Raw genomic sequence first — 57,671 nt, forward strand, 5'->3', positions numbered from 1 at the left:
CGGAGTTAGTTAGTCAGTTTGCCTAACAGTTCGCCAAGATCACAGCGAGGAGGCGGAGGGGATGACCCGACTTGCCGGATCGTCGAAGCTTCTGCGCGCCATGAACGAAAGCGCCACCCTGGCCCATCTCCTGGACCGGGGCACCCTCACTCGTGGCGATCTCCGCGAGCTTACCGGCTTGAGCAAACCGACCACCTCAGACGTTCTGCGGAGACTTACCGACGCGGGGTTGGCAAAAGTCATCGGACACACCTCCGGCGGCCCCGGACCCAACGCCGAGATCTACGCGGCGAACCCGGCGGCGGGCTATGCCGTGGCGGTCTCGGTACGCGAGGTGTCCGAGATCCCCGGGCCGTCGCTCACCGCCGCGCTGGTCGACCTCGCCGGCACCGTGCACGCCCGGATCGAGGACTCGATCGACCTGACCAGCCTGGATCCCGTCGATGCGATCACCAGGACCGTCGCGCACGTGATCGAACGGGCCGGGATCGACGCGAGCGCCGTCCGCCACGTGCAGCTCGGCGTACCCGGCTCCTACGACCCCGGTACGGGTGTCATCCATCACATCGACGTCCCCGGCTTCACCCGGCCCGGACTGGTCGATCAGATCTCCGAACGCCTCGGTGCCACCGTCGAGGTGGAGAACGACGTCAACCTCGCCGCGATCGCCGAGCGCGAACGCGGCGTCGCCGTCGGCGGGGGCAGCTTCACCCTCTTCTGGTTCGACGAGGGCCTCGGTCTCGCCATCGACCTCGGCGGCACGCTGCTGCGCGGCGCCCGGGGCGGCGCGGGTGAGATCGGCTATGTGCCGGTGGGCCTGCCCTCGGCCGACTCGCCCCGGTCCGACCTGCAGGATCTGATCGGCGGCGCGGCGGTGATCGCGCTCGGCGCGAAGCACGGCTTCGTCGCCACGACCCCCGGCACCGTCATCAGCCAGGCGCTCGCCTCTCCCGGCCCGCAGGCCGAGAGCTTCCTCACCGCCGTCGCGGCCCGGATCGCCCTCGGGCTGGCCGCCGTCGCCGGCGTGCTCGACCCACCCCTGATCGTGCTGGCGGGCGAGGTTGCCCAGGCCGGCGGCGAGGAGCTCGCTCAGCGTGTCCGAGCGGCTCTGCACAGCACCACCCCGCTCGACATCACCATCGCCGTCACCGGGATCACCGATGACGCCGTCCTGCTCGGCGCTCTCGACGCCGGGCTGCGCGCCGTGCGGGAGGGACTCATCAACGCGCTGCGCGCCAACGTGCCCGTCGACTGACGACACTCGCCTATCGGCCGACAGAGCCTGAAACGGGCACATAACCCCAGATAACTCACGGTGGCTGGACCGGCCGCCTCCTTCGGCGTACCCGTTGGACGGCCCGGGTCGAGTCGTGATCAAACACATCCATTTCCGGGTTCCCATTGAGAGGAGAACCTTCGATGCATCGTGCCCTGAATCGGCGGGCGACCGTCCTTTACGGCCTGACCGCAGCACTGATGACCGCCGCGGCCTGCACCCCCGCCCCGGCACCCGCACCGATCGCGACGCCTGGTGTCGAGCCGACCGGTACGGTCGAGCTCTGGCACTTCTTCACCGATCGTGAGGCGAAGACGCTCGACGAGACGCTCGCGAAGTTCAAGGCGAAATATCCGAAGGTGACGCTGACGGTCAAGGGCGGTCAGGACGACGCCAAGGTGACGACCGCGATCGGCGCGGGCACCGGCCCGGACGTCGCGATCAGCTACTCCACCGACATCGTCGGCAAGTTCTGCGCCGCCGGTGCCTGGGTGGACCTGAACCCCTACCTCCAGCGCGACGGCGTCGACCTGAACGCGATTCCGGCGGTGGCCCGGTCCTACACGGAGTTCCGGGGCAAGCGCTGCTCGATGCCGTTCCTCGCCGACGCCTACGGCTTCTACGTCAACAAGAAGCTGCTCGCCGAGGCGGGGATCGCGGAGGCGCCCAAGACGCTCGCCGAGCTCTCCGACGCCGCCAAGAAGCTCACCAAGCGCAAGCCCGACGGCACCATCGAGCGGGCGGGCTTCCTGCCGCTGTGGGGCTTCTACGAGAACTCCCCCGCGCACATGGCACCGATGGTCGGCGCGAAGTGGCTCAACGAGGACGGGACCTCGGCCGTCGGCTCCGACCCGAAGTGGCAGGAGCTGCTCAAGTGGCAGAAAGAGCTGGTCGACTGGTACGGATACGACAAGCTGGAGAAGTTCCGGGCGAGCCTCGGTGACGAGTGGTCCGCCGACAACGCCTTCCACAAGGGACAGGTCGCGATGGCGATCGACGGCGAGTGGCGGATGGCGTTCCTCAAGGACCAGGCGCCGACCGTCGAGTTCGGGGTGGCTCCGCTGCCCGTCCTGGACGCGAGCCGGGCCGGGGCCGGCTACATCTCCGGCAACGTCATCGGCGTCTCGCGGACGGCGAAGAACCCCGAGGCGGCCTGGGCGCTGATCAAGTTCCTCACCACCGAGACCGACCCGATCGTGGAGCTCTCCAACGGCATCCGCAACGTGCCGACCACGACCGCCGCGCTGAACTCGCCGCAGCTCACGCCGGATCCCAACTTCAAGATCTTCCTGGACATCTTCGCCAACCCGAACTCGGGCACCACCCCGCCGAGCGCGATCGGCCCCGCCTACCAGGAGACGCTCCAGGAGTTCCTGCAGGCCTACCAGTCCGGATCGAAGAAGGATCTCGCCGCCGGGCTCACCGACGTGGACACCCGGGTCGACAAGATGATCAAGTTGGCCGGCTAGCCACCATGGCATCCGCTGTCCTGAAGGGGGGCGCCGGTCGCATCCGGCGCTCCCTCGTCACCCTCACCTTCATCGGTCCGGCGCTGCTCGGGCTGGCGATCTTCCTGATCTATCCGCTGATCGCCGCGATCTACTTCTCGTTCACCCGGTTCGACATGTTCAACCCGCCGGTCTGGGTCGGGCTGGACTTCTGGAAGTACGTCCTGTTCGACGACCCGACCGTCCGCATCGCGGCGAAGAACACCCTCGTCTTCGTCGTGCTGATGGTCCCGGCCCGGATGGTCGGCGCCCTGCTCACGGCGATGCTCCTCAACGCCATGAAGCGGTCGCGCAGCATCTACCGGACGCTGTTCTACCTGCCCGCGCTGGCACCGCCGGTGACCGCGACGATCGCCTTCGTCCTGCTCCTCAAGCCGGGCACGGGACCGGTCAACACGCTGCTGGCGAAGCTGGGGATCGAAGGGCCCGGCTGGTTCAACGACCCCAACTGGGCCAAGGCGTCGCTGACGCTGCTCGCCCTCTGGGGCGTCGGCGACCTGATGATCATTTTTGTCGCCGCGCTGCTCGACGTACCGCAGGACCTCTACGAGGCCGCATCGCTGGACGGGGCGAACCGGTGGCAGAAGTTCCGGTTCGTCACGCTGCCGACGATCTCGCCGGTGCTGCTCTTCGCGACGATCACCGGGGTCATCGGCACGCTGAACTACTTCACCCAGGCGGCGGTCGCCGGGAGCGTCGCGTCCGGTCAGGTCACCTCGGGGTCGGGCATCGCCGGGACCTTCGGCTACCCGGAGAACTCGACGCTCACCTATCCGATGCGGCTCTACTCGATCGGTTTCAGCAACAACCTCTTCGGCGCGGCCAACGTGATGGCCGTGATCCTCTTCGTGGTCTCGATGGGCGCGACGCTCATCCTGCTCCGCAGGTTCAAGGCATTCACGGGAGGTGGCAGGTGAACCGCAAGCAGAACTTCCTCGGCTTCGTCGCACGGCACGCGATCGGCATCGCGCTCGCGGTGATGTTCCTCGCGCCGATCGTCTTCCTCTTCCTCACGTCCTTCATGACCAGCAACCAGACGCTCACGTCGAATTTCTGGCCGCAGACGTGGCACCCGGGCAACTATGCCGAGGCATTCCAGAAGGCACCGCTGCTGCGCTATATCGGCAACACCTTCCTCTATGCGATTCTCGCCACAGTTTTCATGGTGGTGTCGAGCGTGCCGGCGGCGTACGCGCTGAGCAAGCTGAAGTGGCGCGGCCGCAACCTGACGATGATTTTGATCATCTGCATGATGATGCTCCCGCCGCAGGTCACGACCGTTCCGCTCTACATGATGTGGGCCAACGCCGGCCTCACCGGGTCGCTGTGGCCGCTCATCCTGCCGATGCTGCTCGGCGACGCTTTCTCGATCTTCCTGCTGCGCCAGTTCCTCGTCACGATCCCCGACGAATACCTCGACGCCGCCCGCGTCGATGGCGCAGGTGAATGGCGTACGCTGCTGCGCGTCATCGTGCCGATGGCCCGTCCGGGCATCGCCGCGGCGGCGATGTTCCAGTTCTTCTACGCCTGGAACGACTATTACGGACCATTTCTGTATACGAGCGAGAACCAGGAGTCATGGACCATCTCACTGGGTCTGGCCTCGTTCCGCTCGCTGCATCACGTCGAGTGGCACCTCGTCAGTGCGGCCACTCTGCTCACCATGGTGCCGGTCATCGTGCTCTTCTTCTTTGCCCAGAAGGCATTCGTCGAAGGCGTCACGCTCACCGGTGTGAAGGGATAACAACGAAATGAAGATCGCGGTGGTCGGCGGTGGGTCGACCTATACCCCGGAGCTGATCGACGGGTTCGCTCGCCTCAACGCAGAGGTGACCGAATTGACGCTGGTCGACCCGGCAGCCGACCGGCTGTCCGTCGTCGGCCCGTTCGCCGAGCGGATCTTCCGCCGTTACGGCCATGCCGGGCGGATCAGCTGGACCACCGATCTGGACGAGGGCCTGACCGGCGCCGACGTCGTGATCATCCAGCTCCGGGTCGGCGGCCAGAACGCCCGCATCAGCGACGAGACATTCCCCCTGGAGTGCGGCTGCATCGGTCAGGAGACGACCGGCGCCGGCGGCCTCGCCAAGGCGATGCGGACCATTCCGGTCGTGCTCGACGTGGCCGACCGGGCTCGCCGGCTCGCCAAGCCCGGTGCCTGGATCGTCAACTTCACCAACCCGACGGGCCTCGTCACCCGGGCTCTGCTCGACGCCGGGCACAGGGCGGTCGGCCTCTGCAACGTCGCCATCGGCTTCCAGCGGCGCTTCGCCGCGATGCTCGGCGTCGAACCCGAGGCGGTCACCCTCGACCACGTCGGCCTCAACCACCTGACCTGGGAGCGCGCCGCCTACGTCGACGGCGTGGACCGGCTGCCCGAGCTGATGGCGGCCCACCTCGACGAACTCGCCGAGACAGTCGTGCTGCCGTCGCGGATCCTGGAGTCGCTCGGCTCGGTGCCGTCCTATTACCTGCGCTACTTCTACTCCCACGACGTGGTCGTCGAAGAGGAGCGGGGAGCGCCGACGCGCGGGCAGAAGGTCGCCGAGATGGAGGCGACGCTGCTGGAGATGTATGCCGACCCGGCGCTGGACACCAAGCCGGAGCTGCTCGCCAAGCGCGGCGGCGCGTTCTACTCCGAGGCGGCGGTCGGGCTGATCGGCTCGCTGCTCAGCGGCGACGGCGCGGTCCACTCGGTCAACGTGCGCAACAACGGCACGCTGCCGTTCCTCAGCGACGAGGCGGTCATCGAGGTCAGCTGCCGGGTGGACGGGTCCGGCGCCACGCCGCTGCCGGTCACCCCGGTCGGGCCGCACCTGGCCGGACTCATCGCCCACGTCAGCGGGTACGAGGAGCTCGCCATCCTCGCCGCGACCCTCGGTGGACGGGAGCGCGTCTATCAGGCGCTGCTCGCCCACCCGCTCGTCGGACAGCACGACCTCGCCGAGGGCCTCACCGACCTGCTGCTCGCCGAGAACGCAGCGCACTTCAAGTGGGTGTCATGAGCATCGAGGGGATCGTCGTCGGGGTCGACGGGGGCAACTCCAAGACCGACGTCGTGCTGGCGGACACGACCGGCCGCGTACTGGCCCGGACCCGGGGTCCGGCGAGCTCGCCGCACATCATCGGCGTACCGGCGGCGATGGAACTCATCGGCGGCCTGGTCGCGCGGGCGAAGAGTGAGGCCGGCCTCGCCGCGGACCTGGTGCTGGACCGGACCGAGATCTACCTCGCCGGGGCGGACCTGCCGATCGAGGTGCAGATCCTCACCGACGCGGTCACCGCGAAGGGCTGGGCACGGGAGAATCGCGTCGACAACGACACATTCGCGCTGATGCGGGCGGGCACCGACGCCGTACGGGCGATCGCTGTCGTCTGCGGTGCCGGGATCAACTGCGTCGGGCGGGACGAGACCGGGCGGACCGCCCGCTTCCCCGCGCTGGGGCAGCTCACCGGCGACTGGGGCGGCGGGCATCACCTCGCTACCCTGGCGCTGTGGCACGCCGCTCGCGGCGAGGACGGGCGCGGTCCGGCGACGAAGCTCGTCGACGCCGTGATCGACCACTTCGGGGTCGATTCGGTCGAGGCGCTCGGCATCGCCGTGCACCTCGGCGAGATCGACGCCGACCGGATCAACGAGCTGACGCCGGTGCTCTTCACCGTCGCCGACATCGGCGACCCGATCGCCCTGCGGGTCGTCTCCAAGCAGGCCAACGAGGTGATCGCCCTGGCGAGCGTCGCCGCCGACCGGCTCGACATGCGCGAGCAGGACCTCTCGGTGGTGCTCGGCGGCGGCGTGCTCGCGGCCCGGCACCCGATCCTGCACGAGGCGATCGTCAGCGGCATCACGGCGGTCATGCCGCTCGCCGAGGTGACGGTCCTGGCCCAGGCACCGGTGACCGGCGCCGTGCTCTTCGGACTCGACGCCCTCGGCGCCGGCTCAGCCGCGAAGGCCCGCCTCCGCACGGCTCTATAACCCGGTCGGCGCCCTCGGCGCGGTCGCGCCCCTCGGCGCGGTCCAAGATCGCCGCAACTCTTCAAGAGTTGGTCCTAACGGGTTTTAGGACCAACTCTTGAAGAGTTGCGGCGATCTTGTCACTGACTAGCGCATGTGGGGGTACGTGTGGTCGGTCGGCGGGACGAAGGTCTCCTTGATCGTCCGCGGCGACATCCAGCGCACCAGGTTCTGCCAGGAGCCGGCCTTGTCGTTCGTGCCCGACGCCCGAGCGCCGCCGAAGGGCTGCTGGCCGACGACGGCACCGGTCGGCTTGTCGTTGATGTAGAAGTTGCCCGCCGCGAAGCGCAGCGTCCGCGAGAGCTGCTCGATGACCCGCCGGTCCTGGGCGAAGATCGCGCCCGTCAGCGCGTAGGGCGCCACGTTCTCCGCCTGCGCCACCACCTCGTCGAACCTGTCGTCGTCATAGACGAAGACCGAGAGGATCGGGCCGAAATACTCCGTGGTGAAGACCTCGTGGGTCGGGTCGTCGCAGACGATCACCGTCGGCCGGACGAAGTAGCCCTCGCTGTCGTCGCAGGTCCCGCCCGCGATCACGGTGCACGCCGGGTCCTTCGCCGCCATCTCCAGCGCCGCGCGGTGCTTCTCGAACGCTCGCGCGTCGATCACGGCGCCGCCGAAGTTGGTGAAGTCGGTCACATCGCCGTAGGTGAGCGAGTCGGCGGTCGCGGCGAGCTTGTCCCGCACGCCGGAATCCCAGAGCGAACGCGGCACGTACGCCCGGGAAGCCGCCGAGCACTTCTGCCCCTGGAACTCGAAAGCACCCCGGACCATGGCGGTCACCAGGGCATCGGCGTGGGCACTCGGGTGCGCCACGATGAAGTCCTTGCCGCCCGTCTCCCCCACGAGCCGCGGGTAGGAACGGTACTTGTCGATGTTGGCACCGACCGTGCGCCACAGGTGGTGGAAGACCCGGGTCGACCCGGTGAAGTGGATGCCCGCGAGATCGGGATCGGCGAGTGCCACGTCCGAGACCGCGATGCCGTCGCCCGTCACCATGTTGATGACGCCGGGCGGCAGGCCCGCCTCCTCGAACAGGCGCATGATGAAGTGCGCCGAGAACTGCTGCGTCGTGGCCGGCTTCCAGACGATCGTGTTGCCCATCAGGGCCGGGGTCGACGGCAGGTTGCCCGCGATCGCCGTGAAGTTGAACGGCGTCACCGCGTAGACGAACCCCTCCAGCGGCCGGTGGTCGATCCGGTTCCAGATGCCCGGCGACGAGATCGGCTGCTCCGCCAGGAGCTTGCGGCCGAAGGCCACGTTGAAGCGCAGGAAGTCGATCAGCTCACAGGCCGCGTCGATCTCCGCCTGGTACGCCGTCTTCGACTGGCCCAGCATCGTCGCGCCGTTGAGCGTGTCCCGCCACGGCCCGGCGAGCAGCTCCGCCGCCTTGAGGAAGATCGCCGCCCGATCCTCGAAGGAAAGCTCGCGCCACATCGGAGCCGCCGCCTTCGCGGCCGTTACCGCCGCCACGGCATCGGCGTTAGTGGCATTGTGGGTGACTCCGAGCACATGTGCGTGCCGGTGCGGCTGGACGACGTTGATCGCCTCGCCGCCACCCGGGCGCCGCTGCCCGTCGATCGTCATCGTCAGGTCGAGCCGCTCCGATGCGAGCTCACCCAGGCGACGCGAAAGACCGGCCCGCTCCGGGCTTCCCGGCGCGTAGTCGCGGACCGGCTCATTGCGCGGATCAGGCGTGACGAAGACAGCATCCATCGAAAACTCCCAGAGGTTGACGGCATTGGCAGGGCCTCGACCTCATCCTCCCACGCACCCCCTCGCCCTGCGCTCGGTCCTGGCCAGCCAGGTGATCGCGGACATACACGTAACATCCCTGTTGCCCCCTCATCAAGGAGTCCCCGTCATGTCTAAGCCCGGCATCGTCGCGCCCGCTCAGGTAGCCATCGACCGGCACATGGACACCCCCGAACCGGCCGCACCGGCCCGAGGCGGATTCTGGCTCGCCTTCGCCGCGATCGCCTGGCTCGCGGTGACCCTCTGGTCCACCCGGGCCGGCCTCGCCGACGACGCCGACGAATCGGTGGCGCTCAACGAGGCGGCGCTGCGCCTGCCCAGCGTGGTCCAGGCCAGCCTGCTCGCCGGTGCCGCAGTCGGCTACGCCATCGCCGGGCGGCTCTCCACCACGTCCCGGCGTGCGGTCGGCGGCCTCATCGTCGGGCTGCTCATCGGGGTCCTCGCGAGCGGCGCCGTGCTCCTCGCCCACGGCATGCCCGCCCGGGCCGCCGGGGTGGCCGCCGTCTGCGTCGGCCTCGGCGGTGCCGTCGGTGGTGCGCTCGGTTCGCTGCGCCCCACCGAGCTCATCGGTGCCGCGCTGCCGGCCGCGATCGCCGTCACCGGCGTCGACTTCGTCCTCAACCTGCTGCGGTCGTCCATCATCGGGATCTTCGGCGACGCCACGACCCAGGCCGAGATCGTCAGCCGGGACGGGCTCTTCCTCGGCTCCAAAGCGCTGCTCGTCGGGCTCGTCGCCGGCACCATCGCCTACGCACTGCTGCGCCGGACGTCGGTGAAGTGGCCGGTCTACGTCGCCGCTGGCGGTGGTGCCGGAATCATCATCGGCCTCTCCGAGCTGCTCACGCGTACGGTAGGGGCGCAGATCTTCTCGCTCGCCAGTGACGTCTCGGACGCCGATCGCACCGTGCAGGCATGGGTCGGCGGCGCCCGGCTCAACCACGCGCTCGTCGTGCTCTTCGTCGGGGCGCTGCTCGCGATGATCCTGCACGGGCGGACGCTGGGAAAGGGTCGCGCCTGATCGCGCGCTCCTACGTGGTGCCGAGGACGTCGTCGATCTCGGTGGGGGCGAACCAGAGCAGCTCCATGTCCTCGGCACCGTCGACCGTGAACTGGGCATCCGGGTCACCGGCCGCCGCCTCCTCGACCACGTCGGAGGCGGCAGCCACCACGGTCTCGGCGTCGTCCTCGTCCACGTGCAGCGCCGCTATGGTCCGTAGCTCGATCGGGGCGGTGAGGCGGACTGTGCTCGTACCCAACTCCTGGTCCGTCGACTTGACCGAGGACGACGGGACGTCGGCCGAGACCACGACGCGGCGGCGAGGTGCCGACGGATCGGCGCGCAGCAGGCGCAGGGCGTCCTGCGCGGCGCGGGTGAAGGCCACGTATTCGAGCTCCTCCTCGTCACCCTCCACATACCACTCCCGCAGTGCCGGTGTGACCGCGTGCGCGGTCACCGGCGCGGGTCCGAACTCCCCGGCCGCACGCGCCGCCGCCAGGGACGGCAACGTCGCGGGCAGGTAGACCCGCACCAAGCTCTCGGACACGATCGCTCCCCTCTACTTCGCTACTCAGTACATCACTTCGGCTCTCGGAGTGTTTGCGTGCGACGGTTCGCATGGCAAACTGAGGCAAACATAGCCTGACGAAAGATAAACGATGGAGCAGAGCCGCTTCCTAGAGCTCAACGATGTCGCCGCCGAGTTGAACATCTCGTTCGCGCAGGTCTATGCCCTGGTGCGGCGCGGCGACCTGCCCGCCATCAAGATCGGTGGGCGGGGGCAGTGGCGGGTCGAGCGGGTCAAGCTCGAGGAGTTCATCGCCAGGCTCTACACCGAGACGGCCGACTTCATCCGCGAAAATCCGTTCCTCGGGGACTCTTGACAGGCGCAGCCACGGTGACGACAGTCTATCCATAGGCAAACGTAGGCAAACGGAAGCTGAGCACACGATGACCGCACCGATCCGACTCCGGCCGGCACCGTCGCACGAGCCGCCCTATGTCGACGAGCCCGAAGACACCCGTCGACCCGCGCCCGCGGTGGTCGAGGAAGCGGCCCCGGAACCCCTGCTCCTCGCTCTCGCCGACGCGAGCCCGGAGTGCCACCAGGCCGCCCGGCGCTTCGTCATGCTCTGCATCGAGATCTGCCACGGCTTCCGGCCGCCAGCGCAGGTCTCGAAGATCTCCCGGCCACGGGAGGCACAGGACATCGTCGACGAGATCGCGCGGATGGCCCGCGAGGTGACGCGGCGGAAGCCGAGCGGGATGACCCGGCTCGACGCGATCAAACCGCGCCGGATTCGGGTCTGTGAGCCACGACCCGGGGTCAGCGAGGCCGCGGTGGTCCTGGCGGTGCACGGCAGCATTCTGGCGCTGGCGTTCCGCCTGGAGCGCCAGGGGGCTACCGGGCCTTGGCTCTGCACGGCTGCGGTAATGCTGTGACCGCTCTCCCGGCGCTCTCTCTGGCATGGGCCGCGGGCAAGATCGCGTTACTTCCCGGAAATTGGCCCCTCCTGGCGTCATGATTCGCGCAGTTTCCGACTTTCAACACGATCACGCGTGGATTGCCACGCCGGTGGCTTCCACGGGTGCGGCGAGCGCTGGGGCTTGGCAGCGTGGGGTGGACGGCGAGATCGCGCTGGTTCCGGGAAACCTGCCCTTCCCAGCGTCATGATTCGCGTTATTTCCGGGTTCCCACGCGATCATGCACCCCGTCGCCCCAGCTACGACGCCCTAGCGCAACTGCAGCAGGGTGCCGCAGTCGGCGCGACATGATCGCGCTATTTCCGGGAATCAGCGCGATCGACGGGCATGATCACGCTATTTCCCGGAAATTGGCCCCTCCTGGCGTCATGATTCGCGCAGTTTCCGACTTTTAACGCGATCATGCGCCCCACGCCGCACCAGCACCCAGCACCCAGCACTGCAGCACGCGGCCTCGCAGCACGCGGCCTCGCAGCACGCGGCCTCGCAGCACGCGGCCTCGCAGCACGCGGCCTCGCAGCACGCGGCCTCGCAGCACGCGGCCTCGCAGCACGCGGCCTCGCAGCACGCGGCCTCGCAGCACGCGGCCTCGCAGCACGCGGCCTCGCAGCACGCGGCCTCGCAGCACGCGGCCTCGCAGCACGCGGCCTCGCAGCACGCGGCCTCGCAGCACGCGGCCTCGCAGCACGCGGCCTCGCAGCACGCGGCCTCGCAGCACGCGGCCTCGCAGCACGCGGCCTCGCAGCACGCGGCCTCGCAGCACGCGGCCTCGCAGCACGCGGCCTCGCAGCACGCGGCCTCGCAGCACGCGGCCTCGCAGCACGCGGCCTCGCAGCACGCGGCCTCGCAGCACGCGGCCTCGCAGCACGCGGCCTCGCAGCACGCGGCCTCGCAGCACGCGGCCTCGCAGCACGCGGCCTCGCAGCACGCGGCCTCGCAGCACGCGGCCTCGCAGCACGCGGCCTCGCAGCACGCGGCCTCGCAGCGTGCGGCCTCGCAGCGTGCGGCGTCGCGGCGGCGCGGCACGTGCGTATGCGGAAGCCCAGCCCCGCCCGTGGGCGAGCGGAGCCGGGCTTCGGCAGTGCTATGCGGAGTTAGGCGGTCGCTCCGTGGCAGCGCTTGTACTTCTTGCCCGAGCCACAGGGGCACGGTGCGTTCCGCGACGCGGGCTCGGAGACGGCGCCGGTGTTGGCCGTCCGCACGCCCCCGCCACGCGGGGACGGCTTGCGACCCTGCGACTGCGCGGTGCCCAGGCCCAGTGCCGGGGCCTGCTCGATCTTGGCCCCGCCCTGCTCGGACGGGGACGTGTACTGCAGGCCGCTGCGGGGCTGCGACTGCGCACCGAGGCCCTTGGCTCGGATCTCCACCCCGGAGTCCGAGTTGGGCAGCGCGACTCCGGCGACGGGTGCGGGTGCCGGTGCCTCTTCGACCTGGACCTCCAGGTTGAACAGGAAGCCGACCGCCTCCTCCTTGATGCCGTCCATCATCTGGGCGAACATGTCGAAGCCTTCGCGCTGGTACTCCACGAGCGGGTCGCGCTGGGCGTATGCCCGCAGGCCGACGCCTTCCTGCAGGTAGTCCATCTCGTAGAGGTGCTCGCGCCACTTGCGGTCGATGACCGCGAGCAGCACCTGACGCTCGAGCTCACGAACCGCCTCGGCGCCGAGGGTCTCTTCACGCTTGTCGTACGCCGCGTTGATGTCCTCGGTCAGCTTGGCGAGGAGGAGGTCGGCGTCGAGGTTGCCCTTCTCGCCACCCACCTCCTCGATCAGCTCGTCGACGGTGATGCCGACCGGGTAGAGCTGCTTGAGGCTGGTCCAGAGCTGGTCGAGGTCCCAGTCATCGCCGTAGCCGTCGGCGGTCGCGCCCAGGACGTAGGCCTTGACCGTGTCGTCGAGCATGTGCCGGACCTGGTCGTTGAGGTCTTCACCGGCGAGGACGCGGCGGCGCTCGGCGTAGACGACCTGGCGCTGCTTGTTCATGACCTCGTCGTACTTGAGGACGTTCTTGCGGATCTCGGCGTTCTGGCCCTCGATCTGCGTCTGCGCGCCCTTGATCTGGCGGCTGACCATCTTCGACTCGATCGGCACGTCGTCGGGGAGGCCCATCCGCTCCATGACCGCCTCGACGGCACCGGTCCGGAAGCGGCGCATCAGCTCGTCCTGGAGGGAGAGGTAGAAGCGCGACTCACCGGGGTCGCCCTGACGGCCGGCTCGACCACGGAGCTGGTTGTCGATGCGGCGGGACTCGTGCCGCTCGGTGCCGAGGACGTAGAGACCGCCGGCTGCCGTGACCACCTCGGCCTCGGCCGCGCAGGCTGCCTCGATCTCAGGCAGCGCGTCCTCCACGATCTTGTGGAAGTCCTCGCCGTGCTCCTCCTCGGTGTATCCGAGCTGGCGCGCCTTGGCGGCGGCCATGAACTCGGGGTTGCCGCCGAGCAGGATGTCGGTGCCTCGACCCGCCATGTTGGTCGCGACGGTGACGCCGCCCTTGCGACCGGCCTGGGCGATGATCTCGGCCTCACGCGCGTGGAACTTGGCGTTGAGGACGTTGTGCGGGATGCCCCGCATCTTGAGCATCTTGGACAGGACCTCGGAGTTCTCCACCGAGACCGTGCCGACGAGCACCGGCTGGCCGGTGGCGTGGCGCTCGGCGATGTCCTCGACGACGGCGGAGAACTTGGCCTTCTCCGTCTTGTAGATCACGTCGGCCTGGTCCTTGCGGACCATGGCGCGGTGCGTCGGGATGCTGACGACGCCGACACCGTAGACCTTGTTGAACTCGGCCGCCTCGGTCTGCGCCGTACCGGTCATGCCGGAGAGCTTCTCGTAGAGGCGGAAGTAGTTCTGCAGGGTGACCGTGGCGAGGGTCTGGTTCTCCTGCTTGATCTCCACGCCCTCCTTGGCCTCGATCGCCTGGTGCATGCCCTCGTTGTAGCGACGGCCGTGCAGGATGCGACCGGTGAACTCGTCGACGATCAGCACCTCGCCGTCGGAGACGATGTAGTCCTTGTCGAGCTTGTAGAGCTCCTTGGCCTTGATGGCGTTGTTGAGGTAGCCGACGAGCGGCGTGTTGACCGACTCGTAGAGGTTGTCGATGCCGAGCCGGTCCTCGACCCGGCTGACGCCGCGCTCGGTGACCGAGACGGTGCGCTTGGACTCGTCGACCTCGTAGTCGCCCTCGCCGTCCTTGCCCCGCTCCAGCCTGGCGATGATCTTCGCGAACTCCGAATACCACCGCGCCGACTGCTCGGCCGGGCCGGAGATGATCAGCGGGGTGCGGGCCTCGTCGATGAGGATCGAGTCGACCTCGTCGACGATCGCGAAGCCGTGGCCACGCTGGACCATCTCGTCCTGCGACCACGCCATGTTGTCGCGCAGGTAGTCGAAGCCGAACTCGTTGTTGGTGCCGTAGGTGATGTCGCACGCGTACGCCGCGCGGTGCTCGGATGCGGGCCGGTTCGGCAGCACGACGCCGACGGTGAGCCCGAGGAAGCGGTGAACCCGCCCCATCCACTCGGAGTCACGCTGGGCGAGGTAGTCGTTGACGGTGATGACATGCACACCGTTGCCCGACAGGGCGTTGAGGTAGGCCGGCAGGGTCGAGACGAGGGTCTTGCCCTCACCGGTCTTCATCTCGGCGATGTTGCCGAAGTGCAGCGCGGCGCCGCCCATGATCTGGACGTCGTAGTGACGCTTGTGCAGCACGCGCTTGGCCGCCTCGCGGACCGTGGCGAAAGCCTCGGGCAGCAGGTCGTCGAGCGTCTCACCGTCGGCGAGGCGCTCACGGTACTGATCGGTCAGCGCGCGCAGCTCCGCGTCCGTCAAGTCGGTGTAGTTCTCCTCGATCGAGCCGACGGCAGCCGCGATCGCCGATAGACGGCGCAACATACGACCTTCGCCAGCGCGGAGGATCTTCTCAAAAATAGACACGGGTCAGCGCTCCCCTAAACACCAGATCTGCCGACCCATCCTAGGCGGAGTTCGGCGTATCACCCACCCCAGGCCGGAACCGCTCGACCAAAACGAGATTAATCACCTAAATAACCCACAGTGAAATGGGGTTGTCCGAGCCCAGGCAAGGTGTGAAAGGATCCCTTCATGAAACCCTTCGACGCGCCTCAGCCCACGCTGACCGCTCAGACGCCGGGTGGAGAGAAGGTCACGCTGCGCGTGCCGGCCCTCCGCGACGCGGCCGCGCTTGTCGTGGCTTGCTCTGATCCCGAGTCCCTTCGGTGGACCACCATCAAGCCCGGCTACGACCATGAGCGGGCGCTGGGGTTCATCAATGACTACGCCCCCGGCTGGTGGCAGCGCGAGCAGGGCGGATGCTGGGTGATCGCGGACGCCGAGGATGCCTACGCGGGCCAGATCGACCTGCGGTTCCTCGACGGGCACCCGGGCGTCGCCGACATCGGCTTCCTCACCGCCCCGCACGCCCGGGGCCGCGGCTACATGACCGCCGCGCTGCGGACCGTCGCCGAGTTCGGCATCACGGAGCTGGGCCTGAAGCGGGTCGAGTGGAAGGCGAACGTCGGAAACATCGGCAGCAGGCTCGTCGCCGAGCGGGCGGGTTTCACGTTCGAGGGCACCCTGCGCAACGCGCTCGTCCACCACGGCGAGCACATCGACACCTGGATCGCCTCCCTCATCCCTGGAGACCTGTCATGACCGACCTTCCCGAGATCATCAAGGGTGACGGCGTCGTCCTGCGCGCTCCCCGCCCGACCGACGCACCCGACGTGGCGCGCGCCCTCGGCGACGAGGAGACCTCGCGCTATCTGGCGAGCGTGCCGCACCCGGTGACGCTGGAGTGGGCCGAGGGCTGGGTTGGCGCGAGCAGCCTCGCGATCTGGGAGCACGGCGTGACCCGCTACGTGGTGACCGATCCGGCATCGGGCGAGCTGCTCGGCGGCGTCGGCCTCCGGCGGGTCCAGCACGACCGGCTGCAGGCCGAGACGGGCTACTGGACCGCACCGTGGGCTCGCGGCCGGGGCGTCGCCACCGCCGCGACGACGGCGCTCGCCGGTGCCGCCTTCGAGGCCGGCTTCGCCCGGCTCGAGGCGCTGGCCGAGTGGTCCAACATCTCGTCGCAGCGCGTCGCGCTCGCCGCGGGTTTCAAGCGCGAGGGGGTACGCCGTGGAGCCGGCACGGCACCCGACGGCTCCCGTTACGACCTGATCGCCTTCGCGAGGCTGCGCAACGATCCGGCCGGGCCGATCCGCCGCGTCATCCCGGACCTCCCCGGCGGCTTCCTCACCGACGGCGTCATCAAGATCCGCCCGCTCTACACCGCCGACGCCGACCACATGTACGACCTGCACACCCTCCCCGAGGTTCTGGAGACGAGCGTGGGAGCGGTCACCACCCGCGAGGAGTTCAAGCAGCGCGCCGAGCGCTCCTTCCCCATGTGGCTGGCGGGCGAGCGCGCCGACATGCTCATCTTCGACGCCGTCACGGGCGACTTCGCCGGCGACATCGGCTTCTGGTACGGCGAGCCCATGACCGGCCAGGGCATGATCGGTTACGCCCTCATGCCGGCCCACCGCGGCAGGGGCTTCGCCACCAGAGCCGCCAACCTCGTGGCGACCTGGCTCTTCGAAACCGTGGGCGTGGAGCGCCTCATCGCCGGCACCGAACCCAACAACACCAACTCCCAGAAGGTCCTCGAGAGAGCCGGCTTCACCAGGGAGGCCTTCCTGAAGAGCCGCCTCCCCGGCAACAACGACGGCGAAAGAATAGACGACATCCAATTCGTCCGCTTCCCCGGCGACAAGTAGGAGAACCCAACGGTCCATTCCAGCCGTCAAGCTGCAGCAACCCCAGCCGCTGGAGCCCAACGGCAATTTTGGGGCCGGGTGACTCACGTCGGGATCAAGCCTGACCGCCCAGAGTGAGTCACCCGGCCCCAAAATTACTCACACAGCAAGCACAAGAAGCCCGTAGTCATAAGCCTTACGCCGATAGACGACGCTAGGCCGACCACTCTCCTTGTCATGGAACAAGAAGAAATCGTGCCCCACCAACTCCATCTGATAGAGCGCGTCGTCCACCGACATCGGCTCCCCGGAGAACTCCTTCTCCCGGACCACATGCCACGGTTCGTCGTCGGAGACATCCTCGGAGAACCCGTTGGACGCGGACACGCCGTTCAGCGACGGCGGCTCGAAGAGTGGCAGGCCCGCCGTGGCTTCGGCGACCGAGACCGGTGACCGGCGTCCCCGGTGGACGCGGCGGCGGTCGGCTGCACGGCGCAGGCGCTGCTCAAGCTTGGCCGACGCGACGTCGAGGGCGCTGTAGAAGTCGCCGGCGACGGCCTCGGCCCGGACGGCCGGACCCTTACTTACGCAGCTGAGCTCGACGTGTTGGCACCGCTCAGCTTGGCGAGGATTCCGCTCGTGGAATAGTTCGACATCAATTCGCTGGATCTTCTGGTCATAACGTTCCACCTTGGAGAGCTTGTCCGCGACGTGCACGCGGTAGTGCTCAGGTACCTCGACATTACGACCTTTGACGACGATCTCCACGCCTGACCTCCCACGGTCTATCTGTGGTGTATAGCCCCGGCGTTTTCCGCTCGGGGCGCGAAGTCCCCGGTCCCCCTTCCAGTGTGACCCTCGCGGGTCCTGAAGTGGTCTGGACTCTGACGCTAGCCCCTCAACGCCTGTTCGTCATCCTCTGTGCCAAGACCGTTTTACTGGGATTCGCCCGTTCGACACACAGCTCCAGTATCCGGACTAAACCGAAGGAAATTCGCCCTGACCTGGTGATCTTCGAACGGTGGCGGCGAGCGTCGCGCATGCGTTGGGGCGTACCCCCGCTGCCTGTAAATGTTCTGTGACAGCGGCGAGGGTCACGCCTGTCGTGACCACGTCGTCGAGGATGACCACCGCGCGCCCGGCGGCCTTGCGACGCAGCGATTCGACCCGCCCCCGGCGTGTCGCGAAGGCGTGGGCCGCCGCGGCGGCACGCTCCGCCGCGTTGAGATGCGCGGAGTCGGCCTTGGGCCGGGCGATCAAGGGGTAGGCGACCTCGGCCGGGTGACCGGCCGTGCTGAGCGTCCGGGCGGCCTGCCGGGCGAGCCTCGCCATGTGATCGCCGTGCCGTTCGCGCGCCGCCTTCGCCGTGTCCGGCACCGGGACGAGCAGCACCGGCGTGTCGGCGACCGCGAGCACCACTCCGGCGAGCAGCGTGCCGAGCGGCCGGGCGAGGCCGTGCCGACCGCGGTCCTTGTAGGAAAGCACGAGTTCCCGCAGCTCACCGCCGTAGGGCCCGAGTGCGGCGCACGGCGGCAGGCCCGGCGGAGCGGGCGTGGGGCGCACCGCGTGCGGGGTCAGCGCACCGATCGCGGCGGCACAGGCGGCGCAGACTCCCCGGCGGCGCGGCGTGCCCTGGGCACCGCAGCCCGCGCAACCCGTCGGCAGGACCAGGTCGGCGAGGGCGGCGAGCACCATCCCGGGTCAGCTCGTGAAGAAGGGGCTCGACACGATCGGTGCCTTCGGGGTCGCGCTCGTGCTCGCGCTCGGCGAGCCGCTGGGGGCGACCTGCGGCAGCTGGCCCTTGAAGGACAGCTGCTCATTGGGGGTGATCCGGAATGAGCCCTTGACCGTGCTGTAGACGGCGACCAGCGATAGCGGGTCGGTCGGCGAGATCGGGGAGGCCGAGAGGGAGAGCACCCGGATGCCGGACGGGCCCACTTCTTCGAGGATCATCCGGAAGTCCCCGCCGAAGACGTTGCACTCGCCGATATAGGGCCGGCCGAGATCTCCGGTCCAGCCGAGGATCAGGCGGTCCTCCGCGCCGAAGGCGACGGCGGTGACATGGGAAGGGCTCTCGAGGGGCAGCTCGAGGGGCAGGTAACGGCCCTCGGACGCGAGTTCGATCGGCTTCTTCATCCCCTGGATCGCCACCATGTAGACGCGGCCGTTGACGAGCAGGGCGAGCCGCCGGCCATCGGGCGCGACCGCGACGGAGGTGATCCTTTTACCGTTGGGCTGACCGGAGACGCTCTCCCCCGCGCCCTGCTTCCCTCCGGCACGCGAAAACTGCATCAGCTCGCCACCGACGACGAGCAGGACGCTCTCACCGCCGAGCCAGACCGGCCGCGAAACGGAGGCACCCGCCGTGAGCGAATACTGCAGCGGATCGGCCTTGGGGTCGCTCTCGGAGCCGATGACGAGGTAGCGCTGCCCCTCGGCGTCGCGCCGGACCGCCGCGACGGTCTGCCCGTCGGCGGTGATCGCCGCAGACTCGATCAGAAGCTTCGGATCGGTCTCCTTGGACTCCTTCGGCGTCAGCACCGACATCAGCGACGAGACCTGGTGCGAGTCGAGGCTCACGAGCTGCGACTCCACGATGGCGAAGAGCCCTCGGTCGGGGGCGTTGGGTGACCGCCACGCCCGATTGTCGGAGAGGTAATCGCGCACCGTGGCCCGCGGCTCGCTCTCGATCTGCAGGGCGACGTCGAGAGCACCCGAGGCGAGCTCGCGGTGCAGCGTCCAGCGGAGCTGCGAACCCACCTTGTTGGTGTCGCGGATCGCGGTGGTGCCGGAGCTCAGGTTGACGATGAGGTTGCCCTCCTTCTGCACGACATTGCCGATCTTGGTGGAGTTCTGCGGGAACCGCAGCACCGCCGGCGCCACCCACGGAGCCGGACCGTCCTCCACCAGGAGCTTCACCATCGCGTCCCGGCGCCGCGCATCGTCGTAGGCGCGGCTGATGTAGCGCAGATCCGGGACGAGAGCGGTGTTCTCGGTGTTCCAGTAGTAGAGGCTGCGCGGTTGGTAGAACTGGCCGAGCGCGGCCTCGCTGAGCAGGATCTCGTCCAGCGGCTCCTCGTCGCCTGCCTCGTCGGTGATGATGTAGAAGCCGCCCACCGACTCGTCCACGGCTGCGGAGACCCGGAGGGTGATCTTCCGGGATCCGGGCCTCGTCGGCGGCGCGAGCATGCCCCCGGGTAACAGAACGCCGATGGGGAGGATGGTTATCTGCTGCGACCACTTGTTACTGGAACTGTCGGGTTTGAGCTCGCCAGCAACCGCACGCACCACGTTGATGCTGTTGTTGCGGGGCGACCAGTCCTTGGCGGCCGGCGCCAGGAAGGCCCGCACCCGCGCGAGCATCGCCTTCTCGTCTTCGATGCCGGCGGGGGCGGCCAGGAAATACTGGATGAGCTGGGCCGCCGACACCGCATCCCGGCGCAGCTTCGGGACGACCGGCAATCCGCCGCCGACCCCGGACCCGCCGGATGGGCCCGGTCCGTCGATGACCACGCCGCCGTCGTTGTCGATGCCGCAGGCCGCGAGGCCCCCGCTCATCCCGGCCAGGACCGCCATCCGCATCAGCTGCCGCCGGTTCACGCGGTCACCGCCTCGGGCTCGGCGTGCTCCGACTCCTCGCGCTGCGCGGGAAGGGCGGGCTGGGGCGCGAGCGGCAGCGGGGCTTCCCTGATCCGGTCACCAGCGCGGACGGGAAGGGTGAGCCGGAACTGGGCGCCCTCGCCGGGCTTGCCCCAGGCCTCCAGCCAGCCGCCGTGCAGCTTGGCGTCCTCGGCCGCGATGGAGAGGCCGAGGCCGGTGCCGCCGGTCTGCCGGGCCCGGGACGGGTCGGCCCGCCAGAACCGGTTGAAGACCAGCTTCTCCTCGCCCGGCTTCAAGCCGACGCCGAGGTCGCGAACCGTGATGGCGACCGCCCCCTCCGAGGCACCGAGGGTCACCACGACGGGGCGGCCCTCACCGTGCTCGACGGCGTTGCCGACGAGGTTGCGCAGCACCCGCTCGACCCGCCGCGGGTCGATCTCGGCGATCACCGGGGGCTCGGGAGTGACGATCTCGACCTGGATCCCGGCGCGGGCGGCGACGGAACCCAACCGGTCGACGACCCGGGCGACGATCGGAACGAGGTCGGTGGGCTCCAGGTCGAGCATGGCGAAGCCCGCATCGAAGCGGCTGATCTCCAGCAGATCGGTGAGGAGGCTCTCGAAGCGGTCCAGCTCGTGCTGGAGCAGCTCGGCGCTTCTGGCGAGGGCGGGATCGAGCTCGTCGCGCTCGCCGTAGATCAGGTCGGCGGCCATCCGGACGGTGGTGAGCGGCGTCCGCAGCTCGTGCGACACGTCCGAGGTGAACCGCCGCTGCAGGCGGGACATCTCCTCCAGCCGCACGATCTGCCGCTGGAGGTTGGCGGCCATCTGGTTGAAGGCCGTGGCGAGCAACGCGAGATCGTCCTCACCGTTCACCTCCATCCGCTGGTCGAGCAGGCCGGCGGAGAGGCGCTGGGCGGTGCGGGCGGCGATCCGAACGGGATTGACGACCAGCCGGATCACGAGCGAGACGACGAGGGTCAGGACCAGCACCAGCAGCACGGCGAAGGCGGCGATCGTGGTGCGGAACGTGTCGGCGATCCGCTCCTGGGTCGTCAGCGGCACCAGGTAGTAGATCTGGACCTTCGCCTCGTCGGGACCCCAGCGGGTCTCGACGCCCCGCCCGAAGACGAGATAGGTGGTGAGCGAGTGATCGTTGTCGTCGGGGGTGATGTCCGCGGAGACGATCTCGTGGGCGAGCTGCCCGGCCGTGACGGCCTCGCGCAGCTCGGTGGAGATCGCGTTGCCGCTGTTGACGTCGACCGCGGCCGTCGACTTGAAGATGCCGGCCATCGGGTCCTGGGCGACCATCATCGCCACGACCACGCCGCCGCCCTGCTCGGGAGTGACCCGGAGCCGGCCGAGGATGTCGTCGACGGTCTGGTTCACCCCTGGATCGCCCCAGCGGCTGTAGTTGTTGAGCTGGTCCTGCGCATAGCCCGCTCCGCTTTCGAGCTGTGCCTTGACGCTGCTGGTGGTGCCCGCGACGAGCGCGGTGGTGGAACGCTCGGCGATGAGGAAGCTGAAGCCGCCGACGAGCACGCCCGAGGTGATCACGGTAATGGTGATCATCCGAATCTGCAGCGAGCGGCGCCAGGAGCGGTGCGCGACGGTGAGCGCCGGCGCGATCCGGCTGCCGAGCGGGCCGGACGCCGCCACCACCCGCTTGACCGCCTGAATCGTGCCCCGCCTGGCGCGGCGGCCCAGCTCGCCGACGGCGACACCGGCTCGCCGCCCCAGGTGGCTCAGCGAGCCGTCGGGAGCGTGCGCATCGACCGGAGGGACAGCCGCCGCAGCGGTCTCGTCGCTCTCCGGTGAGCTGGGGGTGGCGGGGGTCTGGGTCATCAGCGGGACCAAGACTAGCTGGTGCCGGCCTTGTAACCCACCCCTCGAACAGTCAAGATGATCTCTGGACGCTCCGGATCGGGCTCGATCTTGGCGCGGAGGCGCTGCACGTGGACATTGACCAGTCGCGTGTCCGCCGCATGCCGATAACCCCAGACCTGCTCCAGCAGGACCTCGCGGGTGAAAACCTGGCGCGGTTTGCGGGCGAGCGCCACGAGCAGGTCGAACTCCAGCGGCGTGAGCTTCACCTCCTCGCTGTCACGGGTGACCGTGTGCGCAGGCACGTCGATGGTGATCTGGTTGCCGGGCGGGCCGATCGTGAGCAGCTCGGGGGCGGCGTCCTCGCCTCGGCGCAGCCGGGCCCGGACCCGGGCGACCAGCTCCTTGGGCTTGAACGGCTTGACCACATAGTCGTCGGCGCCCGACTCGAGCCCCAGCACGATGTCGACCGTGTCGCTCTTCGCGGTGAGCATGACGATCGGGATGCCGGACTCCGCGCGGATCGCCCGGCAGACGTCGATGCCGCTCATCCCCGGCAGCATCAGGTCGAGCAGCACGATGTCGGGTCGGGCCTCGCGGAACGCGGCGAGGGCGCGCTCACCGTCGGCCACGAAGGCGGGCAGGAATCCCTCGCTGCGCAGCACGATGCCGAGCATCTCTGCCAGCGCGGGATCATCATCGACAACCAGGACCCGGGGTCTCATGCGGTCCAATATTCCACCTCCGCGATGTTCGCGTGCCCCACGGGGTCCCCAGTTTGGCACCGCCCATCGATAAATCAGGGCAATAGCCGCTTGAACGTCCCCTTACCAGCCCTCCGGAGGATCCTCGGGTCCCCGAAGCGTGCGTTCGCATGCCAGGATGGCGCGCGTCCCCCTCGACAGCAGACCCCGGAGTCCACGTGCGCCCCGAGCCGTTGCCGCTGCGTCCACTCACCGTGGGCGAGCTGCTCGACGCCTCGGTCGGCCTCGCCCGCTCCGCAGCGCCGGTGCTGCTGCCCTTCGCGTTCGTCCTCGCCGTCCTGGAGCAGCTCGCGCTGACGCCGCTGCGGCTCGCCTACTTCGGCGACGCCTCACCGCTGCCCGCATTCGAGGACCTCTTCGGCGAGCCGTGGCTCGTCATCGCGATCGGCGCGGGGACCGAGACGCTCATCATCGCGCTGCTCGGCGGCTTCGCCGGTCGGGCGGCGGCCCACGGCACGACCCACCTGCGGCCCTCGGTCGGCTCGCTGATCAGGGGCAGCCGGATGTGGCTGGTCGTGCCGGTCGCCCTTCTCGCGGGTGCGATCACCATGGTGCTGACCCTGGTCGCTCCGGGCTGGCTGATCGGCTATCCGCTGCTGGGGCTCGTGGTGCCCGTACTCGTCATCGACCGGTTGGGGTTGTTCCCCTCGTTCTGGCGGGGCTTCCGCCTCGGCACCAGGCTCGCCGGCCGGGGGGCCTCGATCCGGCTCCTGGGTTACATCGCCTGGTTCACGGCCCGCTTCGGCTTCGGCCTGGGCGTGCTCGCGGCGACCAGCTTCGGGCAGAGCTTCGGTCTGCCGGAGTTCGGCCCGATCGTGGTCGTCGCGGCGTTCACGCTGGTCAACACCATCGCCTACCCCGCGCTCGCCTGCCTCGACGCGGTGCTGCACGTCGAGACCCGGATGCGCACCGAAGGGCTCGACATCGCCCTCGCGCGTGCCACCTCGCAGGGCCGGTTGGAGACGACCTCCCTGGTGGTGAATCGATGACGCGCTGGTGGACCGAGTTCGTCGGCGCCTTCGGTGAGATCTTCCCCCTCGGCTGGGCCGCCGTCATCCTCGTCGCCCTGTCTGTCGTGATCGCCCTGCTCTGGTACTACTACCCCCGCTGGGTGCCGCGCCGCCGCCCGTTCTTCCTGCGCGGCTCGTTCTGGCGGCGCTTCAAACCCCGTCGCCCGCGCTTCCGCCTGCCGCGGCCGCACCTGCCGCGGCTGCGCTGGCCCCGGCTGCGGCTGGCGCTGCTCACCCGCCTGTTCAAGCGGCGCAACCGCAAGTCGGCCGAGAAGGCCAAGGTCACCGAGAAGCAGATGGACGACCTGCTCGCGGCTCCGGAGGAGCTGCCGGAGGTGCCCATCGAGGTCTACGAGTCGCTCGCCGACCGGCTCGCCCGCGAGGGCCGCTTCGCCGAAGCCGTCCGGGAGCGGCTCCGCGCCGCCGTGCGCGACCTCGTCGTCCACGGCGTGGTCGAGAACCGCCCCGGCTGGACGGTGAGCGAGCTGGCCCGGGCCGCTGCGGCCGCGCGCCCCACGATCGACGGCCCGCTGCGGGCCGCGGGTGCCATCTTCAGCACCGTCTGGTACGCCGAAGAGCCCGCCACGCAGAGCCACGACCAGGAGATGCGCACCGTGACCGCCGAGGTACACGAGCACCTGATCGGCGGTGCGCGGTGAAGCGGCGGCGCTGGCTGAGACTGGTGCTCCCGATCACGGCGGCGCTGGTCGCGATCGCGGTCACGGGCGCCTTCCACGCGATCGAGGAGCCCAGCCGGACCGATCCGGCATACCTCTCGCCGAGCGCGGACGATCCGACCGGCGCCGACACCCTGGCGAGCAGGCTGCGCGCCCGGGGCGTGACGATCAGCCGCGAGACGCGAACCTCGGACGCCCTGCTCAAGGCCACCCGGGGCGACGCCACGCTGGTGATCACCACGCCGGGGCTGATGCACTGGCGCTACCTCGGGATGCTCCGCCTGCTGCCGAGCTCGACGAGGGTGGTCCTGGTCGAGCCGAGCGAGCTGGACCTGCGCAACGGTCGCGTACCGATGGAGCTCACCGGTGTCGCCTGGTCGACCGTCGCGACCGCACCGGGCGGCGGCGGCTGCCCCATCGCGGGCACCGCCGACGCCGGTCCGGCCGCCGTGACGCGCTCCCGCTACACCGGCCCGGACGTGGTCACCTGCTATGACCAGGGCCTGGTCCAGGCATTCTCCGGCAACACCGAGGTGATCGCGGTCGGCAGCGCCGACATCTTCCGCAACGACCGGATCGCCGAGCACGACAACGCGACGCTCGCGGTCGGCCTGCTCGCGACGAAGTCGACCGTGATCTGGCTCGACCTGCACGAGGCCGAACCCGGCCCGCTCGTCGACGAGAACGCGCCCAGCAACGGCCCGGTCGTGCCGCCGTCCCTGCGTCCGGGCGACGACGAGCCCGAGGACGATCGCGGCGACGGGCAGGGCGGAAAGCCCACGCCGCAGTCCGGACCGTCGAGGGAGGCGTCCGGGGGCGGTGGCGAGGAGCCGCCGAACATCTGGGACGTGTTCCCGCCGGCCCTCTGGGCGATCCTCGTCGGGCTCCTGCTGATGCTGCTGCTCCTGGCCCTGTGGCGGGCGCGGCGGCTCGGCCGGCCCGTGCACGAGCCGCTGCCGGTCTCCGTCCGCGGCTCGGAGACCCTGCTCGGCCGGGCCAGGCTCTATCAGCGGGCCAAGGCGACCGCGACGAGCCTGGAGACGCTCCGGCAGGTGCTGCGCCCCCGGATCACCGAAGCGCTCGGCCTGCCGCCCCTGACGGATACGGACACGCTCGCCGACGCCGTGGTGGCGCGGATCGGCGGCGACCGGGAGCTGACCGCGGCGGCGCTCGGCGACGACCGGCCCTCCACCGAGCGGGAGATGCTCAAGCTCGCCCGCCTCCTGAGCAGCATCAGCGACGCGGTCCGCGGCGCGGATTCCAGCGCTGACGATCAGAGCAACGACGACCAAGGAGACGACCGGTGACCGAAGTGGTGTCGAGAGACCCGGCGCACGTGATCGAGGCCGAGCAGGCGCGCGCGGCGCTCGGCCGACTGCGCGGCGAGGTCGGCAAGGCCGTCGTCGGGCAGGACGGCACGATCGCCGGACTGGTGATCGCCCTGCTCTGCCGTGGCCACGTGCTGCTGGAGGGGCCGCCCGGTGTCGCGAAGACGCTGCTCGTCCGGGCCTTCTCGGCGTCGCTGTCGCTGAGCATGAAGCGGGTGCAGTTCACGCCCGACCTCATGCCCGGCGACGTGACGGGCTCGCTCATCTACGACCCGAAGAGCGCCAACTTCCTCTTCCGTGAAGGGCCGGTCTTCACCAACCTGCTCCTCGCCGACGAGATCAACCGGACGCCGCCGAAGACCCAGTCGGCGCTGCTGGAGGTCATGGAGGAGCGGCAGGTCTCGGTCGACGGCTCCGCCCGGCCGCTGCCGGACCCGTTCATGGTCGCCGCGACGCAGAACCCGATCGAGCACGAGGGCACCTATCCGCTGCCGGAGGCACAGCTCGACCGCTTCCTGCTGAAGCTGACGGTGCCGCTGCCCACCCGCGACGAGGAGCTCGGCGTCGTACGCAGCCACCACAACGGCTTCGACCCGCGCGATCTCGCCGCGGCCGGGCTGAAGCCGGTCGCCGACGCCGCCGACCTCGCCGCGGCGCGGGCCGCTGTCGGCCGGGTGACGGTCGCCGACGGGGTGATGGCATACGTCGTGGACCTGTGCCGGGCGACCCGGACCATGCCGAGCGTCGAGCTGGGCGCCTCGCCCCGTGGCGCGACGAGCCTGCTCAACACCGCCAAGGCGTGGGCCTGGCTGCACGGCAGGGACTTCGTGACCCCCGACGACGTCAAGATCATGGCGGGGCCGACCCTGCGGCACCGGCTGCGGCTGCGTCCGGAGGCGGAGCTGGAGGGCGTCACCCAGGACGCCGTGCTCGACACCGTTCTCGCGACCGTGCCGACCCCCCGGTGAGCAGCCCATGGTGACGTGGCGGGCCGCTGCCCTCCTCGGCGTCGGCGTCTCGACCCTGTGGCTCTGGCCCGACCCGTGGATGGGGCTGGCCGGAGTGATCATCGCGGTTGCCCTGCTCTGCCTGCTCGATCGCTGGAGCACCCCCAACCCGACCACCATGAAGCTGGAGCGCTCGGGTGACCGGATCTGCCGCCTCGGCGAGCAGGCGACCACCGAACTGGCAGTCACCAACCCGCACTCCACCGCGTGCCGGGTGGAGATCCGGGACGCCTGGGTGCCGTCGGCGCAGGCCATGCCCCTGTCGCACCGCCTGGTCATCGAGGGCGAGCGCACCGAGAAGCTCGTCACCACGCTGCGCCCGACCCGGCGCGGCGATCGCGAGGCGGTCCGGGTGACCGTGCGCTGCTACGGCTTCCTCGGGCTCACCTTCCGCCAGGCCGGGCAGGCGAAGGCGGACCGGATGACCCCGCCGTGGAAGCTGCGGGTCCTGCCCCGCTTCGAGTCCCGGCGGCACCTGCCCGAGAAGCTGGCGAAGCTGCGCACCCTCGACGGTGTCACGACGATCCGGGGACGCGGCCAGGGCTCCGAGTTCGACACCCTCCGCGAGTACGTGGTCGGCGACGATGTCCGCTCGATCGACTGGCGGGGGACGGCACGCCGCAACGACGTCGTGGTCCGCACCTGGCGCCCCGAACGCTCCCGGCGGGTCGTCTGCGTGCTCGACACGGGGCGTACGAGTGCCGTCCGGGTCGGCGACGAGCCACGGCTGGACGCCGCCATCGACGCCGCCCTGCTGCTCGCCGCCGTCGCCGAGCACGCCGGTGACCAGGTCGACCTGATCGCCGCCGATGAGCGGGTCCGGGCCGCCGTGACCCGGGTCGCCGGACGCGGCCTGCTGCCCCGGCTCGTCAACGCGCTCGCGCCGCTGCAGCCGTCGCTGACGGAGACCGACTTCGAGCTGGTCACGAGCGAGATCCTGCGGCGCGAGCGCAAACGCAGCCTGGTGGTGCTCTTCACCGCGCTGGAGCCCGGTGCGCTCGGCGAGGGCCTGCTGCCGGTGCTGCCCCGGCTCGCCGCCAAGCACCGCGTCCTCATCGCCGCCGTGCACGACCCGGTCCTCAACGGGCTCGCCGACACCCCGATCACCGATGCGACCTCGGTCTATCGCAAGGTGGCGGGGCTGCGGGCCAGGGCCGAGCGGGACCGGGTGGTGGCGGCGCTGAGCCGGCACGGTGTCCGCGTACTCGATGCTCCGGCGTCCACCTTCGCCTCCGAGGTCACCGACGCCTACCTGGCCCTCAAAGCCGCCGGCCAGCTCTAGAACGAGCTCAGTTCTCGATGTCGCCGGTGAGGCCGAGGCGCTGCGCTCGGCGGCCCAGCGTCCAGACATAGGCGAGGAAGGCGAGCCACACGATCGCGCCGAGGCTGTCCTTGAGCAGGTACGGCATCGGCGACGGCGTGAGGAACGCCTCCAGCAGCGCCGAGACGAAGAACGCCGCGAAGAGGCCGAGCGCGCCGACCATGCCCGTCCGCGCCGCCCGGGCGACCGCCCTGCCCCGGCTGAGCTCCGGACCCGGTGCGATCCAGGCGAAGCCGATCCGCAGCCCCAGGCCGGCGGCGATGAACAGGCTCGTCAGCTCCAGCAGCCCGTGCGGCGTGATCAGCCCGAAGAACGCGTCGGCCCGGCCGTGGCCGATCATCAGCCCGCCCATCACGCCGAGGTTCATCGCGTTGGTGAAGAGCAGGTAGAGCACCGGCAGCAGCAGCACCCCGCCCGCGAAGCACTGCGCGGCGAGCCAGGCGTTGTGCGTCCAGAGGCTCGCGGCGAAGTTGGGCGCGAAGAACTCGCTGTAATAGCCCTCGAAATCCTGGTGCACGATCTGGTCGATCTGCTTCTCGTCGAAGAACGCGGCGGCGATGTCGGGATCGGCCACCACCAGGGTGCCCATGACCGCGGCGAGGAGGAGCGAGACCACCGCCGAGCCGATCCACCAGGCTCGGGCCTGATAGACGACGAGCGGGAAGTCTCGGACGAAGAAGCGCTGCACCGACCGCCACGAGAAGCCCTCGCTGCCGGTGACGGCGCCCCGGGCGGTGAGCACGAGCCGGGTGAGCCGCGCCTGCAGCGAGGGGTCGGGCATCCGGGTCCGGACCGCCGAGAGATGGGTGGCCGCGCGCTGATAGAGAACGACCAGCTCGTCCACCTCGCGGGCGTTGAGCCTGCGGCGGCGGCTGAGCTGCTCGAGACGGCGCCACTCGCCCTGGTGTTCCGCGACGAAGGCATCCAGATCCACGTGCGCACTGTAGCGTCGGCCCGCTCACCGCGGGACCCCGCGATTGGCTTCGGTGGTGTTGGATGGGCGGATGTCCGTCACCAGCTCCGAGCCCGACCATCGACTGGTCAGCGGCGAGGCCGTTCAGCTTGAGGTACGCGTGGCGCGGGTCGGCTCCCGCGCGCTCGCCCTCATGATCGACGTCGTCGGGCAGCTCGTGATGCTGATCATCCTGCTCCCCGTCGCCATGCTCAGCATGGGCGTCCTCGCCGCCGACGCCGCGCTCGCCAGCGCGGTGCAGGTGATCACGGTCATCCTCGTCTTCGTCGCCTATCAGACGGCGTGGGAGACGCTCTCCGGCGGCCGGACACCGGGCAAGTTCGTGCTGGGCCTGCGCGTGGTCCGCGACGACGGCGGCCCGATCCGCTTCCGGCACGCGATCACCCGCGCCCTGGTCGGCGCGACACTGGAATGGCCAGGGCTGCTCCTACCGGTGATCACCTGGTTCGCCAGCATCACCACGATGCTCACCAACGCGCAGGGCAAGCGCCTCGGCGATCTCGCGGCGGGCACGATCGTCATCCACGACCGGACGCCGATGACCTGGGGCTGGGTCCCCGGCATCCCGCCGCACCTGGTGCCGTGGGCGTCGACGCTGGACCTGACGGCCCTCGACGACGATCTCGCCCTGGCCTGCCGGCACTTCCTGGCCCGCAGCCGCAGTCTCAGCGAGCCTTTCCGCAGCAGGCTCGGCGAGCGGCTCGCCGGTGAGGTGATGGCGCTGACCACTCCCAGGCCGCCGATGGGGACTCCCGGGTGGGCGTACCTGGCTGCGGTTGTGGGTGAAAGGCACCGCCGGGCCGCGACGCGCCTGGCGACCGCGCGCCGCGCTCAGGCCACGCTCTGGCCGGAACTCTTCCCCACTCCCCCGCCGATCCCCGCCCCCCGAGCAGCGGCACCCCTGCCCCTGTCCCTCCCCGCGGCAGACCCCCTCAATTCGCGTTGATCAAGGGAAGACTCGCCGCATATCGGACACCCGAGATGGTGAGTCTTCCCTTGATCAACGCGAATTATGGCTACGTGAAGAGGGTGCGGCCCCAGAAGTCCTCGGGGCCCGACACGCCTGGGGGGATCGCCCAGACCGCGCTGGAGACGTGGCGGATGTATTCGTTGAGGATGTCGGCCTTGGCCAGGCTGCGCTGGACCGGGACGAACTGCTTTCGGGGATCGCGCTGGTAGGCCATGAAGAACAGGCCGGCGTCGAGGCGGCCCAGGCTGTCCGAGCCGTCGACGAAGTTGTAGCCGCGCCGGAGCAGCCTGGCGTTGCCGTTGAAGTCGGGGTGGGCCAGGCGGACGTGCGCCTCCATCGGCATCACCTTCTCGCCGTCCTTACCGACCGCGGTGAAGTCCGGCTCGTCGAACTCCTTCGCCTTGCCCAGCGGCGCACCCTCGCCCTTGTCGCGGCCGATGATCGCCTCCTGCTCCCCGAGCGAGGTGCGGTCCCAGGTCTCGATCAGCATCCGGATCCGCCGGGTGACGAGGTAGCTGCCGCCCGTCATCCAGGCCGCGCCGTCGGGGGCGTCGGCCCACAGGTGCTCCTTGAGCAGCTCCGTGTCCTCGGCCTTGAGGTTGGCGGTGCCGTCCTTGAAGCCCATCAGGTTGCGCGGGGTGGCCTGCGCGCGCGATGTCGAGGAGGTACGCCCGAAGCCGAGCTGCGAGTAGCGCATCGTGACCCGGCCGAACCCGATCCTGGCGAGATTGCGGATCGCGTGCACCGCGACCTGCGGATCGTTGGCGCAGGCCTGGATGCAGATGTCGCCACCGGAGATCTCCGGACGCAGCGCGTCGCCCCTGAAGGCGGGCAGGTCCGCGAGCGCGGCGGGCCGCTTGTCGGCGATGCCGAACCGGTCCCGGCCGTCCGCGTCGCGGAACAGGGTCGGGCCGAAGCCGATCGTGAGGGTGAGGCCGCTCGCGGGCAGGCCGAGCGCCTCGCCGGTGTCGTCCGGCGGCGCCTCCGGGATGCCGCCGACCGCGCCGAAGTGGCCGGCGTCGTGCCCGGCCGTCAATCGCGCCGCAGCGGCCGTCCACTCGCGGAGCAGCTCGATCAGCTCCGCCCGGTCCTTCGCGATCACGTCGAACGCCGCGAAGTGCAGCCGGTCCTGCGCCGGCGTGACGATCCCAGCCTGGTGCGGTCCGAAGAACGCGACCGCGTCGGCGGCACCGGAGAGGGCGTTGGCCGTGCCATCCCCGGTGCCACCGTCGATCAGTGCCATGGCACCCGCCCCGGCGAGCCCGGCGGCGCCAACTCCGGCGAGGGTGATCGCCGTACGACGAGTGACCATGGTTGTCCCCTGACTACTTCGCGATGACCGCGGCGATCTTACTGATCGGCTCGGCGAGGGCGTTGATGACATCGGTGAGCTCCTTGAGCTCGCCGGTGGTCAGTGCGGTGTGCAGCTTCCAGCCGTCGCCGTCGCGGTGCTTGGCGAGCGTGGTCTCGGCGTTCTTGAAAGCGGTGTCGAGCTTCGCGACGAGGTCCGGCGCACGGTCCTCCAGCGCCGGGCGGAGCGCGGCGACGGAGGCCTTGGAACCCTCGAGGTTGGCGGCGAAGTCCCACAGGTCGGTGTGCGAGTAGCGGTCCTCCTCGCCGGTGATCTTGCCGCTGGCGACCTCGTCGAGCAGCTCCTTGGCGCCGTTGGCGAGCTGCAGCGGGGAGAGCTTCTCCGCCGTGGCCTTGGCGACGATCTCCTTGACGTCGACGAGCAGCTGGTCGGCGATCGCGCCGGACTTGCTCACGTCGCCCTTGACCCAGAGGTCCTGCTCCAGCTTGTGGAAGCCGGTGAAGGCCATGCCCTCGGCGATGACGTCCTCGCGGCCGTCGATCTTCGGGTCCAGGTCGCCGAAGATCTCGGCGACCGGCTCGATCCGCTCCCAGTAGGTCCGGGCGATCGGGAAGAGCGCCTTCGCCTTGGCGATGTCACCGGCCTTGACCGCGGTGACGAACTCCTCGGTCTTGGCGAGCAGCGGCACGGTCTGGCTCTGCACGTAGCGCTGGTAGTTGGCGGTCGCGTCGGCGAGCTTCGCGTCGGCGGTCAGCGGCGCGGCCGAGCCGCTGACCGTGAAGGCCGCCCGGATGCCGCTGCCGATCATGCCCGGCTTGCAGGCGGTCTCATAGGTGCCGGCCGGCAGCTCGGCCTTGAGCTCGCGGGTGATGCCCGGCGGGATGTTCTCCACCTCGGCCATGACCCGGTCACCGGCGGCGTAGACGTAGAACTCGGTGATCTTCCCGCCCTTGTTGCTGATCGCGAAGGTCACGACACCCGAAGCCGCCTCCTTCTTGGCGACATCGCACGCGGTGTCGGTGGCGCTGACGGCGATCGGGCCACCGGCGTCGGCGGACTTCGGCTCGTCCTTGCTGCACGCCGTCAGGCCGAGGCCCAACAGGGCCGCTCCGGTCAGGACCAGGGTCTTACGCATCATCACTCCGCGGGGGTTGGCACGGCCGCCGCAGGGCGCGGGGTCCGATTCGGCATCAGGAACAGGATGAGTACGGGCACCGCATAGGCGCCCCAGGCGACCATCTCCAGCACGCTGGGCTGGACGGTGAGGTTGAACATCCCGGCGATCAGCTGGGCGCCCCAGCTCGTCGGGTCGATGACGTTCGACAGGTCGAAGGCGTGGTCGTTGAGGCCCGGGAGCACGTCGGCCTCCTGGAGGTCGTGCACGCCGTATTTCAGGATCCCGGCGGCGACGAGGACCAGCAGCGCGCCCGTCCAGGTGAAGAACTTCGTCAGGTTGATCCGCACGGCGCTGATGTAGAGGAAATACCCGATCACGACCGAGGTCAGGATCCCGGCGAGGATCGCCACGACATACCAGGGCGAGTCGCTGCCCTCGATGGTGGCGAAGAAGAGGACCGCGGTCTCCAGGCCCTCGCGGGCGACGGCGAGGAACGACATGCCGACCACGGCGACCGAGCCGATGCCGATCGCCTCGCTGAGCTTGTCGCGCAGCTCGCCGCCGATGGACCGGGCGGCCCGGCGCATCCAGAAGATCATCCAGGTGACGAAGCAGACCGCGACGATCGAGGTGATCGCGTCGAAGAGCTCCTGCTGCTCGTGGGTGAGGTGGGCGGCCGTGTACTCCAGCAGCGCTGCGGCTCCGACGGAGAGCGCGACGGCGAGCCCGACGCCGAGCCAGACCAGGGGCAGCTTGCCGCGCCGGTCGGACTTGACGAGGTAGGCGACGAGGATGCTCACGACCAGCGTCGCCTCCAGCCCTTCGCGCAGGCCGATGAGGAACGTGGGGAAGACGTTGCCGATCATTGGCTCGCTCCCGGGGGTCGTGGGCGAAATGGATCGACTCAAGTTAGCTGAGGCGGTCCTAAGTAAGGGCAGCCATACCTTAATGCTAGGCCCGTCCCCCAGGTCAAGTCGAGTGACAAAAAGCGACGCCGACCACAGTCGTGGACGGCGTCGCCGATGGAGCTATAACGAGCTATATGGATCAGTAACGGTAGTGGTCAGCCTTGTACGGGCCCTCGATCGGCAGACCCATGTAGGAGGCCTGCTCCTTCGTGAGCTCCGTCAGCTTCACGCCCAGGGCGCCCAGGTGCAGGCGGGCGACCTTCTCGTCGAGCGCCTTCGACAGCGTGTAGACGCCGATCGGGTACTCCGAGGTCTTCGTGAAGAGCTCGATCTGAGCGATCGTCTGATTGGCGAAGCTGTTGCTCATGACGAACGACGGGTGGCCGGTCGCGTTGCCCAGGTTCAGCAGGCGGCCCTCGCTCAGGATGATGACCGAGTGGCCGTCCTCGAACGCGAACTCGTCGACCTGCGGCTTGATGTTGATCCGCTTGACCTTGGGGTCCTTGAAGAGCCCGGCCATGTCGATCTCGTTGTCGAAGTGACCGATGTTGCCGACGATCGCGTTGTGCTTCATCCGCGACATGTGGTCGGCCGTGATGACATCCTTGCAGCCCGTGGCCGTGATGAAGATGTCGCCGGTCTCGACGACGTCCTCGATCGTGGTCACCTGGTAGCCGTCCATCGCCGCCTGCAGCGCGCAGATCGGGTCGATCTCGGTGATGATGACGCGCGCGCCCTGGCCACGCAGCGACTCCGCGCAGCCCTTGCCGACGTCGCCGTAGCCGAAGACCACGGCCACCTTGCCACCGATGAGCACGTCGGTCGCCCGGTTGATGCCGTCGATGAGCGAGTGGCGGCAACCGTACTTGTTGTCGAACTTGCTCTTCGTCACCGAGTCGTTGACGTTGATCGCCGGGAAGATCAGCTTGCCGGCCGCCTGCATCTCGTAGAGACGGTGCACGCCGGTGGTGGTCTCCTCGGTGACGCCCTTGATGCCGGCCGCCACGCCGGTCCAGCGCTTGTCGTCCTCGGTCAGCGACCGCGCGAGGACACCCAGGATCACCGCGTACTCCTCGGAGTCGTCGGCGGTGGGGGCCGGCACGGCACCCGCGGCCTCGAACTCGGCGCCCTTGTGCACGAGCAGCGTCGCATCGCCGCCGTCGTCAAGGATCATGTTGGGACCCTGGCCATCGGGCCAGAGCAGGATGCGCTCGGTGCACCACCAGTACTCCTCGAGCGTCTCGCCCTTCCAGGCGTAGACCGGCACGCCGGACGGCGCCTCGGGCGTGCCCTCGGGGCCGACGACGATCGCGGCGGCGGCGTGGTCCTGGGTGGAGAAGATGTTGCAGCTTGCCCAGCGGACCTCGGCACCGAGAGCCGTGAGGGTCTCGATCAGGACCGCGGTCTGGATGGTCATGTGCAGGGATCCGGTGATCCGAGCGCCGGTGAGCGGCTTGGTGTCGGCGTACTCCCGGCGGATTGCCATCAGGCCGGGCATTTCGTGCTCGGCGAGTTGGATCTCCTTGCGCCCGAAGGCGGCGAGGGAGAGATCGGCGACTTTATAGTCACCAGCGGTCAGGATGCGGGTCATGAAAGAACTCCTGTCGGTCGGCTGACCTAGTGCGACCCTTCACTCTACGCGGGGCCCTTAGGGCAGGTTTACTCTCCCCAGGCGCCCTATTTTTCCCGTATTGCTTGACATGGAACACACTGAGTGTGACTCTTTAACCACGCAGCGTTATCGCGACGAAAGTCCGAGGAACGCGCGGGGGAACCAAACCGGGGGGAAGTACGGGGCGGTTGACCACTGGCGGACGGTCCGTGAGTGGTCAACCGTCCCGTACGCTATTTCGCGTCCCATTCGTCACCCGGCAACTACTCGATCGATCACCGGAACTACTCGGTCAGTGCACCGACCGTGGCGAGATAAAGGTCACCGTCACCGGTGACGTGCAGATCACCGTCGGCCGCTCCGCTGAACGCCGCCCGACCACCGGTGAGGGTCACCGAGCCCGCGTCGTCCGCCACCGTCACCGTGCCGCCGAGGCAGAGCAGCGTGCGCGGCCCGGCCACGGTCAGCGTCACCGGGTCACCGGCGACCGCGATCCGGTGCAGCGCGAAATCGGGGACCGGCACCGCCCAGACGGCCTGTCCTGGTTCCGACTCGACCGCCGGGAAGAGCGGCGAGTCCAGCACCTCGAAGCGCACGACCCGCAGCAGCTCCGCGACGTCGACCCGCTTGGGCGTCAGTCCGCCGCGCAGCACGTTGTCGCTCGCCGCCATGATCTCGACGCCGGCACCGTGCAGGTAGGCGTGCAGGTTGCCGGCCGGCATCCAGATCGCCTCGCCGGGCTGGAGCGTCACGTGGTTGAGCAGCAACGACACCAGGACACCCAGGTCCTGCGGGTATTTCGCGGCGAGCAGCTCGACCACGTCCGCGTCGGGCCCGGGCAGCAGCCGGGCGCCCTTGGCGACAGTGCCGATGAGCTCGTGGCGCTGGTCCTCCGGCCAGCTCAGCAGCGTGCCGACGGCCTCCCGCAGATCGCCCCGGCGCAGCAGCGCCACGACCGGTGCGAGATCCGGGATCGCCAGCGCGGCGATCCGGTCGGCGGAGACCAGCGGGTCGCGGAAGCCGCAGAGTGCCGCCATCGGCTCGATCGCGACGAGGAGCTCGGGCTTGTGGTTGGCGTCGACGTAATTGGGGTCGCCCGCCGCGAACCCGGCCCGCGCCTGGGCGAGCGTCGGGTGCGCCTGCAACGACAGCGGCTCCGCCGCCGCGAGCACCTTGAGCAGGAAGGGCAGCCGGGGGCCGAACCTCGCCACGGTCGGCGCGCCGAGGACGCGCTCGGGCGCGGCGGCGATGACGTCGGCGAGCGAGGAGCCGTCGGGGAGCCGGGACGGTGCCGACGGGTGGGCACCGATCCACAGCTCCGCCTCGGGCTCCTCCGTCGGCGTGGGGCGCCCCTGCAGGTGAGCGATCACCGTGTGGGAGCCCCACGCGTACCCCCGGATGGGGTTGTCGAGGGCGAGCATCAGCTTGCCGCCGGCGTCCGATCGAGATCGGGCTCCAGGTAGATCACGCGGGCGATCGGCACGGCGGCGCGGATGCGCGCCTCCGCGGCGTCGATTCCCCTGGCGATCTCGGCGGCCGAATCGCCGGCGTGGATCGCGATCTTCGCGGCCACGAGCAGCTCCTCCGGACCGAGGTGCAGGGTACGCATGTGGATCACGCGCTCGACCTCGTCACCGGCCGTGATCGCCTCGGCGATCTGAGCCACGTGCTCCGGCGTGGCGGACTCGCCGAGCAGCAGGCTCTTCGTCTCGATGGCGAGGATGACCGCGATCGCGACGAGCAGGATGCCGATCATCGCGGTGCCCGCCGCGTCCCAGCGGCCGTCGTCGGTGAGCAGCGTCATGCTCACGCCGAAGAGCGCGAAGACGAGACCGACGAGGGCACCGAGGTCCTCCAGCAGCACCACCGGCAGCTCGGGAGCCTTGGCCCGGCGGATGAAGTCCGTCCAGGAGGCCTTGCCCCGCACCGCGTTGGACTCGACGATCGCCGTGCGGAAGGAGTAGGACTCCAGGGCGATCGCGACCAGCAGCACCGCGATCGGCACCCACTTGAAGTTGACGATCGGCTCCGGGTGCGAGAACTTGTGCCACGCCTCGTAGAGGGCGAAGAGGCCACCGACGCTGAAGAGCACGATCGAGACGATGAACGCGTAGATGTAGCGCTCACGGCCGTAGCCGAACGGGTGCCGCGGCGTTGCGGCCCGCTGAGCTCGGCGCCCGCCCACGAGGAGCAGGGCCTGGTTGCCCGAGTCGGCGACCGAGTGGATCGCCTCTGCCAGCATCGACGATGAGCCGGTCAGGGCAAAGGCGATGAACTTGGTCACCGCGATGCCGAGGTTGGCCCCCAGCGCAGCAATGATCGCTTTCGTTCCGCCACTAGCGCTCACGCCGCTGCTCCCATTTTTCCTTCGCTCCGCTCGATCACGCGCGCAGCCGCTCCTTGAGTTCCGTCACGGCCGGGACGGCCATCGGGTCGAGTCCGTGGGCGAGGCCCAGGTAGATGGAGGCGAAGTCGGGGATGGTGACCAGCGAGGCGAGGCGCTCCAGCGCCGAACCACCCTGCGCGGTCAGCAACGTCCACCGGATGCCCCTGCGGTCGCAGATCTCCTGCACCGCTTCGATGCGTCGCTGCTCGACCTCGGGCGCCTCACTGATCTCGTCATCGGCGAGGCCGCCGTCCTGCAGCAGCACCACCGAGAGGCGGGCCAGCATCGAGTCGGTCTCGTCCGGGTCGGCGAAGATGTCCGCGCCGCCGGCGAGCCCGCCGAAGACCCCGTCCAGCAGGCCGACACGGCCGCGACCGGCCTCGCCGAGCGCGCCGGTCACCACGGGGTAGCGGGCGTTGGCGGAGAGCGTGTCACCGAAACGCCGGGCGGCCATCGCGGCGAGCGACGACGAACCCCAGACGACCGGGATGGAGCCGGCGAGCGAGAGCGCCATGCCCTTGGCCGGGTTGACGAAGCTCTCGGCGGTCGCGCGGCAGCGGTCGGCGTCGGCGTCGAGCCTGGCGGCGGTCTCGGCGAGGTCGGCCTCGTTGACCTTGACCAGCCCGATCGAACGCGCGGCGAGCAGCACCGGCACCGTCAGGGCCCAGATGCTGGCCCGCGCCGGAGCACGCCTCGGGACCGGGATGAAGGGTGCCCGGGCCCGCTCGGCGACCGACTGCAGCGGCGAATCGGGAGCACCGATCGCGACCAGGCGGGCACCGCGGCGCGCGGCTGCCTCGGCGGCACCGAGCGCCTCCGGGGAGCGCCCGCTCGCCGAGACGGCGATGACCACGTCGGCGGCACCGACCCAGCCCGGGATGCCGACGCTGCGGTGTGCCAGCACCGGCACCGGGCAGCGGGGACCGGCGACCGTGGCGAGCACGTCACCCGTACGCGCGGCCGTGCCCGCACCGGCGATGACGACGGCACGCGGCCGGCCCTCGTCGGCGAGCATGGCCAGATTGGACTCGGCGGTCAGCGCGGCGGCTTCGCGTACCTGAGCACCGGCGGACGCCGTGGCCCGGAGCATGCCGCCGGGATCGTTGGCGGCGAGCCTCGGCGCGTCGTCGAGCAGCGCCTCGTCGATCGTGCGATGCCCCCGCAGGGAGAGTTCCTCGCTCATGCCGCTCCCTCCGAACGCGCTTCATCAAGGAGCAGCACCGGCAGGCCGTCCCTGATCTCGAAAATCCGGCCGCACTCTGTGCAGGTCAAGGTCTGCGCGGACTCGTCGTGGCGTAGAGGGGCATGGTCCTCGGCCGGGCAGGCGAGGATCTCCAACAGCATCGGATCGAGCGACATTGCCTGAGCCTATCCCCGCGACACCGGTCGGCTCACCGCAGGCACGACGGAGACTCGCCACCATCGGTCCACAGGATGCCTCCGTACTGGTTCCAACTCGATCTTCGGCAGCTTAGCGATCGGCCGCCACTGCGCAATGCGGGAGCCCGACAGCGGTGGGCCGGAACGGCATTGCGGCTGCTCGCGCTCATCGATCCGGTAGAGTGGCGCCGCGACCACGGCATGAGCCGTTGCGCGGGAGGCTGGAGAATATGGGCACCGGATTTCGCGTCGTCGCCTTCGACCTGGACGACACTCTTGCGGTCTCCAAATCGCAGATCGACCCCCGGATGGCGAAGCTGCTGTCGCAACTGCTCGATGCGACCACGGTGTGCATCATCTCCGGCGGACGTTACGAGCAGTTCACCGCGCAGGTCCTCGACCACCTCGAGCTCTCCCCCGCGGCGCTGCGGCGGCTGCACCTCATGCCAACCTGTGGCACCCGCTACTACCGCTGGGACACGCGGTGGGTGGAGATCTACGCCGAGGACTTCTCGGACGCCGACAAGGCACGGGTGATCGCCGCCCTGCGTGAGGGCGCCACCGCGCTGGGGCTGTGGGAGGAGAAGCCCTGGGGCGAGATCATCGAGGACCGTGGCAGCCAGATCACCTTCTCCGCGCTCGGCCAGCAGGCTCCGCCGGCGGCGAAATACGCATGGGACCCCGACGGATCCAAGAAGCAGCGCCTGCGTGCCTATGTCGCGGAGCGGCTGCCGGATCTCGAGGTCCGGGCCGGTGGCTCCACCTCCGTCGACATCACCCGCAAGGGCATCGACAAGGCGTACGGCATGCGCAAGCTGATGGACTTCCTCGACCTGACCCCGGCCGACGTCGTCTTCGTCGGCGACCGGTTGGACGAGGGCGGCAACGATTACCCGGTCCGCAGCACGGGTATCGAGTGCGTGCCGGTCGAGGGCTGGCCGGAGACGGCCGACTACGTCGAGAAGCTGCTCGCAACGCCGGGAGCGCTGGCTCCGCTGGCTGACACGCACTCCTGAGGGGCACCGGGATGTCGACACCGCAAACGCACGACCGTGCCGGGCAGCTCGCCGGAGCGCAGGACCTCATCGACGTGCCGAGGCTCGTCTCGGCCTATTACACCGAGCACCCCGATCCGAGCGTGCCCGGCCACCGGGTCGCCTTCGGTACGTCGGGGCACCGCGGATCGAGCCTGCGCCTGTCGTTCAACGAGGACCACATCCTCGCGACCAGCCAGGCGATCTGCGAATACCGCGTCGCCAACGCGATCACCGGCCCGCTCTTCCTCGGCCGGGACACCCACGCCCTCTCCGAGCCCGCGCTCCTCTCCGCGCTCGAGGTCTTCGCGGCCAACGGCGTCGAGGTCCGGCTCGACTCCCGGGACCGGTTCGTGCCCACCCCGGCGATCTCCCGGGCGATCCTGGCCTATAACCGGGGTCGCACCACCGGCCTCGCCGACGGTGTCGTCGTGACGCCCTCGCACAATCCTCCGGCCGACGGCGGCTTCAAGTACAACCCGCCGGACGGCGGTCCGGCCGCGAGCGGGATCACCAACTGGATCCAGGACCGCGCCAACGCCATCCTCGAGGCCGGGCTCAAGGACGTGCAGCGGATCCCGGCGACGCGCGCCCGCACGCTCGACTCGGTCTCGGGCTATGACTTCCTCGACCACTACATCGCCGACCTGCCCAGCGTCATCGACCTCGACGCGATCCGCAGCGCGGGCGTGCGCATCGGCGCCGACCCCCTCGGCGGCGCGGCGGTCGACTACTGGGGCGAGATCGGCGACCGATACGGTCTGGACCTGACCGTCGTCAACTCCGGTGTGGACCCGACCTGGCGTTTCATGACGCTCGACTGGGACGGCAAGATCCGGATGGACTGCTCGTCCCCCTACGCGATGGCCTCGCTGATCGCGCGGCGCGACGAGTTCCAGGTCGCGACCGGCAACGACGCGGACGCCGACCGCCACGGGATCGTCACCGCCGACGCGGGCCTGATGAACCCCAACCACTACCTGACGGTCGCGATCGACTACCTCTTCCGGCACCGGCCGCAGTGGTCCGCGAACGCCGCCGTCGGCAAGACGCTCGTCTCCTCCGCCATGATCGACCGGGTCTCGGCCGACCTGGGCCGCCGCCTGCTGGAGGTGCCGGTCGGCTTCAAGTGGTTCGTCGACGGGCTCGTCGAGGGCAGCATCGGTTTCGGCGGCGAGGAGAGCGCGGGCGCCTCCTTCCTGCAGCGCGACGGCGGCGTCTGGACCACGGACAAGGACGGCATCCTGCTCTGCCTCCTGGCGAGCGAGATCACCGCCGTCACGGGCAGCACGCCGAGCCAGGCCTACAGCACCCTGACCGAACGCCTGGGCGACCCCGTCTACCAGCGCATAGACGCACCCGCCGACACCCGTCAGAAGGCGGCCCTGTCGAAGCTCTCCGCGACCAACGTCACCGCCACCACCCTGGCCGGCGAGGAGATCACCGGCATCTTCACCGAGGCCCCCGGCAACAACGCCGGAATCGGCGGCATCAAGGTCACGACGAAGTCCGGCTGGTTCGCCGCCAGGCCGTCCGGCACGGAAGACGTCTACAAGATCTACGCCGAGTCCTTCCAGGACCAGGACCACCTGAGCGCAATCCAACAAGCGGCCCGAGCGATGGTCGACGCCGCGATCGCCTGACGCCAAAATTCGCGTTGATCAAGGGAAGACTCGCCGCATATCGGACACCCGACATGGTGAGTCTTCCCTTGATCAACGCGAATTAAAGGCCGGGCGGGGCGGGGCGGGGGGCTACAGGGCCAGGTTTGTCAGGACTAGGACTCGGGGGTCGGTGTAGTCCTGCATGGCGCTCGCCACGCCTTCGCGACCGGTGCCGCTGCCTTTTTGGCCGCCGTAGGGCATCTGGTCGGCGCGGAAGCTCGGCACGTCACCGATGATCACGCCACCTACCTGCAGTGTTGCGTGGGCACTGAAGGCGGTCTGGATCGACGTGGTGAAGACGCCCGCCTGCAGACCGAAGGCCGACCTGTTGACCGCGGCGAACGCCTCCTCGTCCGAGTCGACCACCTGGACGACCAGGACCGGGCCGAAGACCTCCTCGGCGCAGACCTTCGCGTCGGCGGGCGCGTCCACGATCACCGTCGGGGCATAGCTCGCACCGTCGCGCACGCCGCCGACCAGCACCTTTGCTCCCGCCTCGACGGCCTCGGCGACCCAGGACTCGACGCGCTCGGCCGCCGCCTCATTGATCAGCGGCCCGACCTGGGTGGCGTCTGCCGACGGGTCGCCCACGACGAGGCCGCCGACGGCGTTGACCAGCTTGTCGAGGAAGTCGTCCACCTTCGACGAGTGCACGATCACGCGCTGCACCGCGATGCAGCTCTGCCCGGCCTGGTAGTTGCTGAACAGCGCCACCCGCGCCGCCGCCCAGTCGAGGTCGGCGTAGTCCTCGCAGATCACCGCGGCCGCGTTGCCGCCGAGCTCCAGCGTCACGTGCTTGTGCGGCACGGCGGCGCGGATCTGCGCGCCGACCGGCCCCGACCCGGTGAAGGAGACGACCGGCAGTCGCGGGTCCGCGACAAGATCAGGAGCCACCGCGTTGGGTACGGGCACCACCGAGAACATCCCCACCGGCAGCTCCGTCTCCGCGATCAGCGACCCCAGGAGCAGCGCCGACAGCGGCGTGGCCGGAGCCGGCTTGATCACGATCGGCGCCCCCACGGCGATCGCCGGAGCCACCTTGTGCGCGACGAGGTTGAGCGGGAAGTTGAACGGCGTGATGCCGAGCACCGGCCCCTTCGGGAAGCGGCGGACCAGCGCCAACCGGCCCTTCGCGGCGGGATCGGTGTCGAGCCGTTGCAGGTCGCCGGAGAAGCGGCGCGCCTCCTCGGCCGCCCAGCGGAAGGTCGAGACGGCCCGGCCGAGTTCCGCCCGCGCCCACATGATCGGCTTGCCGTTCTCGGCGCTGATGAGTCGGGCCACCTCCTCACCCCGCTCGGCGAGCCGCTTGGAGATGTGGTCGAGCGCGGCTGCGCGTACCGACGCGGGTAGTGAAGCGGCCTCGGCCGCGACGTCGGCGGCGGCCTGGACCGCCCGATCGACCTGCGACGGGGTTGCCTGTGAGGTGGTCGCGACCAGTCGGCCGTCATAGGGGCTGCGCACCTCGATGAGGTCTGCGCTGCTCTCGGGGCTCCCCGCGATCCAGAATGGCACAACCGGCTCAGTCATGGCCGCAGCGTAAACGACGACCAGGGCGACCGCCAGCGCTACCCTCCACGGAAACTATCGTCGTTGCTCTTGCTTACGACGAAATCAGTCGCAAGGATGGCTCGAAGCGACGATAAGCAGCAGCCGGGCCCAGGAGAGAAGATCATGAGCGATAACGTTCTGCGGAACTTCATAAACGGCGAACACGTGGCCCCCACCGACGGCCGCCACGCCGATCTGATCGACCCCTGCTCCGGCGAGGTCTTCGCCTCGACCCCCGTCTCCGGCGGCGAGGATGTCGACCGGGCCATGGCCGCCGCCGCGAGCGCCTTCGAGACCTGGCGCGACACGACGCCTTCGGAGCGGCAGCGCGCCCTGCTGAAGATCGCCGACGCGCTGGAGTCGCGGGCCGACGAGTTCGTCCGCGCCGAGAGCCAGAACACGGGCAAGCCGCTCGGCCTCACCACCACCGAGGAGCTGCCGCCCGCCATCGACCAGCTGCGCTTCTTCGCCGGTGCCGCCCGGGTCCTGGAGGGCCGCGCCGCCGCCGAATACCTGGCCGGGCACACGAGCTATGTCCGGCGCGAGCCGATCGGGGTCTGCGCCCAGGTCACGCCGTGGAACTACCCGCTGCTGATGGCGATCTGGAAGATCGCGCCCGCGCTGGCGGCCGGCAACACGGTCGTGCTCAAGCCGTCGGACACCACCCCGGTCTCGACGCTGCTCCTCGCCGAACTGGCAGCCGAGTTCCTGCCGCCGGGCGTCTTCAACGTGGTCGCGGGCGACCGGGACACCGGCCGGGCGCTGGTCACGCACCGCACGCCGCAGTTCGTCTCGATCACCGGTTCCACCCGGGCAGGCATGGAGGTCGCCTCGGCCGCCGCGCCGGACCTCAAGCGCACCCACCTGGAGCTCGGCGGCAAGGCCCCGGTGCTGGTCTTCGACGACGCAGATATCGCAGCAGCGGTCGAGGGCATCTCGGTGGCCGGCTTCTTCAACGCCGGGCAGGACTGCACGGCGGCGACTCGCGTACTCGTCACGCCCGGCGCCTATGAGGACTTCCTCGCCGCGCTGACCGAGGCCGCCGCCGCGACGAAGACCGGCCAGCCAGACGACGAGGACGTGCTCTACGGCCCGGTCAACAACGCCAACCAGCTGGCTCGCGTACGCGGGTTCATCGACCGCCTGCCCAGCCACGCGGTGCTCACCACCGGTGGCGAGCGCGTCGGCAACCGGGGCTACTTCTTCGCGCCGACCGTCGTCGGCGGGCTGCAGCAGACCGACGAGATCATCCAGGACGAGGTCTTCGGGCCGGTCATCACCGTGCAGCTCGTCGACGACGAGGAGGCTGCGGTCCGCGCCGCCAACGACGTGCGCTACGGCCTCGCCTCGTCGGTGTGGACCAAGGACCACGGGCGCGCGATGCGGGTCAGCAACCGGCTCGACTTCGGCTGCGTCTGGGTCAACACGCACATCCCGCTCGTCGCGGAGATGCCGCACGGCGGGTTCAAGCACTCCGGCCACGGCAAGGACCTCTCCATGTACGGCCTGGAGGACTACACCCGGGTCAAGCACGTCATGCACAACCTGAACGGCTGAGGGACATGTCCAACTCCGAGAAGCTGCACGCCCGCCGGTCCGCCGCCGTGGCCCGGGGCATCGGCTCCACCATCACGTCCTACGTCGAGCGGGCGAGCGGCGGCACGATCACCGACGTCGACGGCCGGGAGTGGATCGACTTCGCGGCCGGGATCGCCGTCACCAGTGTCGGCAACGCAGCGCCGATGGTCGTCGCGGCCGTCCGGGAGCAGGTCGAACGCTTCACCCACACCTGCTTCATGGTCGCGCCTTATGAGTCCTATGTGGCGGTCTGCGAGCAGCTCAACGAGCTGACCCCGGGATCGTTCGAGAAGCGGTCCGCGCTCTTCAACTCCGGTGCCGAGGCGGTCGAGAACGCCGTGAAGATCGCCCGCTACGCCACCGGGCGGTCCGCGGTCGTCGTCTTCGATCACGGCTACCACGGGCGTACCAACCTGACGATGGCGCTCACCGCCAAGGTCATGCCCTATAAGCAGGGGTTCGGTCCGTTCGCCCCGGAGATCTACCGGGCGCCGATGTCCTACGCCCTGCGCGACGGCGGGCTCGACGGCAAGACCGCCGCGAGCCGCGCCATCGACATGATCAGCTCACAGATCGGGGCGGCGAACGTCGCGGCGATCGTGATCGAGCCGATCCAGGGCGAGGGCGGCTTCATCGTGCCCGCTCCCGGGTTCCTCAGCGCGCTTGCCGAGTGGGCCCGGGCCAACGGGGTCGTCTTCATCGCCGACGAGATCCAGACCGGTTTCTGCCGCACCGGCGACTGGTTCGCCAGTGAGCACGAGCGCATCGAGCCGGACCTGATCACCACGGCGAAGGGCATCGCGGGCGGCCTGCCGCTCGCCGGGGTCACCGGCCGGGCCGAGCTGATGGACTCGGTGCACGTCGGCGGGCTCGGCGGCACCTACGGCGGCAACCCGATCGCCTGCGCGGCCGCACTCGCCTCGATCGACACGATGCGTGCGCACAACCTGGCCGGGGCGGCCCGGCGCATCGGCTCCGTGATCACCGACCGCCTGTCACTGCTCGCGGCCCGCCACCCCGAGATCGCGGAAGTACGCGGCCGCGGCGCCATGATCGCCGTCGAGCTGGTCGAGCCCGGCACGATCAACCCGAACCCGACGGTGACGGCGGCGATCAACCGGGCCTGCCACGAGGCGGGGCTGTTGACGCTGACCTGCGGCACCTACGGCAACGTGTTCCGCTTCCTGCCGCCGCTCGTCATGGACGACGAGACCCTGAACCGGGGCCTCGACATCCTCGACTCCGCGTTTGCGAGGGTGCTCGCCTAGCCCGTCATGCAAGATCGTCGCAACTCTTCAAGAGTTGTCGCTTCAGGCCGCCAGGCCTTAAGCACAACTCTTGAAGAGTTGCGACGATCTTGGGGCTAGAACGGCCAGGTGCCGGACTCGCCTGCCTCCAGGAGCGGGATCATGCCGAACGCCGCATCCGTGAGACCGCCGAACGTGTAGCGGTTGCCCCCACCCGTCGGCGCGTGCCCGATCCGGTAGCCCGCCAGGTTCCAGGTGTAACCCGGCACGCCCTCCGGAACAGCCGCGTAAACACTGCTCGCGCCGTGCCACGCCGCCTGCTCGTCGGTGAGGATCACCACCCGGTCATGCCCCCGGAAGTGCGCCCGCACCGCCTGCTCGGTCGAGGTGCCGTTGCCGATGAAGTAGCCGTCCGCCTTGAACCGCGCCACCCCCTTCAGCACCGACTCCCCCGCCACCTGCGGAAACACCTTCGACTTGTCGGAGAACGAGACGACCGTGGCATCCTGCGCCCGGGCCGCCAGCGCCAGTCCGAAGACCACCGCCGCATCCCAGCACTTCAGCGTGCCGTCCTTGCTGAACGTCGAGTTCATCGAGCCCGACGTGTCGATCAGGACCAGCGTCCGTCCCGGCAGCGCGGGCACGTTGCCCAGCGCGTGCTGAAGGGCAACCTCCAGGGGGTACGCCCACCGCAGGCTCGGTGCCGCGTTGAACGCCGACAGGAACCGCATCGGGAGCACGCGCGACTGGCGTACCGCCGAGGCGTCGGCGAGCTTGGCCACGACGGAGGCCGCCGCCGCATCGCTCACCCCGGCCTGGTCGAAGTTGCGCAGGTTGCGCAGGAGCGCCAGGTAACCCATCGACGGGATGAGTGCCTCCCACGCCGCGGCGTCCATCGGACCCTGGCGCCAGCCGGCGACAGACTCCCACGTCATGCCCGCTTCGCGCAGCCGGTCAGCGTCGACCTCGGTGGACCGCTCGGCGAGCAGCTCCGTCCGGGCGCGCAGCACCGTCAGCGACTCCGGCACCGGGTTGCCCCGCTTGTGCCGGCGCGCCAGCGCATGCTGGAAGAGGTCACCCTGCCGGGCGTCCTTCGCGGTCGGGTGGGTCAGCTCGATGACGTCGCCGAAGCGCACCGCGGTGCCGTCGGAGTCGTACTTCGCGAGGCTGCGCTCGTGGTAGAGCCGGACCGCCGCGTCGGCGATGCCCCGCTTCACCGGCTTGGGCAGTGCGCGACCGTGCCGACCCAGCCAGTAGGCGAGGGCCTCACCGGGCTCGTCGGCCCGCTGAAGTGCCGAGTCGACGATGGCACGCGAACCGGTGATCCCGGCCGCGACCTGCGCCTTCGCACCCTCCACCGCAGCCACGACCGAGGCGGTCCGCATGTTGGCGCCCAGGCGCAGCCACGGCACGAACCGGCCGAACCACTCCGGATCGCTGACGGCGACCTTCGCGACCAGGGCGCGGAACCGATCATCGCGCTCGCTCGCGCCCTCGTAGAAGGTCTGCTCCCCCACCATGTTGGAGACGGCGAGCAGGAAGAGCTCGGTCTTGCGGTCTCGGGTGAAGCCCCTGCCGCCCTGGTGGGTCGTGACGGCGTTGGTCGGCTTGCGGAGATTGAACTTGGCCATGGTGGTGCCTCCTTCGACGGCCAGCCCGGAGGCGCAACCAGACAGCACACGTGAGATCGAGTCGGCGACGGTACGAAGCTGCTCTGCCGCTGAGCTACGCCGCCAGGAGTGGCAGCGGCGGGATTCGAACCCGCGACCAGCCCATGAGAAGTGGGAAGTAACCGTTGCCTGCGCACCACGTGTGCTGTGTGGGTGCGCCTCCCGAGATCAAGGCAGCGACGGCATTGGTTGTCTTTGCAAGAGAAGTAGCCGTCGCCTGCGCACCGGGAGGTGCGAGAGGAACGGTAACCCGGGAGAGATCCTCGGCTCCACGGGTTTTCCGTCGGTCTGTTCGGAATCCCGCCGTCGGCGCGGCTGATCGCCTGGGGGTGAGCGCGTTCGGGCGGCGCTTTGCTCTGCTTACATCCGCGCAACACACCGGGCTATCCGGCAGCGTGCTCTCGCGCGGGGCTTTGCTCTGCTTACACCTGCGCAACACACCGGTCCGACCCGGCAGCCGGCACTCGCGCGGCGGCCTTGCTCTGCTTACACCCACGCAACACACCGGCCCCACCCGGCAGCCGGCACTCGCACGGCGGCCTTGCTCTGCTCACACCCACGCAACACCGAAAAAATCCAGATATGCCGGGTGATGCGCAGGTGTAAGCAGAGCAAAGCTCCGCGCGCACCATCCAATCCGGCTCCCCGGACCAACCGCCGGGCGACCAACATCGCGGTCATATGGCGGTGCGGGCCCGCACCGCCGAAGACACCGCGAGCCCGAAATGGATCGTGGCCGACGACACCGACCCGCTACAGTTCGCGGCGGGCGTGTTCGGTGCGCAGGCAACGGATACTTCAGGGACCATGTGCCCGGCAGGGCGTGCGGGTTCGAACCCCGTCGTCGAGCGAAAGCCCGACGTGGCGAAACTGGCAGACGCGCACGGTGATAAGCCCGTCGCCGACCTCGATCTCGAGCACGCCCCCCAAACACCGAGGCGGCCCGCCGTCCGGTGAGGACAGCGGGCCGCACGCCGGAACGGTTAGGCGACGGCGAGCTGCGAGCTGCCCACCCGCATACCCCAGGGGCTGCCGTAACCGGAGAGCAGCTCGAGGAACGGGCTGGGCGCGAACGCCTCCGCGCCCAGCACCCCGGCGCCCGACCAGACACCGCTCGCGAGCAGCTCCAGGGCGACGATCGGGTTCACCGCGGTCTGCCAGACGACGGCCTGGTGGCCGTACTCGCGCATGGACCACTCGTTGTCGACCACGTGGTAGAGGTAGACCTCGTGCGGCAGCCCGTCCAGGCCCGTCCCCCGGACCAGGGTGCCCGCGCAGGTCTTGCCACGCATCCGATCGCCGAGGGTCGCCGGGTCGGGCAGGCTGGCGGCGAGCACGTCCCGAGGCGACACGGAGACGCCACCGACCATGACCGGCGCGGTCTTGTCCATGCCCAGCTTGTGCAGGGTCTTGAGCACCTCGATGAACTCGGTGCCGAGGCCGTACTTGAAGGTGACCCGCTTGGCGTCGACCCAGCGCGGGATCAGCAGGACCTCCTCGTGCTCCACGTTGACGCACTCGACCGGTCCGATGCCCTCGGGGAAGTCGAAGACCTCCGGTTCGCTGAAGGGCTCGGTGGTGAACCAGCCACGACCGGCCTCCCAGATCACCGGGGGGTTGAGGCACTCCTCGATCGTGGTCCAGATCGAGAACGAGGGTGCGAAGTCGAACCCGTCGACGGTGATGTTGGAGCCGTCGCGTACGCCGATCTCGTCGATCTCGCTGAAGAGGTGGTCGGCGGCGTAGCGGGCGAAGACATCGGAGAGGCCGGGTTCGACCCCGATGCCGACGAGGGCGAGCCGACCCCGCGCGGCCCAGGAGTCGGCGACGGCGAACTGCTCGTCCCCGAGCATCACCCCGGTCTGTGCGTAGGGTTCGGTCGGGTGGGGGTGGGACAGCGACATCGCCATGTCGAGATAGTCGGCCCCGGCCGCGAACGCCCCGTTGAAGATGGGCATCACGAATCGGGGGTCGACCGCGTTGAGGACGTGCGTGATGGAGTGCTCCCGGCAGAGCGCCGCCACCGCCTCGGCCGACGAGGCGTCGAGCTGGGCCGCGAGGAACCGGTGGTCACGGCCGGTGATCGCACGACCCGCCCGCTCCGCCGAGTAGTCGGCGACCACCATGAGGTCGAAGAAGTTTCGGCGAGCCGCGATGGCCACCGCCGCGCTGCCGACGCCGCCAGCGCCGACGAGCAGGATACGCATGAGAGTCCTTTCTCAGGCCGCTCGGCCACGCCAAGTGATCGAGCGGAACAAACGGGGGAACGAGAATCAGGAGTCGAAGCCCAGACCGGCACGGTCGAGCGTGCGCAGCCAGAGGTTGCGCCGTCCGCCCTGCTGGTCGGCCTTGGCCAGGGACCATCGCGTGACGTTGATGCCGATGGAGCGCAGTGGCTCCGGCGGGAACGGCAGCGGTTTGCGCCGCACGAAGGACAGCTCCGTACGCTCGGTGCGCTCACCCGCGAGCAGGTCGAGCATCACGTTCGCGCCGAACCGGGTCGCACCCACACCGAGGCCTGTGTAACCGGCGGCGTACGCCAACCGGCCGCCATAGGCCTTGCCGAAGAACGGGCAGAACCTGGTGCAGGTGTCGATGACCCCGCCCCAGGAGTGCGTGAACCGGACGGAGCCTGCCAGCTGCGGAAACGTGTTGAAGAAGTGCTCGGCCAGCTTGTCGAAGGTGGCCTGGCGCTGCTCCAGACTCGACGAGATCTTGTTACCGAAGTGGTAGATCGCGTCGTATCCGCCGAAGAGGATCCGGTTGTCCGGGGTGATCCGGTAATAGTGGAACTGGTTCGCCAGGTCACCGAGGCCCTGCCGGTTCTGCCAGCCGATCTCGGCGAGCTGCGCCGCGCTCAACGGCTCGGTCATCAACGCGTAGTCGTAGACCGGGACGAGGTAGCGCTTCAACTTCTTCAGCAGCGGGAACGCGTTGGTGGCGAGAGCGCCCCTTCGTGCGCGTACCAACCCGTGGGTGGTGTGGACCACGAGGCCGGCGCCTTCGGTCGCGACCGAGACCGCCGGTGAGTTCTCGAAGATCCGCACCCCGAGTGACAGGCACGCGCCGCGCAACCCCCAGGCCAGCCTGGCCGGGTCGACCATCGCGACCCGGTCGTGGTCCCAGAGCCCGCCCAGGTAGGTGGGCGAGTTGACCTCGGTCCGAACCCCGTCGGCATCGAAGAGGGTCACCCGGTGCCCGAAGTCCAGCGCGGTCCGCGCCTGTTCCGCCAAACCATCCACCTGGTACGCCTTGACGGCGACCGACAGCTCCCCGGTGCGTTCCCAGTCGCAGTCGATGCCGTAGCGCTCGATGGTCGATTGAATCTCGTTCAGGTTCTGCCTGCCGAGGCGTTCGAGTCGATTGACCTCGACCCCGAAGCGATCGGCACCGTTGGCGAGCCCATGCGTGAGGCTCGCCGAGCAGAATCCCCCGTTACGGCCGGAGGCTGCGTCGCCGCAGAGTCCGGCCTCGATGAGGACCACATCCCGTTGCGGGTCCTGCTCCTTGGCGAGCAGGGCGGTCCAGAGCCCGCTGTAGCCGCCACCGATGACCACGAGCTCCGTGGTCACCGCGCCGGTCAGCGGTGCGGTCGGGGTCGGCCGGTCCGGCCGATCCGTCCAGTACGGCGTCGGGGCTGCATCTCGCAGGGCCGACGCCCACAGTTTTGATCCTTTGGCTCGCATGAGCCGATCACCAGCTTCTTCTCTCGCACGGGCCCGCGCCCGTGGTTCTTTTCTCGCCCGTCCAGATCCCCCGGACGGGTTGTGCCCACCGGGCCCGAGGCCCAGTCCCGGCGAGGCGGCTACCCGCCGGGTCCGCGTCTTGTCCTCGACCAGCGCATCCGGGTGGATGTTCGGCAGTTGAGGCGCGGAAGTCTTTGTATGCCAAGAGCCGTCGGTGACCCTGCGTCAACGCGCAACGGGACCGACGGCTCGTGGGATGGAGCTAGCTTGCTGCGGCTCGCTTCGCGCGGCGCAGATTGTTGAGCTGGCCGACGAGGACGATGACGAAGGCGACGAGGAACATCCCGGTGGCGATGGCGTTCACCTCGGGGGGAATTCCCCGCTGGTTGGCTCCCCAAACGAAGAGCGGGAACGTCACGACGCTGCCGGAGCCGGAGCTGAAGGCCGTGATGATGTAGTCGTCGAACGACAGCGAGAAGGAGAGCAGCGCTGCCGAGGCGATGCCGGGGGCCACGAGCGGCAGGGTGACCTGCCGGAACGTGGCAAACGGGGTCGCGTAGAGGTCGGTTGCCGCCTCTTGCAGCCGGGGATCCAACCCGGCTAGCCGCGCCTTCACGGTCACCACCACGAATGAGATACAGAACATCACGTGCGCTATGACTATAGTCCCGAATCCGGTCGGGACTTGCAAGGCTACGAACAGCGCAAGCAGGGACGATCCCATGACGATCTCGGGTGTCGCCATCGGCAGGAAGATCAACAGGTTGACCGAGGAGCGCCCCAGGAATCGGTGCCGCACGAGCGCGAAGGCGATCATCGTGCCGAGGATGGTGGCGATCGCCGTCGAGATCGCACCGATCAGCAGGCTGTTGACGAGTGCGCCCTTGATGTCCGGATCGTCGAGCATCCCGGTCCAGTTCGACAGCGACCAGTTGATCCCGCCGTCGAGCTGGTAGGTGGTCCGCTTGCTGGACGGCTCGTTGAACGACAGCAGCATGATGACGAGCACCGGCGTGGCCATGTAGGCGAGCACCAGCAGCCCGACCGCCATGACCCAGCGATCGGCCACAAATCTGATAACCCGGTGCATCAGACCACCTCGTCCGTGCCGGCCTTGCGCACATACGCGAAGACCATGACCAGGATGCCCGCCATCAGCATGAACGACAGCGAAGCGGCGAGCGGCTGGTCGTTGACGACCAGGAACCGGGACTGGATGACGTTGCCGATCATCGTCGTCGACGGGTTGCCGAGCAGCTCGGCGTTGACATAGTCGCCCGCCGCCGGGATGAAGGTCATCAGCGTGCCCGCGATGACGCCCGGCAACGACAGCGGCAGGGTCACCTTCCGGAAGGTCTGCACCGGGCCCGCGTAGAGGTCCCGGGAGGCTTCCAGCAGCCGCGGGTCGAGCTTCTCCAGCGAGGCGTAGAGCGGCAGCACCATGAAGGGCAGGAAGTTGTAGGAGAGGCCGGCAATCACCGCGAACGGCGTGGCGAGCAGCCGGTCGTCCGGACCCAGGATGTGCAGCCACTTCAGGAACTCCACCACGTAACCGTGGTCCGACAGGATCGTCTTCCACGCCAGCGTACGCACGAGGAAGCTGGTGAAGAACGGTGCGATCACGCCGACGAGCAGCAGGTTCTTCCACTTGCCGCCCTTCTGCGCGATGGCGTAGGCGAGCGGGTAGCCGATCACGAGGCAGATCGCGGTCGCGATGAGCGCATAGGTCAGCGACCGCAGGAACTGCGGGCCGTAGATGTCGAGTCCGTCGGCGTAGTTGGACCACTGCCAGGTGAAGGCGTAGCCCTCCTCGATCGACCCCGACGGGTCGTAGAGGCTGGTCTGGATGAGCTGGATCATCGGGTAGACGAAGAAGACCAGCAGGTAGAGCCCGCCCGGCAGCAGCAGGAGATAGGGCACCCAGCGGCGCTTCTTCATCCCGGCGGGCGGCTCCGCCGGCGGTTCGTAACCGGCCGACCCCGAACCGACCCCGCCGTGAGCGAGAGCGGTCACAGCAGGCTCCCGCCGTCGGGAGCGGCTGTTTCCGGCGCGCCCTGCGAAGCAACGGCACCAGCACCCGCCAGCAGGAACGAGTGCTGCGGGTGCCAGTGCACCACGACGTTCGCGCCCGGCCGCAGCGGCGACGACGTACCCGAGTTCGGGGCGAAGATCGAGAGCTCCTCACCCCAGGGCGCGCTCACCAGGTACTGCGTGGAGACGCCGACGTAGGACGAGTCGGTGATGACGCCGGGGACGGCGTTGTGGCCGTCCGGCACCTGCAGCGCCGACTCGACCAGGTGCAGCTTCTCCGGGCGTACCCCCAGGAATGCCGGACCGGCGGTGACCCGGCTGCGGTCCCGGGGGACCGCGAAGCGCGAGCCGTAGGCCTCGACCAGGACGTCGTCGCCGCTCGTGCCCGAGCAGGCCGAGGTGAGCAGGTTGGACTGGCCGAGGAAGTTGGCGACGAAGACCGTCGCCGGGAACTCGTAGATCTCCGTCGGGCTGCCGAGCTGCTCGATCTTGCCCGCGTTCATCACGGCGACCGTGTCGGCCATCGTCATGGCCTCCTCCTGGTCGTGCGTGACGTGCACGAAGGTGATCCCGACCTCGGTCTGGATCCGCTTGAGCTCGATCTGCATCTGCCGCCGCAGCTTCAGGTCGAGCGCGCCGAGCGGCTCGTCGAGCAGGAGCACCTGCGGGTGGTTGATGAGGGCTCGCGCCAGCGCGACGCGCTGCTGCTGACCTCCCGAGAGCTGGGCCGGGCGGCGCGAAGCGAGGCTGCCCAGCTGCACCAGGTCCAGCATCTCGGCGACCTTGACACCGATCTCCTTGCGCGGGGTCTTGCGCTGCTTGAGGCCGAAGCCGACGTTGTCGGCGACGGACATGTGCGGGAAGAGCGCGTAGCTCTGGAAGACGGTGTTGACCGGCCGGTTGTAGGGGCGCAGGCGGGTGATGTCCTTGCCGCCCAGCGTGATCTGACCGGTGGTCGGCTCCTCCAGCCCGGCGACCATGCGCAGGGTGGTGGTCTTCCCGCAGCCCGACGCGCCGAGCAGCGCGAAGAACGAACCCTGCGGCACGGTGAGGGTGAGATCGTCCACCGCGGTGAAGGCGCCGAAGCTCTTCGTCACGTTGGTGATCTGGAGGTCGCCGGTCGTGGCGTTCTTGGGGGGCACGACCGGGGAAGTCAATACAGACATGGCTTAATTTACCTATGCTCCGATGACGGCCTGGAACTTGGCCTCATAGTTCTTGCGCTCGGCCTCGGTGAGCTCCTTGAAGACCTTCGTCTTGCCGAGGGTCTCCGCCGTCGGGAAGATCGCCTGGTTCTCGACGAGCTCGGGATCGATGTCCTTCATCGCCTCCTGCGCACCGACGACGGGGCAGATGTAGTTGATGTAGGCGGCGAGCTCGGCGGCGATCTTCGGGTCGTAGTAGTAGTCGATCAGCGCCATCGCGTTGGAGGCGCGGCCCGAGGTCACCGGGATCAGCATGTTGTCCGACCAGCGCATCAGGCCCTCGTCCGGCGTGACGAACTTGATGTTCTCGTTCTCGCCGCTCAGGCCGATCACGTCACCGGACCAGCCGATCGCCGCCACGACATCGCCCTTGGCGAGGTCCTCGAGGTAGTCGTTGCCCGCGGCCCGCCGGATCTGGCCCGAGTCGACCGCCTTCTTCAGCTTGTCGAGGGCGGCGTCGAAGTCGGCCTCGGTGAAGTTGTCGGGGTCCTTGCCGAGCGAGAGCAGCAGCAGTCCCATCGTGTCGTTGAGCTCCTTGAGCACCGACACCTTGCCCTTGAGGTCGGCCCGGGTCAGCAGCTCGTCGATGTTGCGGACCTCCTTGGCGAACTTCGCGTTGTAACCGATGCCCGTCGTGCCCGAAGTCCACGGCGCGGCATAGAGCTGCTCCGAGTCGAAGGAGCGGCCCTTCAGGGTCGGCAGCAGGTTCTTCTGGAAGGTCGCCACCTTGCTCGGGTCGAACTTCTGCGCGAAGCCGAGCTTGATGAACTTGCCCGCCATCCAGTCGGTGAAGACGACGATGTCGCGGTCGATCGTCTGGCAGGCGTTGAGCTGGGTGCGGACCTTGCCCAGGAACTCGTTGTTGTCGTTGACATCTTCCTGGTAGGTCACCGCGATGCCGGTCTTGGCGGCGAAGGCGTCCAGGGTGGGGTGCTTCTTCTCGTCCTTCTCGTCGGTGTCCATGTACTCGACCCAGTTCGAGAAGACCAGCTTGCGGTCGGCCGCCGAGACATCCGGGGTCGCGCAGGCCGGGCCCGCGCTCGCGCCGGGGCTCTTGGTCGGCTTGGTGCCGCACCCGGCGAGCGAGGCGCCGGCCGCGACGAGCGCGCCACCGGCGACTGCGCCACGCATCAGGTTGCGCCGGCTGGTGCCGCCACTCGCGGCGAGGATGGCTCGGGCTTCAGGAGAGAGGGGGGTACGCGAACGCGAAGGCATCGAGGGGGGTCCTTTGTCTTAGCGGTTAGTGAAGATCGTTCTGTGCCAGGGTTTTGCTGCGACTCCGGTGGCGTCCAGCATGACGTGTTTCATCTGGGTGTACTCATCGAACGAATAGGTGGACATGTCTTTGCCGAAGCCAGACCGCTTGAACCCACCGTGGGGCATCTCGCTGATGATCGGGATGTGGTCGTTGACCCAGACACAGCCGGCCTTGATCTCCCGCGATCCGCGCAGGGCACGGTGGACATCGCGGGTCCAGACGCTCGCGGCGAGACCGTAGGGGGTGTCGTTGGCGAGCTCGATCGCCTCGGCATCCGTGTCGAAGGGCAGCGCCACCAGCACCGGTCCGAAGATCTCCGACTGCACGACCTCGGCGTCCTGGCTCACCCCGGTGATGAGGGTCGGCAGGTAGTAGGCACCGGGTCCGGCGGGCGCCTCGCCGCCGGTGACGATCTTCGCGCCCGCCTGCCGAGCCCGGTCGACGAATCCGGCGACCCGGTCGCGCTGCGCGAAGCTCACCAGCGGGCCGAGGTCGGTGGCGGGGTCCATCGGATCGCCGAGGATGACGCCGGCCATCAGCTCGGCCACCCGCTCGACGAAGGCGTCGAAGATGCTCCGGTGAACGTATGCCCTGGTCGCGGCGGTGCAGTCCTGGCCAGAGTTGATCAGGGAGCCGGCGACCGCGCCCTGGGCCGCCGCCTCGATGTCGGCGTCGGCGAAGACGACGAAGGGCGCCTTGCCGCCGAGCTCCAGATGCACCCGCTTCACCGCACCGGCGGCCGTGGCGCCGATCTGGCGGCCGACGGCGGTCGAGCCGGTGAAGCTCACCATGTCGACGCCGTCGTGCGCGACGAGCGCGGCACCGGCGATCGCTCCCCGACCGGTGATCACGTTGACGACACCGGCCGGGATGCCCGCGTCGAGCGCCGCCTGCGCCAGCATCACGCTGGTCAGCGGGGTCAGCTCGGCGGGCTTGAGCACGATGGTGTTGCCCGCCGCGATGGCGGGCAGGATCTTCCAGGCCGCCATCTGCAGCGGGTAGTTCCACGGCGAGATGGAGCCGACGACCCCGATCGACTCGCGCCGGACGAAGCTCGTGTGGTCGCCCGAATACTCCCCCGCCGCCTTGCCCTCCAGGTTGCGGGCGGCCCCGGCGAAGAACGCGGTGTTGTCGATCGTCCCCGGCACGTCGAACTCGGTGGCGAGGCGGATCGGCTTGCCCGTCTGCGCGACCTCGACCCGGGCGAACTCGTCGGCGCGCTCGGTGAGGACCGCCGCGAGGGCGACCAGCTTCCCCGACCGCTCGGCAGGTGTCGCACCGGACCACCCCGGGTAGGCCGCCCGCGCGGCGGCGACCGCAGCGTCCACGTCACCGGCGTCGGCGAGGTTGATCTCGGTGACCGTCGTACCGTCAGCCGGGTTGATCACCGCGAAGTGGTCACCGGAGCTGCCCGCGACGACCTCTCCGCCGACCAGGTGGTGTGCGAGCTCACCCATGATCAACTGCCTCCCGGTAGGCTCGTGGTCTGTCGGATCTTCGACGCAGCCTTGTGACGACAGATACTTGCACTTCGGTGCCGCACATCACAAGGGATTCCGTTGTCGATCTAGCCTTGGACCACGGATTACGCCACACTTGAGCTCCGAAGATGACGTACTCGTTACGGGCGGCCACCTCGGAGCCATCGCGCTATCCTGTTTCCCCCATCTCTCACCAAGATCTCCAGTGACTTTCAGGAGGCCCCGTGCCCCAGCAGGTCGTGCGCACGACGAGGGTTCATCCCCATCTCGACAACGCCCACCATGCG

General features: G+C 69.2%; 49 protein-coding genes and 1 tRNA gene (1 of these 50 only partly in view). 23 read left to right on the forward strand and 27 right to left on the reverse strand.

Annotation, left to right across the window (positions count from 1 at the left end):
• Positions 1 to 100 precede the first annotated feature (100 nt).
• From F4553_RS17785 to F4553_RS17810, 6 genes are all read left to right on the forward strand, one after another.
• Positions 101 to 1,255, forward strand: a complete 1,155-nt coding sequence (locus F4553_RS17785) for an ROK family transcriptional regulator (protein ID WP_246467146.1) — start codon at positions 101 to 103, stop codon at positions 1,253 to 1,255.
• A 164-nt stretch (positions 1,256 to 1,419) separates the two neighbouring features.
• Positions 1,420 to 2,745, forward strand: a complete 1,326-nt coding sequence (locus tag F4553_RS17790) for an ABC transporter substrate-binding protein (protein WP_246466390.1) — start codon at positions 1,420 to 1,422, stop codon at positions 2,743 to 2,745.
• A 5-nt stretch (positions 2,746 to 2,750) separates the two neighbouring features.
• Entirely contained in the window at positions 2,751 to 3,701 is a 951-nt protein-coding gene (locus F4553_RS17795; RefSeq protein ID WP_184837457.1) for a carbohydrate ABC transporter permease, read from the forward strand.
• Complete coding sequence (locus F4553_RS17800) at positions 3,698 to 4,528, forward strand: carbohydrate ABC transporter permease (RefSeq protein ID WP_312875250.1); 831 nt, start codon at positions 3,698 to 3,700, stop codon at positions 4,526 to 4,528. The genes F4553_RS17795 and F4553_RS17800 overlap by 4 nt, the downstream gene beginning before the upstream one ends.
• 7 nt (positions 4,529 to 4,535) lie before the next feature.
• Positions 4,536 to 5,789 (forward strand): 6-phospho-beta-glucosidase, encoded by a 1,254-nt coding sequence (locus tag F4553_RS17805; RefSeq protein WP_184837459.1) that lies wholly within the window; start codon positions 4,536 to 4,538, stop codon positions 5,787 to 5,789.
• Positions 5,786 to 6,760, forward strand: coding sequence for an N-acetylglucosamine kinase (locus F4553_RS17810; RefSeq protein ID WP_184837461.1), 975 nt, complete (start codon positions 5,786 to 5,788; stop codon positions 6,758 to 6,760). Before F4553_RS17805 ends, F4553_RS17810 begins: the two co-directional genes overlap by 4 nt.
• 126 nt (positions 6,761 to 6,886) lie before the next feature.
• Here the strand turns inward: F4553_RS17810 and pruA are convergent, their stop codons facing one another.
• Positions 6,887 to 8,515: an L-glutamate gamma-semialdehyde dehydrogenase gene (gene pruA, locus F4553_RS17815; RefSeq protein WP_184837463.1), complete on the reverse strand. Its 1,629-nt coding sequence runs from the start codon at positions 8,513 to 8,515 to the stop codon at positions 6,887 to 6,889.
• Between the two features lie 148 nt (positions 8,516 to 8,663).
• On the opposite strand from pruA, the gene F4553_RS17820 reads away from it, so the two are divergent.
• Positions 8,664 to 9,572, forward strand: coding sequence for a hypothetical protein (locus F4553_RS17820; RefSeq protein ID WP_184837465.1), 909 nt, complete (start codon positions 8,664 to 8,666; stop codon positions 9,570 to 9,572).
• Positions 9,573 to 9,582: 10 nt separating this feature from the next.
• Here F4553_RS17820 and F4553_RS17825 read toward each other — a convergent pair whose 3' ends face one another.
• Entirely contained in the window at positions 9,583 to 10,098 is a 516-nt protein-coding gene (locus tag F4553_RS17825) for a DUF6912 family protein (RefSeq protein WP_184837467.1), read from the reverse strand.
• 112 nt (positions 10,099 to 10,210) lie between these two features.
• On the opposite strand from F4553_RS17825, the gene F4553_RS17830 reads away from it, so the two are divergent.
• Both F4553_RS17830 and F4553_RS17835 read left to right on the forward strand, forming a co-directional pair.
• Positions 10,211 to 10,435: a helix-turn-helix domain-containing protein gene (locus F4553_RS17830; protein WP_184837469.1), complete on the forward strand. Its 225-nt coding sequence runs from the start codon at positions 10,211 to 10,213 to the stop codon at positions 10,433 to 10,435.
• A 67-nt stretch (positions 10,436 to 10,502) separates the two neighbouring features.
• Positions 10,503 to 10,994 (forward strand): Rv3235 family protein, encoded by a 492-nt coding sequence (locus F4553_RS17835; protein WP_184837471.1) that lies wholly within the window; start codon positions 10,503 to 10,505, stop codon positions 10,992 to 10,994.
• Between the two features lie 1,136 nt (positions 10,995 to 12,130).
• Here F4553_RS17835 and secA read toward each other — a convergent pair.
• Positions 12,131 to 14,968 carry a preprotein translocase subunit SecA gene (gene secA / locus F4553_RS17840; protein WP_184837473.1) on the reverse strand — a complete coding sequence of 946 codons (2,838 nt, stop codon included), beginning with the start codon at positions 14,966 to 14,968 and terminating at the stop codon, positions 12,131 to 12,133.
• A 168-nt stretch (positions 14,969 to 15,136) separates the two neighbouring features.
• Here secA and F4553_RS17845 point away from each other — a divergent pair, with 168 nt between their 5' ends.
• On the forward strand, positions 15,137 to 15,706 hold the full coding sequence (locus tag F4553_RS17845) for a GNAT family N-acetyltransferase (RefSeq protein WP_184837475.1): 570 nt from the start codon (positions 15,137 to 15,139) through the stop codon (positions 15,704 to 15,706).
• Positions 15,703 to 16,815, forward strand: a complete 1,113-nt coding sequence (locus F4553_RS17850; protein ID WP_184837477.1) for a GNAT family N-acetyltransferase — start codon at positions 15,703 to 15,705, stop codon at positions 16,813 to 16,815. Before F4553_RS17845 ends, F4553_RS17850 begins: the two co-directional genes overlap by 4 nt.
• Positions 16,816 to 16,953: 138 nt before the next feature.
• Here the strand turns inward: F4553_RS17850 and hpf are convergent, their stop codons facing one another.
• The 5 genes from hpf to mtrA all read right to left on the reverse strand — a co-directional run bounded on the left by hpf (position 16,954) and on the right by mtrA (position 22,942).
• On the reverse strand, positions 16,954 to 17,562 hold the full coding sequence (hpf, locus tag F4553_RS17855; protein ID WP_184837479.1) for a ribosome hibernation-promoting factor, HPF/YfiA family: 609 nt from the start codon (positions 17,560 to 17,562) through the stop codon (positions 16,954 to 16,956).
• Positions 17,563 to 17,772: 210 nt separating this feature from the next.
• Positions 17,773 to 18,489, reverse strand: coding sequence for a ComF family protein (locus F4553_RS17860; RefSeq protein WP_184837480.1), 717 nt, complete (start codon positions 18,487 to 18,489; stop codon positions 17,773 to 17,775).
• Between the two features lie 6 nt (positions 18,490 to 18,495).
• Positions 18,496 to 20,394, reverse strand: coding sequence for an LpqB family beta-propeller domain-containing protein (locus F4553_RS17865; protein ID WP_184837482.1), 1,899 nt, complete (start codon positions 20,392 to 20,394; stop codon positions 18,496 to 18,498).
• Positions 20,391 to 22,238 carry an MtrAB system histidine kinase MtrB gene (gene mtrB, locus F4553_RS17870; RefSeq protein ID WP_184837484.1) on the reverse strand — a complete coding sequence of 616 codons (1,848 nt, stop codon included), beginning with the start codon at positions 22,236 to 22,238 and terminating at the stop codon, positions 20,391 to 20,393. Before mtrB ends, F4553_RS17865 begins: the two co-directional genes overlap by 4 nt.
• Before the next feature lie 14 nt (positions 22,239 to 22,252).
• Positions 22,253 to 22,942 carry an MtrAB system response regulator MtrA gene (gene mtrA / locus F4553_RS17875; RefSeq protein ID WP_184837486.1) on the reverse strand — a complete coding sequence of 230 codons (690 nt, stop codon included), beginning with the start codon at positions 22,940 to 22,942 and terminating at the stop codon, positions 22,253 to 22,255.
• 197 nt (positions 22,943 to 23,139) lie between these two features.
• Between mtrA and F4553_RS17880 the strand changes: the two genes are divergently transcribed.
• From F4553_RS17880 to F4553_RS17900, 5 genes are read left to right on the forward strand one after another with little or no spacing between them, the layout of a single operon-like run.
• Positions 23,140 to 23,970, forward strand: coding sequence for a hypothetical protein (locus F4553_RS17880; protein ID WP_184837488.1), 831 nt, complete (start codon positions 23,140 to 23,142; stop codon positions 23,968 to 23,970).
• Complete coding sequence (locus F4553_RS17885; RefSeq protein ID WP_184837490.1) at positions 23,967 to 24,650, forward strand: DUF4129 domain-containing protein; 684 nt, start codon at positions 23,967 to 23,969, stop codon at positions 24,648 to 24,650. Before F4553_RS17880 ends, F4553_RS17885 begins: the two co-directional genes overlap by 4 nt.
• 23 nt (positions 24,651 to 24,673) lie before the next feature.
• Positions 24,674 to 25,975 carry a DUF4350 domain-containing protein gene (locus F4553_RS17890; protein ID WP_184837492.1) on the forward strand — a complete coding sequence of 434 codons (1,302 nt, stop codon included), beginning with the start codon at positions 24,674 to 24,676 and terminating at the stop codon, positions 25,973 to 25,975.
• Positions 25,972 to 26,964, forward strand: coding sequence for an AAA family ATPase (locus F4553_RS17895; RefSeq protein WP_312875251.1), 993 nt, complete (start codon positions 25,972 to 25,974; stop codon positions 26,962 to 26,964). Before F4553_RS17890 ends, F4553_RS17895 begins: the two co-directional genes overlap by 4 nt.
• Positions 26,965 to 26,971: 7 nt before the next feature.
• On the forward strand, positions 26,972 to 28,285 hold the full coding sequence (locus F4553_RS17900) for a DUF58 domain-containing protein (protein WP_184837494.1): 1,314 nt from the start codon (positions 26,972 to 26,974) through the stop codon (positions 28,283 to 28,285).
• A gap of 7 nt (positions 28,286 to 28,292) precedes the next feature.
• Here F4553_RS17900 and F4553_RS17905 read toward each other — a convergent pair whose 3' ends face one another.
• Entirely contained in the window at positions 28,293 to 29,258 is a 966-nt protein-coding gene (locus F4553_RS17905; protein WP_184837496.1) for a stage II sporulation protein M, read from the reverse strand.
• Positions 29,259 to 29,328: 70 nt separating this feature from the next.
• On the opposite strand from F4553_RS17905, the gene F4553_RS17910 reads away from it, so the two are divergent.
• Complete coding sequence (locus F4553_RS17910; RefSeq protein ID WP_184837498.1) at positions 29,329 to 30,243, forward strand: RDD family protein; 915 nt, start codon at positions 29,329 to 29,331, stop codon at positions 30,241 to 30,243.
• 70 nt (positions 30,244 to 30,313) lie between these two features.
• On the opposite strand, the gene efeB is transcribed toward F4553_RS17910, so the two are convergent.
• The 8 genes from efeB to F4553_RS17950 all read right to left on the reverse strand — a co-directional run bounded on the left by efeB (position 30,314) and on the right by F4553_RS17950 (position 38,961).
• Positions 30,314 to 31,579: an iron uptake transporter deferrochelatase/peroxidase subunit gene (efeB, locus tag F4553_RS17915; RefSeq protein ID WP_246466392.1), complete on the reverse strand. Its 1,266-nt coding sequence runs from the start codon at positions 31,577 to 31,579 to the stop codon at positions 30,314 to 30,316.
• Between the two features lie 13 nt (positions 31,580 to 31,592).
• A complete protein-coding gene (gene efeO / locus F4553_RS17920) occupies positions 31,593 to 32,714 on the reverse strand; it encodes an iron uptake system protein EfeO (protein WP_184837502.1) in 1,122 nt (373 codons plus the stop codon).
• A 2-nt stretch (positions 32,715 to 32,716) separates the two neighbouring features.
• A complete protein-coding gene (efeU, locus tag F4553_RS17925; RefSeq protein WP_184837504.1) occupies positions 32,717 to 33,562 on the reverse strand; it encodes an iron uptake transporter permease EfeU in 846 nt (281 codons plus the stop codon).
• A 181-nt stretch (positions 33,563 to 33,743) separates the two neighbouring features.
• Positions 33,744 to 35,195, reverse strand: a complete 1,452-nt coding sequence (ahcY, locus tag F4553_RS17930; protein WP_184837506.1) for an adenosylhomocysteinase — start codon at positions 35,193 to 35,195, stop codon at positions 33,744 to 33,746.
• 305 nt (positions 35,196 to 35,500) lie between these two features.
• Positions 35,501 to 36,637 carry a mannose-6-phosphate isomerase, class I gene (gene manA, locus F4553_RS17935; RefSeq protein ID WP_184837508.1) on the reverse strand — a complete coding sequence of 379 codons (1,137 nt, stop codon included), beginning with the start codon at positions 36,635 to 36,637 and terminating at the stop codon, positions 35,501 to 35,503.
• Complete coding sequence (locus F4553_RS17940) at positions 36,637 to 37,563, reverse strand: cation diffusion facilitator family transporter (RefSeq protein WP_184837510.1); 927 nt, start codon at positions 37,561 to 37,563, stop codon at positions 36,637 to 36,639. Before F4553_RS17940 ends, manA begins: the two co-directional genes overlap by 1 nt.
• Before the next feature lie 34 nt (positions 37,564 to 37,597).
• Positions 37,598 to 38,785, reverse strand: a complete 1,188-nt coding sequence (locus F4553_RS17945) for an SIS domain-containing protein (protein WP_184837512.1) — start codon at positions 38,783 to 38,785, stop codon at positions 37,598 to 37,600.
• Entirely contained in the window at positions 38,782 to 38,961 is a 180-nt protein-coding gene (locus F4553_RS17950) for a Trm112 family protein (RefSeq protein WP_184837515.1), read from the reverse strand. Before F4553_RS17950 ends, F4553_RS17945 begins: the two co-directional genes overlap by 4 nt.
• A gap of 251 nt (positions 38,962 to 39,212) precedes the next feature.
• Here F4553_RS17950 and F4553_RS17955 point away from each other — a divergent pair, with 251 nt between their 5' ends.
• The gene (locus tag F4553_RS17955; RefSeq protein ID WP_184837517.1) at positions 39,213 to 39,998 is read left to right on the forward strand and encodes an HAD-IIB family hydrolase; all 786 of its coding nucleotides are present in this window, start codon (positions 39,213 to 39,215) and stop codon (positions 39,996 to 39,998) included.
• 11 nt (positions 39,999 to 40,009) lie between these two features.
• Entirely contained in the window at positions 40,010 to 41,659 is a 1,650-nt protein-coding gene (gene pgm / locus F4553_RS17960) for a phosphoglucomutase (alpha-D-glucose-1,6-bisphosphate-dependent) (RefSeq protein WP_184837519.1), read from the forward strand.
• 111 nt (positions 41,660 to 41,770) lie between these two features.
• Here the strand turns inward: pgm and F4553_RS17965 are convergent, their stop codons facing one another.
• Positions 41,771 to 43,207: an aldehyde dehydrogenase family protein gene (locus F4553_RS17965; protein ID WP_184837520.1), complete on the reverse strand. Its 1,437-nt coding sequence runs from the start codon at positions 43,205 to 43,207 to the stop codon at positions 41,771 to 41,773.
• Between the two features lie 144 nt (positions 43,208 to 43,351).
• Between F4553_RS17965 and F4553_RS17970 the strand changes: the two genes are divergently transcribed.
• Positions 43,352 to 44,785 carry a gamma-aminobutyraldehyde dehydrogenase gene (locus F4553_RS17970; protein ID WP_184837522.1) on the forward strand — a complete coding sequence of 478 codons (1,434 nt, stop codon included), beginning with the start codon at positions 43,352 to 43,354 and terminating at the stop codon, positions 44,783 to 44,785.
• Positions 44,786 to 44,790: 5 nt separating this feature from the next.
• A complete protein-coding gene (gene gabT, locus F4553_RS17975; protein ID WP_184837524.1) occupies positions 44,791 to 46,074 on the forward strand; it encodes a 4-aminobutyrate--2-oxoglutarate transaminase in 1,284 nt (427 codons plus the stop codon).
• Positions 46,075 to 46,169: 95 nt separating this feature from the next.
• Here the strand turns inward: gabT and F4553_RS17980 are convergent, their stop codons facing one another.
• Positions 46,170 to 47,684 carry a TROVE domain-containing protein gene (locus F4553_RS17980; RefSeq protein WP_184837526.1) on the reverse strand — a complete coding sequence of 505 codons (1,515 nt, stop codon included), beginning with the start codon at positions 47,682 to 47,684 and terminating at the stop codon, positions 46,170 to 46,172.
• Between the two features lie 109 nt (positions 47,685 to 47,793).
• Positions 47,794 to 47,863, reverse strand: a tRNA-Arg gene (locus F4553_RS17985).
• Positions 47,864 to 48,404: 541 nt separating this feature from the next.
• Here F4553_RS17985 and F4553_RS17990 point away from each other — a divergent pair.
• Complete coding sequence (locus F4553_RS17990; protein WP_184837528.1) at positions 48,405 to 48,680, forward strand: hypothetical protein; 276 nt, start codon at positions 48,405 to 48,407, stop codon at positions 48,678 to 48,680.
• 26 nt (positions 48,681 to 48,706) lie between these two features.
• On the opposite strand, the gene F4553_RS17995 is transcribed toward F4553_RS17990, so the two are convergent.
• From F4553_RS17995 to F4553_RS18025, 7 genes are all read right to left on the reverse strand, one after another.
• Entirely contained in the window at positions 48,707 to 49,930 is a 1,224-nt protein-coding gene (locus tag F4553_RS17995; RefSeq protein ID WP_184837530.1) for a saccharopine dehydrogenase family protein, read from the reverse strand.
• A 66-nt stretch (positions 49,931 to 49,996) separates the two neighbouring features.
• Positions 49,997 to 51,409: an NAD(P)/FAD-dependent oxidoreductase gene (locus F4553_RS18000; RefSeq protein WP_184837532.1), complete on the reverse strand. Its 1,413-nt coding sequence runs from the start codon at positions 51,407 to 51,409 to the stop codon at positions 49,997 to 49,999.
• Between the two features lie 262 nt (positions 51,410 to 51,671).
• Positions 51,672 to 52,499, reverse strand: a complete 828-nt coding sequence (locus tag F4553_RS18005; protein WP_184837534.1) for an ABC transporter permease — start codon at positions 52,497 to 52,499, stop codon at positions 51,672 to 51,674.
• Positions 52,499 to 53,422 carry an ABC transporter permease gene (locus F4553_RS18010; protein WP_376776223.1) on the reverse strand — a complete coding sequence of 308 codons (924 nt, stop codon included), beginning with the start codon at positions 53,420 to 53,422 and terminating at the stop codon, positions 52,499 to 52,501. Before F4553_RS18010 ends, F4553_RS18005 begins: the two co-directional genes overlap by 1 nt.
• The gene (locus F4553_RS18015) at positions 53,419 to 54,606 is read right to left on the reverse strand and encodes an ABC transporter ATP-binding protein (RefSeq protein ID WP_184837536.1); all 1,188 of its coding nucleotides are present in this window, start codon (positions 54,604 to 54,606) and stop codon (positions 53,419 to 53,421) included. Before F4553_RS18015 ends, F4553_RS18010 begins: the two co-directional genes overlap by 4 nt.
• Positions 54,607 to 54,618: 12 nt before the next feature.
• The gene (locus F4553_RS18020) at positions 54,619 to 55,860 is read right to left on the reverse strand and encodes an ABC transporter substrate-binding protein (protein ID WP_184837538.1); all 1,242 of its coding nucleotides are present in this window, start codon (positions 55,858 to 55,860) and stop codon (positions 54,619 to 54,621) included.
• Between the two features lie 18 nt (positions 55,861 to 55,878).
• Positions 55,879 to 57,360, reverse strand: a complete 1,482-nt coding sequence (locus F4553_RS18025; protein ID WP_184837540.1) for a gamma-aminobutyraldehyde dehydrogenase — start codon at positions 57,358 to 57,360, stop codon at positions 55,879 to 55,881.
• 248 nt (positions 57,361 to 57,608) lie between these two features.
• Between F4553_RS18025 and F4553_RS18030 the strand changes: the two genes are divergently transcribed.
• On the forward strand, positions 57,609 to 57,671 hold the start of the coding sequence (locus F4553_RS18030) for an Lrp/AsnC family transcriptional regulator (RefSeq protein ID WP_184837542.1). It continues 438 nt past the right edge of the window; the window shows 63 of its 501 coding nt (coding positions 1–63); its start codon is at positions 57,609 to 57,611; the stop codon falls past the right edge of the window.

Origin of the sequence: Allocatelliglobosispora scoriae (assembly GCF_014204945.1) — a bacterium.
In the GTDB taxonomy this organism is placed as follows: domain Bacteria; phylum Actinomycetota; class Actinomycetes; order Mycobacteriales; family Micromonosporaceae; genus Allocatelliglobosispora; species Allocatelliglobosispora scoriae.

Bases quoted from the DNA above. Each gene is read 5' to 3' on its own strand.
- F4553_RS17785 (WP_246467146.1), top strand. From the start codon at position 101: ATGAACGAAAGCGCCACCCTGGCCCATCTCCTGGACCGGGGCACCCTC.
- F4553_RS17790 (WP_246466390.1), top strand. From the start codon at position 1,420: ATGCATCGTGCCCTGAATCGGCGGGCGACCGTCCTTTACGGCCTGACC.
- F4553_RS17795 (WP_184837457.1), top strand. From the start codon at position 2,751: ATGGCATCCGCTGTCCTGAAGGGGGGCGCCGGTCGCATCCGGCGCTCC.
- F4553_RS17805 (WP_184837459.1), top strand. From the start codon at position 4,536: ATGAAGATCGCGGTGGTCGGCGGTGGGTCGACCTATACCCCGGAGCTG.
- F4553_RS17810 (WP_184837461.1), top strand. From the start codon at position 5,786: ATGAGCATCGAGGGGATCGTCGTCGGGGTCGACGGGGGCAACTCCAAG.
- pruA (WP_184837463.1), bottom strand. From the start codon at position 8,515: ATGGATGCTGTCTTCGTCACGCCTGATCCGCGCAATGAGCCGGTCCGC.
- F4553_RS17820 (WP_184837465.1), top strand. From the start codon at position 8,664: ATGTCTAAGCCCGGCATCGTCGCGCCCGCTCAGGTAGCCATCGACCGG.
- F4553_RS17830 (WP_184837469.1), top strand. From the start codon at position 10,211: ATGGAGCAGAGCCGCTTCCTAGAGCTCAACGATGTCGCCGCCGAGTTG.
- F4553_RS17835 (WP_184837471.1), top strand. From the start codon at position 10,503: ATGACCGCACCGATCCGACTCCGGCCGGCACCGTCGCACGAGCCGCCC.
- F4553_RS17845 (WP_184837475.1), top strand. From the start codon at position 15,137: ATGAAACCCTTCGACGCGCCTCAGCCCACGCTGACCGCTCAGACGCCG.
- F4553_RS17850 (WP_184837477.1), top strand. From the start codon at position 15,703: ATGACCGACCTTCCCGAGATCATCAAGGGTGACGGCGTCGTCCTGCGC.
- F4553_RS17860 (WP_184837480.1), bottom strand. From the start codon at position 18,489: ATGGTGCTCGCCGCCCTCGCCGACCTGGTCCTGCCGACGGGTTGCGCG.
- mtrB (WP_184837484.1), bottom strand. From the start codon at position 22,238: ATGACCCAGACCCCCGCCACCCCCAGCTCACCGGAGAGCGACGAGACC.
- mtrA (WP_184837486.1), bottom strand. From the start codon at position 22,942: ATGAGACCCCGGGTCCTGGTTGTCGATGATGATCCCGCGCTGGCAGAG.
- F4553_RS17885 (WP_184837490.1), top strand. From the start codon at position 23,967: ATGACGCGCTGGTGGACCGAGTTCGTCGGCGCCTTCGGTGAGATCTTC.
- F4553_RS17900 (WP_184837494.1), top strand. From the start codon at position 26,972: ATGGTGACGTGGCGGGCCGCTGCCCTCCTCGGCGTCGGCGTCTCGACC.
- F4553_RS17910 (WP_184837498.1), top strand. From the start codon at position 29,329: ATGTCCGTCACCAGCTCCGAGCCCGACCATCGACTGGTCAGCGGCGAG.
- efeB (WP_246466392.1), bottom strand. From the start codon at position 31,579: ATGGTCACTCGTCGTACGGCGATCACCCTCGCCGGAGTTGGCGCCGCC.
- efeO (WP_184837502.1), bottom strand. From the start codon at position 32,714: ATGCGTAAGACCCTGGTCCTGACCGGAGCGGCCCTGTTGGGCCTCGGC.
- efeU (WP_184837504.1), bottom strand. From the start codon at position 33,562: ATGATCGGCAACGTCTTCCCCACGTTCCTCATCGGCCTGCGCGAAGGG.
- ahcY (WP_184837506.1), bottom strand. From the start codon at position 35,195: ATGACCCGCATCCTGACCGCTGGTGACTATAAAGTCGCCGATCTCTCC.
- manA (WP_184837508.1), bottom strand. From the start codon at position 36,637: ATGCTCGCCCTCGACAACCCCATCCGGGGGTACGCGTGGGGCTCCCAC.
- F4553_RS17945 (WP_184837512.1), bottom strand. From the start codon at position 38,785: ATGAGCGAGGAACTCTCCCTGCGGGGGCATCGCACGATCGACGAGGCG.
- F4553_RS17950 (WP_184837515.1), bottom strand. From the start codon at position 38,961: ATGTCGCTCGATCCGATGCTGTTGGAGATCCTCGCCTGCCCGGCCGAG.
- F4553_RS17955 (WP_184837517.1), top strand. From the start codon at position 39,213: ATGGGCACCGGATTTCGCGTCGTCGCCTTCGACCTGGACGACACTCTT.
- pgm (WP_184837519.1), top strand. From the start codon at position 40,010: ATGTCGACACCGCAAACGCACGACCGTGCCGGGCAGCTCGCCGGAGCG.
- F4553_RS17965 (WP_184837520.1), bottom strand. From the start codon at position 43,207: ATGACTGAGCCGGTTGTGCCATTCTGGATCGCGGGGAGCCCCGAGAGC.
- F4553_RS17970 (WP_184837522.1), top strand. From the start codon at position 43,352: ATGAGCGATAACGTTCTGCGGAACTTCATAAACGGCGAACACGTGGCC.
- gabT (WP_184837524.1), top strand. From the start codon at position 44,791: ATGTCCAACTCCGAGAAGCTGCACGCCCGCCGGTCCGCCGCCGTGGCC.
- F4553_RS17980 (WP_184837526.1), bottom strand. From the start codon at position 47,684: ATGGCCAAGTTCAATCTCCGCAAGCCGACCAACGCCGTCACGACCCAC.
- F4553_RS17990 (WP_184837528.1), top strand. From the start codon at position 48,405: ATGGCGGTGCGGGCCCGCACCGCCGAAGACACCGCGAGCCCGAAATGG.
- F4553_RS17995 (WP_184837530.1), bottom strand. From the start codon at position 49,930: ATGCGTATCCTGCTCGTCGGCGCTGGCGGCGTCGGCAGCGCGGCGGTG.
- F4553_RS18000 (WP_184837532.1), bottom strand. From the start codon at position 51,409: ATGCGAGCCAAAGGATCAAAACTGTGGGCGTCGGCCCTGCGAGATGCA.
- F4553_RS18005 (WP_184837534.1), bottom strand. From the start codon at position 52,499: ATGCACCGGGTTATCAGATTTGTGGCCGATCGCTGGGTCATGGCGGTC.
- F4553_RS18015 (WP_184837536.1), bottom strand. From the start codon at position 54,606: ATGTCTGTATTGACTTCCCCGGTCGTGCCCCCCAAGAACGCCACGACC.
- F4553_RS18020 (WP_184837538.1), bottom strand. From the start codon at position 55,860: ATGCCTTCGCGTTCGCGTACCCCCCTCTCTCCTGAAGCCCGAGCCATC.
- F4553_RS18025 (WP_184837540.1), bottom strand. From the start codon at position 57,360: ATGGGTGAGCTCGCACACCACCTGGTCGGCGGAGAGGTCGTCGCGGGC.